Source organism: Bradyrhizobium sp. 25ACV (assembly GCF_054863005.1).
Genome location: NZ_JAVAYO010000011.1, coordinates 1 through 57671, shown reverse-complemented (window position 1 = coordinate 57671; position 57671 = coordinate 1). Strand labels below are relative to the sequence as shown.

Here is a 57671-nt window from a genome sequence, read left to right as displayed (position 1 = left end):
ACCAGTTCAGCCCGCCCCGGAAGCCCGACTTGCGGAAGCTCTCGGTGAAATAGGCCAGATCAGTCTCGTTGAGCCAGCCGGGCAGCGGCTCCTCCGTGGTCGCGTGGCTGAGAAAGCCCTTGCCCTCCTGCACGAACATGGCGGCGGTGGGATCGGCAAGGCCGCGTCCGCCGAGCACGATGCGCATGGTGCGGGCGACGTCGCGTTCCAGCTCGGCCTCGGCGACGCCGGGTGCCTGGAAATACTGCCAGTAGAAATTGGTGACGCCGCCCTGGCGCAAGAGGTCGAGCGGCTTGCCCCGGCCGCGGAACGGCGGCGGCACGCTGAGGCCCGCGACCGCGGTGAAGATGTCGGGCCGGAACAGCGCCGCGTGCCAGGCGACCGGCGCGCCCCAGTCGTGGCCGACCACCATCGCCTTGGTCTCGCCGAGCGCCTGCACGAGGCCGACCACGTCGCCGACCGTGTCGAAGATCGAGTAGGCGGCAACCTCAGGCGGCGCGGCGCTCTGGCCGTAGCCGCGCATGTCGGGGGCGACGACGTGAAACCCGGCCGCGGCCAGCGCGGGGATCTGGTGGCGCCAGGAATAGGACAGCTCCGGCCAGCCATGGCACAGCACCACCAGCGGACCCTGGCCGGCTTCGCGGATGAAGAGATCGATGCCGTTGGCCTTGATCACGCGGGTGGAAGACATCGCTTTTCCGCCTTGTTTCAGGGGTTTGGTCGAGAAACATAAGGCGCCACGATAGGGGCGCGGCGAGAATCGTGCAATCTCAGGGACAGGCGTCGAACCGCGTGTTGTTCGCATCTGTTCCAACTGTTAGAACGCCTCTCTCAGGGCTTCGCCATGGCATTTCGTCTTCCTTTGCTTCGTCGTAACTGGCTCACAGCCGGAACACTGGCGCGCGGGCTGGTCGCCGCGATTCTGGTGGCAAGCATCGGCTGGATCGGGGCGCTTCTGGCCGCCAACCAGAGCATCCAGGGCGCCAAGAAGCCTGATGATGCCGGCTTCGACGGCGACGCCCCGACCGCGATCCTGATCGAGGCCTCCTCAGGCAGCGTGCTGTTCGAGAAGAACGCCGACGAACTGCGCGCGCCCTCCAGCATGATGAAGCTGATGACGGCGGAAGTCGTCTTCAATGCCATCAAGAAGGGCGACATCAAGCTCACCGACGAGTACCGGATCAGCGAGAATGCCTGGCGCCGGGGCGGCGCGCCCTCAGGCGGCTCGACCATGTTTGCCGCCATCAACAGCAAGGTCTCTGTCGACGATCTCCTGCATGGTGCAATCATCCAGAGCGGCAACGATGCCTGCATCGCGCTCGCCGAAGCCATGGCCGGCAACGAGAAAATCTTCGCGGCGGACTTCATGACCAAGCGCGCCCGCGAGCTCGGCATGACCAGGTCGACCTTCGGCAACTCCAACGGCTTGCCCGACCCCGCCAACAAGATGACGGTGCGCGAGCTCGGAATCCTCGCCCGGCACATCATCCTGGACTTCCCCGAATTCTACAAACTGTTCGGCGAGAAGGAGTACACCTGGAACAAGATCCGCCAGCCCAACCGCAACCCGCTGCTCAATTCGATGGAAGGCGCCGACGGTCTGAAGACCGGCTATACGAAGGAGGGCGGCTACGGCATGGTCGGCTCGGCCGTGCAGAACGGCACGCGGCTGATTGTCGTCGTCAACGGCCTGGACGACCCCGAGGATCGCGCCACGGAAGCCAAGAAAATGCTGGAATGGGGTTTCCGCAATTTCGAGACCCGCACGCTGATCGCGGCCGAGCAGCCGGTCGGCTACGCCAAGGTGTTCGGCGGCGAGAGCCGTTCGGTCAAGCTCGTCGCCAAGACTCCGGTGAAGGTGATGGTGCACAAGAACGGCAGCGACAAGCTGATTGCGCGCGTCGTCTATAGCGGTCCGGTGCGGGCGCCGGTCGAGGCCGGCCAACGGGTCGGCGTGGTCAAGGTCTGGCGCAGCGGCAACATCGCGGTGGAGACGCCGGTCTATGCGGCCGAAGCGATCGGCACTGGCTCGACCGTGCGACGCGCGATCGACGGCGCCAGCGAGCTCGTGATCGGCATGTTCCGCGCAGGCGCCGAGAAGCTCTGATCATGAGTGAGAGCGCGCTACAGCGGCCGTCCGGACGCGGACGCTTCGTCACCTTTGAAGGCGGCGAGGGCACTGGCAAATCGACCCAGATCAAGAAGCTTGCCGACCGTCTCAAGGCAGCAAAGCTGCGCATCCGCGTCACGCGCGAGCCGGGCGGCTCGCCGGGTGCCGAGATCATGCGTCATCTGGTGCTGTCGGGCATGGGCAAGCTGCTCGGCCCCGAGGCGGAGACGCTGCTGTTCGCCGCCGCGCGCGACGACCATGTCCGCACCGTGATCCTGCCTGCGCTCAACCAGGGCACCTGGGTGCTGTGCGACCGCTTCGCCGACTCGACGCGGGCCTATCAGGGTAGCCTCGGCCAAGTGCCTGAGGGCCTGATCAACGCGATGCAGCGGGTCACGATCGGCGATCTCAAGCCGGACCTCACCATCATCCTCGACCTGCCGGTCGAGATCGGCCTGCAACGCGCCGCCGCGCGCCGCGGCAACAGCACCCCGGACCGGTTCGAGGGCGAGAAGCTCGGTTTTCACCAGGGCCTGCGCGAAGCCTATCGCAAGATTGCCGAGGACGATCCCGCACGCTGCGTGCTGATCGACGCCAATTCCGACCCTGACACGGTCGCAGGCCGTGTCTGGACGGCGCTGCGCGATCGTCTCCTTCCCACACCAGCCTCGGTGGTTTCCGTATGAGCCCGCGTCAGACCGAGCGCGAAACCGCCATTCCGCATCCGCGCGAGACATCGAAACTGTTCGGTCATCGCGAGGCGGAGACCGCGTTGTTGACGGCCTATCGCAGCGGCCGCATCCCTCACGCCTGGCTGATCGGCGGGCCGCAGGGCATCGGCAAGGCGACCCTGGCCTATCGCATGGCGCGCTTCGTGCTAGCCCATGGTCAACCGCTTGCGCCTCCCGTGCAGGGCGCCGAAGACCTCGCGATCGATCCTGATGACGCCGTGGCGCGGCAGGTGGCGGCCGGCTCGCATGGCGGCCTGCTGACGCTGGAGCGTACCGCCAACGATCGCGGCGTGATGCGCACCGTGATCACCGTGGACGAGACGCGCGAGACGATCGGCTTCTTCGGCTCGACCGCCGCGGCCGAAGGCTGGCGCGTCTGCATCGTCGACACCGTCGACGAGCTCAATCCGAATGCAGCCAACGCGCTACTGAAAATTCTCGAGGAACCGCCGCAGCGATCGCTGTTCCTCTTGGTGAGCCACGCGCCCGCGCGCGTGCTCGCCACGATCCAGTCGCGCTGTCGCAAGCTGCGCCTGCGATCGCTCGCCACGAATGACGTGATCGGGGCGGCGGCGTCGGCGGCCGAGCTCGATCCGAACGATCCTGCGCTGCGCGAGGCGGCGGAGGCCTCCGAGGGCAGCGTTGCACGGGCTCTGACGCTCCTCGGCGGCGATGCGCTCAAGCTTCAGCAGCGCACGGCGGCGCTGCTCGCGCGCCTGCCGCAGGTCGATCCGCGCGAATTGCACACGCTCGGCGATTCGCTCGGCACCAGCGACCGCGTCGCGCTCGCGGCCTTCATCGACGGGATCGATCGCTGGATCGCGGAACGCCTGCATGCGGACGAGGCCAATGCCAACCAGAACTTGCCGCGCCTTGCGCGCCTAGCCGAGGTATGGGAAAAGATCGTCCGCGCCGCGCGCGACACCGAAACCTACAATCTGGAGCGAAAGCCCTTGGTTTTCTCGGTGTTTGGCTGGCTGGCGGACGCAACGCGCTAAAGCATGATCCGGAACAGTGCGCAGCGGTTTTCCGAAAGATCATGCGCAAATCAATAATCGAACCCAGGTTCGTCTCCAGATTTCGAGAAGCCGGTAAAGGAATTCGTCGTGGCAACGCGAGCTAAGAAAACTGCCAAAGGCAAGGGCCGCAACAAGGCTGCGAAGAAAGCCGCAAAGAAGGCCGTGAAGGCGCGTGCGTCCAAGGCCAACGCCAAGGCAGCCAAGAAAGTCAAGAAGACCAAGAAGGCCACGGCCAAGAAGGGCGCGAGGAAGAGCGCCGTGAAGACGGCAAAGAAGGCGGTCAAGAAGGCTGCGAAGAAGCCGGCTGTCGCCAAGAAGGCTGTGAAGAAGGCCGCCAAGAAGCCAGCCAACAAATCAGCCAAGAACCCCGCCAAGTCGCCTGCGAAGACGGTGGCCAAGAAGGCGAGGGTGGTCGCGCCTGTGATCGCAGCGCCGGCCCCCGCCGCCACGCCGCCGAAGGCTGCCAAACCGAAGGCCCCGCGCGCGCCGAAGCCCGCTGCAGCTCCGCAAGCCGCAGCGCCCGCAGCCACACCAAGGGCTACCGTGCCCGTTGCCGCCCCCGCGCGCGACAATGTCTTCTACATCACGACCGCCATCGCCTATCCCAACGGCAGTCCGCATATTGGCCACGCCTATGAGGCGATCGCGACCGATGTGCTGGCCCGCTTTGCGCGGCTCGACGGCAAGGACGTGTTCTTCCTGACCGGCACCGACGAGCACGGCCAGAAGATGGTGCAGACGGCGGCCGGCGAGAACATGGCCGTCTCCGCGCTCGCTGCCCGCAATGCCGGTCGCTTCAAAGAGATGGACGAGCGTCTGAACGTGTCGTTCGACCGCTTCATCCGCACCACCGAGGAGCAGCATCATCGCTCCAGCCAGGAGATCTGGCGGCGCATGGAAGCGAACGGCGATATCTATGCCGACATCTATGCCGGCTGGTATTCCGTGCGGGACGAGGCGTATTACGCCGAGGATGAGACGCGCTTGAACGATGACGGCGTCCGGCTCGGCCCGCAGGGCACGCCGGTCGAATGGGTCGAGGAGAAAAGCTATTTCTTCCGCCTGTCGGCATACCAGGACAAGCTGTTGAAGCTCTATGCGGACCAGCCTGACTTCATCGGGCCGGACTCCCGCAAGAACGAGGTGGTGAGCTTCGTCAGAGGCGGCCTGCGTGATCTCTCGATCTCGCGCACCACCTTCGATTGGGGCGTCAAGGTGCCTGGTGACGAAGAGCACGTGATGTATGTCTGGGTCGACGCGCTGACCAATTACATCACCGGCGTCGGCTTCCCCGATGAGAACGACGGAAACTGGCGTTATTGGCCGGCCGACGTGCACATCATCGGCAAGGACATCATCCGTTTCCACGCGGTGTATTGGCCGGCGTTCCTGCTGTCGGCCGGGATTCCGCTGCCGAAGCGGGTCTATGCCCACGGCTTCCTGTTCAGCAGGGGCGAGAAGATGTCGAAGTCGGTCGGCAACGTCGTCGATCCCTTCAACCTTGCCGACCAGTACGGCGTCGACCAGGTGCGCTATTTCTTCCTGCGCGAGGTGCCGTTCGGACAGGACGGCAACTACAATCACGAGGCCATCGTGGCGCGCATCAACGCCGATCTCGCCAACGATCTCGGCAACCTCGCGCAGCGTTCGCTGTCGATGATCGCCAAGCAACTCGGCGGCGTGCTGCCCGAGCCCGGCGAATTCAGCGACAACGACAAGGCAATCCTGGCGATGGCCGACGGCATGGTCGCCGCATCGCGCGCGGCCATGGCGACGCAACAGATCCATCACTGGCTCAACGCCGTCTGGGCCGTGGTTGCCGAGGCCAACCGCTATTTTGCGGGCGAGGCGCCGTGGGCGCTCGCCAAGACCGACCCGGCCAGGCAAAAGACGGTGCTCTACGTCACGGCCGAAGTCGTGCGCCAGATCGCGATCCTGGCGCAGCCCGCGATGCCGACCGCCTCGGGGTTGCTGCTCGACAGCCTCGGCATCCCCGACGGCGAGCGCAACTTCGCCATGCTCGGCGGTGCCAAGCGCATTGCACCCGGCTCGACCTTGCCGGCGCCGACGCCGGCATTCCCGCGCTATATCGAGCCGGCAGCCTAGGGCGTTTGCGCGATGCTGGTCGACAGCCACTGCCATCTGGATTTTCCGGACTTTGCGGAAGATCTCGACGGGATCGTGTCGCGGGCACGCGCGGCCGGCATCGGCCGCATGGTCACGATCTCGACCCGGGTGCGGAAGCTCGACCAGCTTCTGGCCATCACTGAGCGCTATGACGACGTCTACTGCTCGGTCGGCACTCATCCGCACAATGCGGATGAGGAGGACGGTATCGCATCGGATGAGTTGGTTGCGCTGACGGAGCATCCCAAGGTCGTCGCGCTCGGCGAAGCCGGGCTCGACTATTTTTACGACAACGGCTCGCCAGAGGCGCAGGCGAGGGGCTTTCGCGCCCACATCGCCGCCGCCCGCACCACCGGCCTGCCGCTGGTGATCCACACCCGCGAAGCCGACGAGGACTGCGCGCGCATCCTGGAAGAGGAGGCGGCCAAGGGCGCGTTTCGTGCCGTGCTGCATTGTTACACCGGCGGGCGCGAGCTGGCGCTGAAGGCGGTGTCGCTCGGGCTCTATATCGGTTTCACGGGCATCCTGACCTTCAAGAAATCAGAGACTTTGCGGGCGCTGGCGGCCGAACTGCCGGCCGATCGCATCCTGGTCGAAACGGACTCGCCCTATCTTGCGCCCGGCAAGTTCCGGGGCAAACGCAACGAGCCCGCTTATGTGGTCGAGGTCGCCAAAGTGCTGGCCGAGACGCGCGGCGTATCGCTTGACCAGATCTCGCGCCAGACCAGCGAAAACTTCTTCCGCCTGTTCTCGAAGGTGAAAGCTTGAAACCGGGAGCCGCATGACGCTGACGCTGACGATCCTGGGCTGCGGCTCCTCCGCCGGCGTGCCGCGCCCGGCGCTGGGCTGGGGCGCCTGCGATCCCAACAATCCCAAGAACCGCCGTCGCCGCTGCTCGCTGCTGGTCGAACGGACCTCCGAGCACGGCACCACGCGCATCGTGATCGACACCTCGCCGGACCTGCGCGAGCAATTGCTCTCGACCAATGTCGATCACATCGACGCGGTGTTCCTGACGCATGAGCATGCCGATCAGACCCACGGCATGGACGATTTGCGTTCGGTCGTGATGCACATGCGCCGTCGTATCCCGACCTACTTCAACCAATCGACGGCCAAGGACATCCTGTCGCGGTTCTCCTATTGCTTCATCGCGCCGGAGGGCAGCGATTATCCGCCGATCCTGACCCGGCATTCGATCGAGGCGGGCGAAAGCCAGACCGTACTGGGGAAGGGCGGCGCCGTGGAGTTGACGGCCTTCCTGGTGCAGCACGGCAACATTCCCGCGCTCGGCTATCGCATCGGGGATGCGGCCTACACGCCCGACCTCAACGACATCCCGCGCGAGAGCTGGGGTGCGCTGGAAAATCTGGACCTCTGGATCGTCGACGGCCTGCGCTACACCAACCATGTCAGCCATTTCAGCATCAACGACGCGCTGTCCTGGATCGAACGGTTCAAGCCAAAGCGCGCGGTCATCACCAACATGACGGCTGACGTCGATTACGAAGTCATCCGGCAATCGCTGCCCGCGGGCGTCGTGCCGGCTTTTGACGGGCTGCGGCTGGAGACGCACTGAACCTGCGGTAGAAATTCCCGCCACAGGCAGGCATGGTCCTTGCTTGCACCTATTGCATCATGTTGATCTAACGTCTGAAAGACAGACGTTGGGCAAGAGCGATATTGAAGAGGATCGGCGGCACGAGATATGTGACCGCCGGTTCGGCTGTATCGCCCACATGTGAGATGGGGATCGCGTGACAGGGGACGACGTAACGGCAGGGGGACTGGTGCGCCGCGCTCTGGATCTCCTTTATCTCGGGGCAGGCTACGCCGCCGGCGTCTTCCTGGTTGCGATCTTTGCGATCATGATGGCGATGTCGGTCGGGCGCCAGTTTGCGATCAACATTCCCGCCGGTGATGATTTCGCGTCCTGGTGCATGGCCGCGATGGCGTTCCTCGGCCTTGCGCACACCTTCAAGCGCGGAGAGATGATCCGCGTCGGATTGCTGCTGGAACGCCTGCATGGTCGGACCAAGCAGATCGCGGAGATCGTGGCCCTCGGTATCGCCACCGCCTTCATTCTCTATTTCACCCGCTATGCCGTGCAGATGACTTACGATTCCTGGCGCTTCAACGATGTGGCGCAGGGCGTCGTCGCGCTTCCGCTCTGGATTCCGCAGCTCGGTTTCGCCGGCGGACTTGCGATCCTGTCGATCGCGATGATCGATGAGATGGCCAATGTCGTCGGCGGCAGCCGGCCGAGCTACGAGAAGGGCTCGCCGGACGAAACGCCGGAAGAATTCGTCGAGCGCATCTCGCAGGGCGGCGGAGGTTGACCATGGCCAATCTCGGCATGATCGAGCTGTCGTTCGTCCTGCTCGGCGTCATGATCCTGCTGCTGGGAAGCGGCATCTGGATCGCGGTGTCGCTCGGGCTCGTCGGCTTCGTGGCGATGGCACTGACGACCAGCCTGCCGCTCGGCGCCGTGCTCGCCACCACCACCTGGAGCGCCAGCGCGTCGTGGACGCTGGCCGCGTTGCCGCTGTTCATCTGGATGGGCGAGATCCTGTTCCGCACAAAGTTGTCGGAAGAGATGTTCCGGGGCCTGTCGCCCTGGGTTCAGTGGCTGCCGGGACGTCTGACCCATGTGAACGTGATCGGCTGCGGCATCTTCGCGGCGGTGTCGGGCTCCTCGGCGGCGACCTGCGCGACGATCGGCAAGATCGCGCTGCCCGAACTCGACAAGCGTGGCTACGACAAGGGCTTGAGCCTGGGCTCCCTCGCAGGCTCGGGCACGCTCGGCCTCCTGATTCCACCCTCGATCCCGATGGTGGTCTACGCGGTCACGGCGAATGTCTCCGTGCTGCAGGTGTTCCTCGGCGGATTCCTGCCGGGCGTACTCGTGATGGCGCTCTATTCGGGCTACATTATCATCTGGTCGCTGCTCAATCCCAAGAAGGTCCCGCCGCGCGATCCGCCGATGCCATTCCGACAGAAGCTGCGGGAGTCGGCAAAGCTCGCGCCCTGTATGCTCCTGATCATGGCGGTCTTCTTCTCGCTGGTGCTGGGCTTTGCGACCGCCACGGAATGCGCGGCATGGGGCGTTACGGGCGCGTTGCTGCTGGCCTGGTGGAGCGGCACGCTCACGCGCAAGAACTTTCTCGAGAGCATCATGAGCGCGACGCGCCTGACCTGCATGATCATGCTGATCCTGGCAGGCGCGGCCTACACCACCGCCGCGATGGCCTATACGGGCATTCCGGCGGCGCTCGCCACCTGGGTCCAGGGACAGCAGCTCACCCCTGGCATGCTCGCGCTGTATCTGAGCATCATGTACATCATCCTCGGCTGCCTGATCGACGGCATCTCGATGATCGTACTGACCGCCGTCATCGTGCTGCCGATGGTCAGGCAGGCCGGACTCGATCTGGTCTGGTTCGGCGTCTATCTCATCATCCACGTCGAGATGGCCCAGATCACACCGCCCGTCGGATTCAATCTCTTCGTGCTCCAGAACATGAGCGGGCGCGACACTTTCACCGTTGCGCGGGCGGCGTTTCCGTTCTTCATCCTGCTGCTGGCGGCCGTCTTCATCATCACGGAGTATCCGCAGATCGTGATGTTCCTGCCCAAGCTCGCTTTCCCAGATTGATCGCACCCGGTTTTCAAATTGAGTGAGGAGAAAGTCCGATGATGTCTCGTTTATTCCGCGCATCCTTGATCGCGGGCCTCGTGGCGGCTGCGACACCCGCTTTGGCGCAAACCAAATGGAATCTGCCGGCAGCGTACCCTGCAGATAATCCGCACTCCGAAAACCTGGTCGCCTTCGCCAAGGACGTCGAAGCCGCCACGTCCGGGAAGCTCCAGATCACGGTTCATCCCGGCGCCTCGCTGTTCAAGGCACCGGACATCAAGCGCGCGGTGGTGACCGGGCAGGCGCAGATGGGCGAAGTGCTGCTCTCGATCCACGAGAACGAAGATCCATTGTTCGGCGTCGACGTCGTGCCGTTCCTGGCGACCAGCTTCCCGGACGCGATGAAGCTGTATCAGGCTTCCAAGCCTGCAATCGCCAAGAAGCTCGATGCGCAGGGTCTCAAGCTGCTGTTCGTGGTGCCCTGGGCGCCGCAGGGGGTCTATGTCAACAAGCCGCTCGCCTCGATCGAAGACATGAAGGGCCTGAAATGGCGGGCCTATAACGTCGGCACCGCGCGCATCGGCGAGTTGGTCGGCGCGCAGTCGGTCACGATTCAGGCGGCGGAACTGCCGCAGGCGCTTGCCACTGGCGTGGTGAATTCCTTCATGTCCTCGGGCGGCACGGGCTACGACGCGAAGGCCTGGGAGTCGCTGAAGTATTTCTACGACGTGCAGGCCTGGATTCCCAAGGACTACACCTTCGTCAACAAGGCCGCCTTCGACGCGCTCGACAAGCCGACCCAGGAAGCCATCCTGAAGGCGGCGGCAACGGCGGAGACGCGTGGCTGGAAGGCCTGGCAGGACAAGAGCACCTGGTACATCGATCAGCTCAAGGCCAAAGGCATGACCGTCGAGCCGCCGAGCCCGGCGTTGAAGGCCGGCTTCCAGAAGATCGGCGAACAGCTTACGACCGACTGGCTCAAGAAGGCGGGGGCCGACGGCCAGGCGGTCGTCGACGCCTACAAGAAGATGTGAGGACTGATGTCTTCCGCCCGCCACGTGCTCGTGCGGGCGGAAGACTCTCAGACGACGTTCAGGCCGTAATCGCCTTCACCGATCCCACTTCGTTGCGCAGCAGGAATTTTTGGATCTTGCCCGTGGACGTTTTCGGGATCGGCCCGAACACGACCGCCTTCGGCGTCTTGAAGCCCGACATGTGTTTGCGGCAGAACGCGATGATGTCGGCTTCGCTCGCGCTGGCGCCGTCCTTCAGCTCGACGAAGGCGCAGGGCACTTCGCCCCATTTCGGATCGGGCTTCGCGACCACGGCGGCGAACAGCACGGCCGGATGCTTGTAGAGGATGTCCTCGACCTCGACGGAGGAGATGTTCTCGCCGCCGGAAATGATGATGTCCTTGGAGCGGTCCTTGATGATGACGTAGCCGTGCTCGTCGAGCACGCCGAGATCGCCGGTGTGAAACCAGCCGCCTTCGAATGCTTCCCTGGTCGCCTTCTCGTTCTTGAGATAGCCCTTCATCACGATGTTGCCGCGGAACATGACCTCGCCGATGGTTTCGCCGTCGCGCGGCACCTCTTGCATCGTCTGCGGATCGATGACGGTGACGCCTTCCTCGAGCGGGTAGGGCACGCCCTGCCGGCGCTTCATGCGCGCGCGTTCGGCCGGTGGAAGCTCGTCCCAGCCGGGCTGCTCGGCGCAGACGGAGGCGGGGCCGTAGACCTCGGTCAGGCCGTAGACATGGGTCAGCTTGATGCCGATGCTTTCGGCGCCTTCGAGCACCGCGACCGGCGGTGCAGCGCCGGCGATCAGGCCGACGACGCGGCGGGCCGCACCGCCCTTGGGCGCGTCGGGTGCGTTGATCAGCGTGTTGTAGACGATCGGCGCGCCGCACATGTGGGTGACGCCGTGCTGCTTGATCAGCTCGAAGATCCTGGTCGGCTCGACCTTGCGCAGGCAGACATTGATGCCGGCGGATGCCGCGATGGTCCAGGGAAAGCACCAGCCGTTGCAGTGGAACATCGGCAGCGTCCAGAGATAGACCGGATGCTGGCCGAGATTGCCAGCAAGGATGTTGCTGACGGCGTTGAGATAGGCGCCGCGATGATGGGTGACGACGCCCTTGGGATTTCCGGTCGTGCCCGAGGTGTAGCTCAGCGCGATCGCGTCCCACTCGTCCTGCGGCGGGATCGCCGTGAACGCAGGATCGCCTTCCGCGACTGCGGCTTCATATTCGATCTCGCCGATGCGACTGCCGCCTTTGAATGATGCGTCGTCGACGTCGACGACGAATGGCTTTGGCCCGCTCATCTGCGCCAACGCGTCACTTATGACGCCCGAGAACTCGGGATCGACCAGGATGATCTTCGCGCCGCCATGGTCGAGCTGGAACGCGATCGAGGGCGCATCGAGGCGGATGTTCAGCGCGTTGAGCACAGCGCCGGTCATGGGCACCGCGAAATGCGCTTCGTTCATCGCCGGGATGTTCGGCAGCATCGCCGCGACGGTGTCGCCGACGCCGATGCCCTTGCGCGCGAGCCAGGACGCGAAGCGCTTGCAACGCTCATAGGTCTGCGCCCAGGTGAAGTTGCGGCCCTCATAGACCGTGCTGACATGATCGGGATACACGGCGGCGCTGCGCGCGAGGAAGCTGAGCGGACTCAGCGGCACGTAGTTAGCGGGTGTCCTGTCGAGGCCGATATTGTACTGGTTCTGCCGCTCACTCATCGACACCCTCCGTCAAACGCCTCAAAGGAATCCGATCGAGATCCACGGGAAGATCGCGACGATGATCAACCCCACCAGCAGCGCCAGCAGATAGCCCCAGATCGGGCGGATGCCCTCGGCCGGATCGACGCGTCCGATGGCGCAGGCGGCATAATAGCCGACACCGAAGGGCGGGGCGAATAGTCCGATGCCCATGGCGAGAATGATCACCATGGCGTAGTGCACCTCGTGCACGCCGACGGCCCGGGCGATCGGAAACAGCAGTGGGCCGAACAGCACGATTGCCGGGATGCCCTCCAGCACGCTGCCGAGGATGGTGAAGGCCAGGATCGAGACGGCGATGAAGGTCGCCGCTCCCCCGGGCAATCCGGTCATGGCCGCCGCCAGCGAGCGCGAGAAGCCTGATTGGGTCAGGCCCCAGGCCATGCCGGTCGCCGTGCCGATGATCAGCAGGATGGCGCCCGACAGCGCCGCGGTCTCGACCAGCATCGGAAACAGCCGCGACCAGTCGAAGCGGCGGTAGACGAGGAGGCCGACCAGGGCGCCATAGACGATGCCGATGGTGGAGACCTCGGTCGCGGTCGCGATGCCCTCGACCACGGCGTAGCGGATCACGAAGGGCAGTGCGAGCGCGGGCAGGGCGACGATGAACGTCTTGCCGATCTCGCCACCGCTGGCGCGGCGCACGTGAGTCATGTCCTCGTGGCGGTAGCGCCACCACACCAGCATGCAGAGCGTGATCGCGAGCACGACGCCGGGGAGCAGGCCGCCGGTGAACAGGGCGGCGATCGAAACGCCCGTCACCGAGCCGATCGTGATCAGCACGAGGCTCGGCGGGATGGTCTCGGTTTGGGCTCCGGTCGCGGCAAGAAGCGCGACGAGATCGCCAGGCTTGGCGCCGCGCTGCTTCATCTCCGGAAACAGCACGGGCGCAACGGCCGCCATGTCCGCGGCCTTGGCGCCTGATATGCCCGAGACCAAATACATGGCGCCGACCAGCACGTAATGCAGGCCGCCGCGGACATGGCCGAGCAGGCTCGCCAGGAACGCCACCATGGCCCGCGCCATGCCGGTCATCTCGATCAGGAGCCCCAGGAATACGAACAGCGGCACCGAGAGCAGGATGAGGTGGCTCATGCCCTCGTCCATCCGCCCGACCAGCACCATGACCGGCGTCCGCGTCGTCAGCGCGAGATAGCCGAAGATTGCAAGGCCAAAGCCGAACGCAATGGGAACGCCGGCGAAGACGCAGAAGCCGGCGACGCCGACGAAGAAGATAACGAGGTTGAGATTGCCGAGCGGCCGCAGCAACGGCCCCGCCAGCCAGAACAGGCCGATGATGAGGGCAACGCTGACGACGGCGGCTGCGACCATCCGGTAATCGGCCGCGCGCAGCAGCCGCAGCAAGGCAAATACGGCCATCAGGCCGATGCCGGCCGGCAGCGCGGCGGCGCGCCACATATTGGAGATCTGGAGCGCCGGCGTCGTGATGTAGCTTTCCTCATAGGCGTAGTCGCAGGCGGGCCAGACGATCAGGACCAGGAACGCCAGCGCCGCTGAGGTCGCGACCAGGTCCAGATAGGCCCGCATGGCAGGCTTGGCGCTGGCGACGATCGCGGTCATGCGCATGTGCTCGGAGCGGCGGAACGCCACCGCCGCGCCCAGCATGGCGAGCCATAGGAACAGGATCGAGGCAAGCTCGTCCGACCAGATCAGCGGCCGGTGCAGGCCGTAGCGCGCGACGACGCCTGCAAACAGGATCACGATCTCGGCGACGACCAGGATCGCCGCCGGGATTTCGACGACGAGACCGAGCGCGCGCTCGATCGAAGCCAGCACGGAAGGTCGGCGAGGGGACTGAAACGCCGCCTCGCCCACCACTGCGGTCACCTCGACCTCGACATGAGCCATGATGGCCCCAACGCGTTACGACAGCTTGCCGACTGCCTTTTCCAGGAGGTCCCAGGCCTGGTCGCCATACTTGCCCTTCCACTCAGCATAGAAGCCGGCGGTGCGCAGCTTGTCGCGGAACGGCGCGACCGTGGGCTGATTGAAGGTGAGGCCCTTGGCCGCGAGCTCCTGCTGCAGATTGGCATTGAGCTTGGCGGTGTCCTCACGCTCCTTGACGGCAGCGGCATTGATGTTCTTGGCGACGACGGTACGCACGTCCTGCGGCAGCTTCTCCCAGGCGCGGCGGTTCGCCAGGAACCAGAAGCCGTCCCACATGTGGTTGGTCAGCGAGCAGTATTTCTGCACCTCGTAGAGCTTGGCGGTCGAGATGATCGCCAGCGGGTTCTCCTGGCCTTCGACGATCTTGGTCTGGAGCGCCGAATAGACCTCGCTGAAATTGATCGAGGCGGGCGCCGCGTCGAACGCCTTGAACATCGAGGTCCACAGCGGCGACACCGGCACGCGGATCTTGAAGCCCTTGAGGTCATCAGGCCCGGTGACCGGCTTGCTCGACGAGGTGGTCTGGCGGAAGCCGTTGTCCCAGATCTTGTCCATGACCTCGAGGCCGGCCTTCTTGATCTCGCCGCGGACATGGGCGCCGAGGTCGCCGTCCATGGCCTTCCAGACCGTGTCGTAGTCCGGGAACGCGAAGCCGATGCCGTTGATGGAGGCCGCCGGCACCAGGGTCGACAGGATCAGGCCCGACAGCGTGAAGAACTCGACGCCGCCGGAGCGGATCTGGCTCAGCATGTCGGTGTCGGACCCGAGCTGGTTGTTCGGGAAGATCTGGAGGTCGAACTTGCCGTTGGTCTCGGTCTTGATCGCCGCCGCCATCTCCTTGGCGCGTACGTTCAGCGGATGGGTGTCCGGCAGGTTATTGGCGTATTTGTAGGTGAACTCGGCGCTCTGGGCGCGGGCCACATGGGGCGCACCGATGCCGCCCAGGACCGCGGTCGCGGCGGAGGCCTTGAGAAGCGTGCGTCGGGAAAAACTCATGGGTCTGCTTCCTCGGAAGTTTGTTGTTGTTCTGAGACGCAAACCTATACGGACGGACGGCCTGAAGGTCATCTGCGATCTCGCGAGGCCTCGCTTATTGCAGCCGGACAAGGTCACGGCAACATCGGCTTTCGCAGAGATGGGCCGGATTCAAAAATCTGAAAAACAACCCCATGCACAGTAGCCGTCGAGAACCGGGGCGGCGTCGAGGCCCCGGACTGAAAATCGCGCTTCGGCGAAGGTGCGGTGACAGGAATTCCGTCTAAATAACTGATCTGATTGTATATAAAGATATTCCATAATATACCTTATGCGAATCGTGGATTAGGCTAGAGCCGCTTGCGACCTGCCAGTCGGATCTCGCCTGAACTGAGCCCCCATCGCCAAACCTGTGCGTCTGTTCCGCCGGCGAAGGACGTGCGGCCACCGATGCGGCTATGCGGTTCTGGAGTGCAGCAGCGCGTCACTCCGGCGAAAGCGATCGGAGCCAGGCCAGCCGCGAGATTGCGCGCTCGGCAAGTTGCTGCAGGCGTTCGAGATGGGCCGCGTCGCTCGACCGCTCGGCGCCGTCGAGGTAGCCGTCGACCAGCGCTTCGGCGATCTCCAGTGGACCTTTGTGCTCCATGGATGCCGGATAGCTCCCGAGGCCCACGGTGGCGTCGACCATCTCGATCGTCTGCTGGCGAATGTCCCGGGTCCGGATTGCTGCTGGCCCGCTCAGGCGTTGTTCCATGTCGCCGAGCTGCATGACCAGGCGAAGCTCGAGCCTTTGCGCATCAATTTGCCGCAGAGGCACGGACGATGCCTCGGCGCCGCTCCGTTCGTGCTCGCGATGATAGGCGCGGCGCCTCTCCTTCCGCAACGTCGCGACATGGCCGAGCTCTTCCTTGGCCATTGCCTCGGACGCCTTCTTGATATCGCGGTCATCGGAATAGGCGGCGAGATAGGACCAGAACGCAAAGGCGCGCTCCTCGTTGCGGACCGCCATCGCGAGCGCGCGGTACGGCGTCATCAAGCGCGACGTTTTGACCTCAGCGGCGGATTCCGGGGCGAGCGTTTCCGGCGCCTCCCAGCGCACCATAGTGGGATCCGGGATCTTGCCGCGCCGCGATTGCGACCAGCGTGTGACGCTGTCGACATGCTCGCGCTCGGCGGCCGCGAGCTTCGTGAACACGTCAGCGAGATTATCCTTACCCTGCCCGCGCATGTCTTCAGCAAGAGCATCATACCTTTTGGCTGCCTCCTGCTCCATTGCATGCGCTAGCGCAAAGAGTTCGTCGAGCGATTGCAATACACCTGCGGGCTCAGCGCTCAGCAATGAAGTGCGCAGGAATGGCATGGCAAGGACTCCAAATGCAGGCTTCTGATTCAGCTCAGCGCGAATACAAATATTTTCGCTGGCCTTGACAGATGTGGGCACGCGCGATGACTTTGACACGTCAGCGACGACAAATCATCGAAGAAGAATCTCAAGGCCCGCGCGTCCCGGTGGGTCGCGCAGATCGCATTTGAATCGATATGTTGAAGCGACCGGATGACGATACCGCCTTCACAAGGCGTGCAGCGCTAGCGCTTGCGGGCTTGCTGCTGATGTGTCTGGCGTACGTCTCGCCCGCGTGCGCCGCCGGTGACTTACCAACATACCTGCCGAAGATTACGCCTGCCGAGTTTTTCCCGGATGCGGATCGTTTCGGGCCGCCGCAAGGTGATCCGCCCATCGTACCAGTGTACCGCGGCGACCAGCTCCAGGGATTCGTCTTCCTCAACTCCGATTTCGCGAACTCCGTCGGGTACTCGGGCAAACCGATTCACTTGCTCGCCGGGATCGATCCGAAAGGCGTCATCACCGGAATCAAGCTCGTCGATCACAAGGAGCCGATCGTGCTGGTCGGCATTCCGGAGGCGCGCATCGTCGCCGCCATGAACGCCCTGATCGGCAAGGACATGAAGCCTGTCGCAAGTGGTGCCGAGAAACCGCCGCAGGTCGACATCGTAAGCGGCGCGACCGTCACCGTGCTGGTGATGGGCGACAGTGTCGTCCGCGCGGCGTCAAAGCTCATCCGGAGCGGTCGCGTCGGTGGCGGTGACGGCGCGGCGGCTTCGGCCGCCCTTCCCCCTGTCGTCAAGACGCTCGATCTCGCGCGCAGCGAGGTGCGCGACTGGGAAAGCCTCGTCGGCGATGGCTCGGTGCGCCGGCTTCATCTCGGCATCGGCGATATCAACGAAGCCTTTGCGAAGTCCGGCAGCGCCGCGGCGAGCCAGTATCCCGAACCGGGTGACGCGAGCGATACCTTCATCGAGCTCTACGTGGCGCTCGTGACCGCGCCAACGATCGGCCGCAGCCTGCTCGGCGAGGACGGCTATCAGCGGCTGAAGGACAGCCTGAAGCCCGGGCAGCAGGCCATCGTCGTTGCCGGCAACGGCCCCTACTCCTTCAAGGGTTCAGCCTACGTCCGCGGCGGTATCTTCGATCGCATCGAAATCCTGCAGGAAGGCAACAGCACCCGCTTCCGCGACCGCAACCACACCCGGCTTGGTGCACTGGACGCGGTCGGCGCGCCCGAGTTCAGGGAAATCGGCCTGTTCGTCACCCCGCCTGAGTTCACCCTGGATCCGACCCAGCCGTGGCAGCTTCAACTGCTGGTGCAACGCAGCCTCGGCGGCCGCGACAAGGCGTTCCTGACTTTCGATCTCGGCTACACCCTGCCCGACAGTTATATACGCCGCGAGCAGCGTGCGGTGACGGTACCGGAGAGCGCGGCGCCTCCGGCCTCGCAGCAGGCCACCGCTGCGGCCGCCCCGCCCCCGGATGCAGACGAGCCGTTGTGGATGCGGATCTGGCGGTCGAGCACCGTCTCGATCGGCATCACCGCGTTCATGCTGGCCACCCTCACCGGTATCTTCTTCTTCCAGAATCTGCTCGTGCGCCGCCCGGTGTTCTACACCTGGGTGCGGCGGGGCTATCTCGCCCTCGTTCTGGTCTGGCTCGGCTGGTACGCCAACGCGCAGCTCTCCGTCGTCAACGTCGTCACCTTTACCAATGCGCTGGTGACGGGCTTCCGCTGGGAGTTTTTCCTCGCCGCTCCGCTGATCTTCATTCTGTGGGCTGCGACGGCCGGCGGACTTCTGTTCTGGGGCCGCGGCCCATTTTGCGGCTGGCTGTGTCCCTTTGGCGCGCTCCAGGAGCTCACCAACACGGCCGCGAAATGGCTGAAGGTGCCGCAGATAACGGTGCCGTGGGGGCTGCATGAACGGCTATGGCCGATCAAGTACATCATCTTCCTCGGTCTGTTCGGCCTGTCGCTCTATTCGGTCGACATGGCCGAGCGGTTCGCCGAGGTCGAACCGTTCAAGACCGCGATCATCCTGAAGTTTTCGCGAAGCTGGCCGTTCGTGGCCTACGCAGTCGCCCTGCTCGTCATTGGACTCTTCATCGAACGCTTCTTCTGCCGCTACCTCTGTCCGCTCGGCGCCGCACTCGCGATCCCCGGCCGCATCAGGACGTTCGAATGGCTCCGCCGCTGGGAAGAATGCGGGTCACCCTGCCAACGCTGCGCCAAGGAATGCCCGGTGCAGTCGATCCATCCCGAGGGGCATATCAACGTCAATGAGTGCATCTACTGCATGCATTGTCAGGAACTCTATTACGACGATCACCGCTGCCCGCACATGATCCAGGTGCGGCTCAAGCGCGAGAAGTTCGCGGCTATGTCCTCGCCCGCGATGCGCTCTGGCGGCAAGGGTCCGGCGACCGTCATCACCGCCGGCGGCAAACCTGTCGCCGCTTCAGCCGCCATCTCTCCACCCCCAAACTGAACCGGAAGCCGAGGAGGCAATCATGAGCGAGAACGAAAAGGCAAAGGGCGTCAGCCGACGAACTGTGCTGGGAACGACGGCGGCCGCAGCGGGCGTGGGCCTGGCTGGCGGAGCGGCGATGAAGGACGGCGGTTTCGTCTCGTCTGCGGATGCGCAGACCAAGGCGGCTGCACCGAAGGCCCCTCCTGCCCGGTCGGCCGTGCTGAAGACCGAGGTCGCGCCCGGCGAGCTCGACGAATATTACGTGTTCTTCTCGAGCGGCCAGTCCGGCGAGATGCGCATCGTCGGCCTTCCGTCGATGCGCGAATTGATGCGTGTTCCGGTGTTCAACCGCTGCAGCGCGACCGGCTGGGGCCAGACCAATGAAAGCCTCAAGGTTCTGACCGAGGGGCTGCAGCCCGCGACCCGCGAATTCCTCAAGGATCGCGGCGGCACCTACATGAACGGCGACCTCCACCACCCCCATATTTCGTTCACGGACGGCACCTATGACGGGCGCTACGCCTTCATGAACGACAAGGCCAACAGCCGCGTCGCGCGGGTGCGGCTCGACGTGATGAAGTGCGACAAGATCATCGAGCTGCCGAACCAGCATACGGTGCACGGTTTGAGGGTGCAGAAATATCCTCGGACCGGTTATGTGTTCGCCAACGGCGAAGATGGAGTGCCGCTGCCGAACGACGGCAAGATCCTCAACGACTCCAAACAGTATCGCTCCATCTTCAGCGCGATCGACGGCGACACCATGAAGGTGGCCTGGCAGGTGATCGTCAGCGGCAACCTCGACAACGTCGACGCCGACTATCAAGGCAAGTACGCCTTCGCGACCTGCTACAACGGCGAGGAAGGCGTCACGCTGGCCGAGATGACCGCCAGCGAGCAGGACTGGGTCGTGCTCTTCAACCTCAAGCAGATCGAAGAGGCCGTGAAGAAGGGCGACTTCAAGGAAATGAACGGCGTGCCCGTGATCGACGGACGCAAGGGCTCGCCCTACACGCGCTACGTCCCGGTCTCGAACAATCCGCACGGCATGAACACGGCTCCGGACGGCATCCATATCGTGGCGGCCGGAAAGCTCTCGCCCACCGTGACGGTGATGGACGTACGCCTGTTCGACCAGTTGTTCGATGACAAGATCAAGCCGCGCGACGTCGTCGTCGCAGAGCCGGAGCTTGGCCTCGGCCCGCTGCACACCGCCTATGACGGCAAGGGCAACGCCTACACCACCCTGTTCCTCGACAGCCAGGTCTGCAAGTGGAACATCGACCTCGCCAAGCGGGCTTTCAAGGGCGAGAAGGTCAATCCCATCATCCAGAAGCTCGACGTGCATTATCAGCCGGGCCACAACCATAGCTCGATGGGTCAGACCAAGGAGGCGGATGGAAAATGGCTGATCTCGCTGAACAAGTTCTCGAAGGACCGCTTCCTGAACGTCGGACCGCTCAAGCCGGAGAACGATCAGCTGATCGACATTTCGGGCGATCAGATGAAGCTCGTGCATGACGGCCCGAGCTTCGCCGAGCCGCACGACGCGACCATCGTCCACCGCTCCAAGATAAACCCGATCTCGATCTGGGATCGCGCGGATCCGATGTTTGCCGATGCGGTCAAGCAGGCCAAGGCGGACGGCATCAATCTCGAAGGGGATTCGAAGGTCATTCGCGACGGCAACAAGGTGCGCGTCTACATGACGTCGACCGCGCCGGCGTTTGGTCTGGAGGAATTCCAGGTCAAGCAAGGTGACGAGGTCACCGTCTTCATCACGAATATCGATGCGGTCGAGGACCTCACGCACGGCTTCTGCATCGTGAATTACGGCATCCAGATGGAAGTGGCGCCGATGGCGACCGCGTCCGTCTCGTTCACGGCGAACAAGCCCGGAGTTTACTGGTACTATTGCTCCTGGTTCTGCCACGCCATGCACATGGAGATGAAGGGCCGGATGTTCGTCGAGCCGAAATCGGTTTGAAGTCGATCTGATCGGAGCGACCTCGTGGGTCTGTTGTTACGCATGTTTCCGGCGGCGCTGGTCGCCGCCGGATTGTCCGGCTTCGCCGATGCGGAGATCTTGACGGCTGCGCCCGGGCAGCCGCTGCAAGCGGTGCTGGATGGCGCGCGCGCCGGCGACGTCATCGAGCTTGCTCCCGGCGAATATCACGGCTCGATCCGGATTGACCGTCCCCTGGAGCTGGTCGGGAGCCGAGGCGCGGTGCTCGACGGCGACGGCTCCGGCAACGTCATCACCGTCAGCGCGCCCGACGTCACAATCCGCGGCGTGACCATCCGGGCATCCGGCCGCGACCTGCAGGAGATGAATTCCGGGATCTTCCTGCAAAAGACCGCCGAGCGCGCCAAGATCGAGGACAACCACCTGGTGGGAAACCTGTTCGGTGTCTACGTGCATGGCGCCAAGGGCTCCCGGGTCGTCCGCAACGAGATCGAGGGACTGCGCGGCGGGCGTCTCAGCGAGGCCGGCAACGGCATCTCGCTGTGGAATGCGCCCGACGTCACCGTCGCGAACAACATGTTCCGCTACGGCCGCGACGGCATCTTCTCGATCTCCAGCAGCAAGGACCGCTTCATCAACAATCGCTTCGAGCAGGTTCGTTTCGCCGTCCACTACATGTACACCAACGACAGCGAGATCAGCGGCAACGTTTCGATCGGCAACCATGTGGGTTATGCCATCATGTATTCGAACCGTCTGGTGATCCGCGGCAACTCGTCCGATCACGATCGCGACTATGGGATGCTCTTCAACTACGCGAACTACGCCCAGATCGAGGACAACCGGGTCACGGGCGGCCCGCTCGGCTCGATGACACAGAGGGCGGAGGACGGTCCCGCGGACGAGCGAGGCATGCTTCCGCAGCAGGCACGGGAGAGCACGCTCAAGAGCGGCCCGGAGAAATGCGTGTTCATCTACAACACCAATCACAACAAATTCCGCAACAACTGGTTCGAGCGCTGCGCCATCGGCGTGCACTTCACGGCCGGCTCCGAAGGCAACGAGATCACCGGCAACGCCTTCGTCAGCAACGCCAACCAGGTGAAATATGTCGGCACCCGGCACCTCGACTGGTCGACCGGGGGGCGCGGCAACTACTGGAGCGACAATCCGGCATTCGACCTCAATGGCGATGGAATCGCCGACACGGCGTACCGGCCGAACGATCTCATCGATCGCGTGCTGTGGACGGCGCCGGCTGCGAAGGTCCTGATCAACAGCCCCGCCGTCCAGGTGATCCGCTGGGCGCAGGCACAGTTTCCCGCGCTGCTGCCGGGCGGCGTGGTCGACAGCCATCCGCTGGTGTCGCCGCCGCGGATCCCGGTGAAGGAAACACGATGACCAGCACGGTACGTGTCAGCGACGTCACCAAGGTGTTTGGCCGGGTCGAGGCCGTGCGCGGTGCGTCGTTCACGCTTGGCCAGGGCGAGCTGGTGGCCTTGATCGGGCACAACGGCGCCGGCAAGACCACGCTCATGAAGCTCATGCTCGGGTTGATCCGTCCGACCAGCGGCGCCATCGAGGTGCTCGGAGACAATCCCGCCGCCGGCGAATTCGCCGGCCGACGACAGCTCGGCTACCTGCCGGAAAACGTCTCCTTCGACCCCGCCCTCACCGGCCGCGAGACGCAGGCCTTCTACGCCAGGCTGAAGCGAGAGCCGGTTGCCAAGGCGCTGGAGCTGCTCGACGCGGTCGGACTGGGGGCCGCCAGCCGCCGCCGGGTCAACACCTATTCGAAGGGCATGCGTCAGCGGCTAGGGCTCGCGCAGGCACTGCTCGGCGAGCCGCGTGTGCTGCTGCTGGACGAGCCGACCACCGGTCTTGACCCTGAGCTGCGCCAGACCTTCTATGACGTCATCGCGCGGCTCGCGGCTCGCGGCGCGACCGTGCTGCTGTCGTCGCATGCGCTGACGGAGCTCGAGGAGCGCGCCGGCCGGGTCATCATCATGAACCGCGGCATCAAGGTCGCGGACGGATCGATCGACGAGCTGCGTCGCCTCGCCCGCCTGCCCACCCGAATCCGCCTCAAGGTGGCTGGCCTCGCCCCGAGCGAGATGCCGCCCTGGGCGCCCAACGACGCGGCCTGCCGCCGTCTGAATGGCCACATCGTCGAGATCGACGCCGCGCCGGAGCGGAAGATCGAGCTTCTGCATCGCGCGACGGCCGCCGGCAATTCGGTCGAGGACGTCGACGTGGTCCCGCCCACACTCGACGAGCTCTATGCTCATTTCCTCCGGCAATCGGAGCAGGCGCCATGAATGTCCTGATCATCGCCGCCAAGGAAATCCACCAGGCCATCCGCAATCGCTGGGTGCTTGCCGCAACGCTCCTGCTCGCCGGGCTTGCGCTGTCGCTGACATTTCTCGGCAGCGCGCCGACCGGGAACGTCGGCGTTCGCACCCTGGACGTGGTCGTCGTCAGCCTGTCGAGCCTGACGATCTTTCTCGTTCCACTCATCGCGCTTCTGATTTCCCATGATGCCATCGTCGGCGAGATGGAACGTGGGACGATGCTGTTGCTGCTGAGCTATCCGGTCGCGCGATGGCAGGTGCTGCTCGGCAAGTTCTTAGGTCACCTCGCCGTCCTCGCTTTTGCGACCTGCCTCGGCTACGGCGCGGCGGTCGGAGCGCTGGCGGCGACGGGCAGCCAGATCGATAGCGACAGCTTCCTGGCGTTCGCGGCGATGGTGGGTTCCTCGGTGCTGCTCGGCGCCGCTTTCGTCGCCATCGGATATCTGATCAGCGCGCTCGTGCGCGACCGCGGCACCGCGGCCGGCATCTGCATCGGATTATGGCTGCTGCTGGTGCTGATCTACGACATGGCGCTGCTGGGCGTGCTTGCGCTCGACCAGGGACGCAGCATCTCGGCAAGCGTGCTCAACGCCATGCTGCTGTCGAATCCGACCGACGCCTACCGGCTGATCAACCTGACCGGGTTCGCCAATGTCAGCACCTTCGCCGGCATGGCTGGCCTTGCCCAAACCACATCCCTGACGATACCGGTCCTTCTGACCGCCCTGCTCTGCTGGACGCTGCTGCCGCTGGGGCTGGCCGCGCTCGCCTTCTCGCGGAGGGAGCTATGAGGCGCCGAACGATCCTCCTCGCCTTGCTGCTGCCGCTCGCGCTCGCGGGCTGCAACGAGAAGCAGGCCGCGAAGATCCCGCCGCCGCATCGGATGACCGCGGAAGACATCGGCCATTACTGCGGCATGAACGTGCTCGAGCACCCGGGACCGAAGGGCCATGTCTTCGCCGCGAGCCTGATGGAGCCCGTGTGGTTCTCGTCGGTGCGGGACACAATCGCCTTCACCATGCTGCCGGACGAGCCCAAGGACATTCAGGCGATCTATGTGTCCGACATGGGCAAGGCGCCTGAGTGGGACAAGCCCGGCGCCGACAACTGGATCGAGGCGCGCAAGGCGCTGTACGTGATCGAGAGCCGGGTCAAAAGTGGCATGGGCGGCGACGAGGCCGTTCCGTTCTCGGACCGGGCGGCGGCGGAGAAGTTCGCCGGAGAAAACGGCGGCAGGATCGTCGGCTTCGACGACGTGCCCCGGAACTATGTCTTGACGTCGGCGAATGCCGCCGGCGCCGCTGCGGCCGACGAAGCGGCCGAAGCCCCGCCGGGCGAACGATCGAGGAGGACGCCATGACGCGAACACTGACGCGCCGACGCTTCATCCGGATCAGCGCGGCGGCAGCGGGCTTTGGCGCGCTGTCTCCAGGACACCCCGCTCATGCAGAGGTCGCGCCGGTGACCTGGCGTGGCACGATGCTGGGCGCGGTGGCCACGATGGAGATCTACGACGAAGACCGCAGCCGGGCGGAGCGGCTGATCTCGCTGGCCTGCGCCGAGGCGCGGCGGCTCGAGCGGCAGTTCAGCCTTTACCTGAACGATTCCACCCTGGTCGCGCTGAACCGGACCGGCGTCCTGATCGATCCCGCCGCCGAAATGGTCGATCTGCTATCGACCTCGCAGCACTATTCCACGCTGACGGGCGGTCTGTTCGATGTCACGGTGCAGCCGCTGTGGGATCTCTACGCCAGCCATTTCGCGCGAGATGACGCGGATCCGGCCGGTCCTGCGGCAGCCGCGATCGAGGCCGCGCTCGCGCGCATCGGCAGCAGCCGGCTGTCGATCAACCGCGACCGGATCGTGATGCCCAAGGGCATGACCGTCACCCTGAACGGGATCGCGCAAGGCTACGTCACGGACAAGGTGGTCGACCTGCTGCGGGCGCATGGCATCTCTCGCAGCCTGGTCGACATGGGCGAGGCCCGCGCGATCGGCTCCCGTCCGGACGGACGGCCCTGGGAGATTGGCATCGCCGATCCCGACATTGTGGGCCGCACGAAGACGGTGCTGCCGATCGTCGACCACGCCGTGTCCACCTCGGGCGGCTACGGCTGCCAGTTCGATGCCAGGGCGCGCTTCAACCATTTGTTCGATCCCCGATTGGGCGGCTGCGCCTACCGCTATCGCAGCGTGACGACCGTGTCCCACAGCGCCACCGCCGCGGATGCATTGTCGACGGCGTTCAGTCTGATGCCGGAAGATAAGATTCGATCGCTCTTGCCGCATGTCGACATCGACCGCGTGCATCTGATCGATGAGGCCGGTCAATCGGTCGAGTTGTCGGCGTAACCTGCGCGCTACTGCAGTGGCAGCAGCTCCAACTGGCTCTGCGCCTTCTTGACCGCCGCTGCGTACCAGCTCTGGCTCGGCGCTTCCTTGGCGAAGCATTTCGTGTAGGCGTCCATGGCCTGATCCTCGCGCGCCATGTCGCCGCGCGGGTCCTTCTTATTGACGGGTTTCGCCATCATCTGCTTCCACACACGCTCGCAGGCCGGGATTTCAGCCGTCTTCGGCGTTCGATGTGGCGAGGAAGTAGACCTTGTCGCCCCTGGTCGCGACGATGTCGATTTCATCCGGCGGTCCCTTGAGCCCGCCATTGCCGCGCACGCCGAGCACGGCGACCACAGCACTTGCGGATGCGGGCTTTGTGATCGGCAGCTCGGCATATTTGGCGAAGGCGGCGTCCTGGATCGCCTGATAATAGAAGCGGTCGGACTTGAACGCAGCGCCGCTCTCCGGCGGCATGCCGTCCTCGCGATGCTCGCGCAGCCAGTGCGCCAGAAGTGCGCTCGTGGTTACGACGGCTTGCGTCTTGTAACCTTCCGAGGCGAAGCTGAGCCCGTCGAGATGGCCGAAGCCGATATCACTCTTGAAGAGCGTGTCGACGTTCGACTTGCCGTCTGCAGGAAGCCCCTTGATCGTGACCGGTCCCACCAGGCCGCGCAGCACGCCCGTCAGCTCCTTGAGCGCCACATCATGCTGCTTGTAGATCTCGTCGCTCTCCTTGGCACTCGAGAATTTTGCGATGTAGCGATCGCGCAGGTCGAGATAGTGCTGCTCGGGCGTGGCCGCATGGACGGGCGTCGCCAGGACGAGCAAGCAGAGCAAGGCAAGCGATTTCATTCGATGTCCGCGGACTGGGAGCGATCTCCAGTCTTTGTGCCCGCGACAGGCGGGAAGGTTCATCCGCAACGACCCGTGCGGGCGCCCTACTCCGCCGGCGTAAGCTGCCGGGTCAGACGCACCGCCGCGGTCTCGCGCACGCGGACGCGGGCGCGGCGCTTGCGCCACCAGATCACGACGCCGGTGACCGAGAGTGCCGCCACGACCAGCCCCATGATCGAGATCAGGATGCGGCCGAACAGTCCGACGATGCGGCCCGAATGCAGCGGAAATTGCGCCTGGACGAAGATGTCGGCGGCAGTACCGACCCAGGGCAGCCGCTCGCCGATCGGGCGGCCGTCCTCGCTGTCGTAATAGAGCTGGGCCGGGCCGACGCCGCCGGCGCCGTGGTCGTCACCGGGGTGGAAGAAGGCGGCGGCATAGACCCCATGGGCCGGGCCGTAATTGACCGAGCCGACCGGGATCGTCCACCCTCGCGCCTTGCCGTCGGCGGCGGCGCGTGCGGCGATGTCGGCGAAGGTGACCTTGGGCTCGATGGGATCGTCGAGATCGCGATACGGCCGCTGCTCATAGGGTGTCGGCGTGTAGTTCGACACCATCTTCATCAGCGGCGAGAACACCTCGAAATAGAGGTTCAGCGAGAACGCCGTGAAGGCGATGACGAACAGCACGCCCCAGGTCCAGAGACTGAAGGCGCGGTGGATGTCGAAATTGATCCGGTAGGCGCTGCCGGAGGTCTTGATGGTCCAGGCCGGCGCCCAGCGCGCCCAGAAGCCGCGATCGAGCTGGCGCGTGACGGCAGGCGCCCGCGCCGCCTTGGCCCGCCTGCGCGAGGGCAGTGTCAGGTAGAAGCCGACGAAGCAATCGATGGTCCAGATGATCGCGATCACGCCGAGCACGCGCATGCCCCAGCGATCGCTGCCCCAGAACTCCGGAATGTGCATCGTGTAGTGCAGCTTGTAGAGAAACGAAACGAAGTTTTCCCGCGTGACGGGCCAGACCGCGCCCCAATAGCGCCGGCCCAGCTCCGCGCCGGTGTTGGGATCGAGGAACACCTGATTGTAGTCGAGGGCGTAGCGCTTGCCGGTCGCGGGATCGATCCGCGGCATGACGAAGAACCACAGCGAGTGGCCCTCCTCCGGCGTCATGAAGAGGTAGACGACGCGCGCGCGGGGATCGCGTTGCTCGATCGTCTTGGCGAGCTCGATCGATGGGATCGCCGGGCCCTTGGTCGAGACGTCGAACAGATGGCTATTCAGGACGTCGTCGATCTCGTGATCCCAGGAGATGATCGCGCCGGTGATGCCGGAAAAGAACAGGAATCCGGCCGTGAGCAGTCCTGCCCAGCGATGCAGCTTGCCGAATATCGCTCTCATCGTCTTGCACTCTCATCCAGCAGGTCCGGCTCGCCATTGCCGGGACCGTCTTCGATTTCACCAGCGATAAGTCAGCTTGCCGATGGCTTTCCGTCCCTCGGCGTACATGCAGCCCGAAAGGCCGTAGCACGCCGCGACATAGCGCGTGTCCGCAAGGTTGGTGACGTTCAGCGACAGCCGCCAATTGTCACGGGTATAGGCAAGCAGCGCATCCAGCACGGTGGCCGATCCCACCTTGAACGTGTTGGCATCATCGCCCCAGGTCGCGCCGACATAGCGAACGCCGCCGCCGAACTGCAAGCCCGCCAGCATGCCGTTCTGAAGCGTGTAGTCGCTCCACAGCGAGGCGCGGTTGAGCGGCACGGTGACCGGCGCCTTGCCGACATTGACCGGATCTTGCGTGACCATGGCATCGATATAGGCGTAGGCCGCCCGCAGGTTCCAGCCGTCGGCGAGCGACATCGAGCCTTCGAGCTCGATACCGCGCGACTTCACCTGCCCGATCTGTTCGTAAAAGGTGGTTGCAGGCACGTACACAGCGACGTTGTCACGCGTCAGGTCGAAGGCGGCGAAGGTGAACAGCGCATTCCAGCCGAGGGGTTGATACTTGACGCCCACCTCGTACTGCACGCCGGTCTCGGGATCGAGCATCTGTCCGGACGGGCCGGTCGCGAGCTGCGGCAGAAACGACTCGGAATAGCTGAAATAGGGCGCGATGCCGTTGTCGAAATTGTACATCACGGCCGCGCGGCCGGTGAAGGCCGAGGCGTCCTTCGATGTCGAAGTATCGGCCGGGGGCAGATTGGTGTCGAGCTGCGTCGTCACGAAGTCCTGGCGGCCGCCGAACTGGAACGACAGCCGACCGAGCTTGATCTGGTCCTGTGCATAGAGGCCGAGCTGCGACTGCTTGATGCCCTTGTTGTCGTACATGCCGCCGAGAGCCCAGTCGTAGCTGTAGACCGGGTTGAAGACGTTGATCTCCGGCGCTGACGTCGTGACGGCAAAGGCCGTATCGCGGAACGTGGTGTTGCGATAGTCGAGCCCGACCAGGGTGGTGTGGCTGAGGATGCCGGTGGTGAACTTGCCCTGGAGCTGATTGTCCACCGCAAAGGAGTTGATGTAGGAGTTGCTATAGCTGCCGAAACGCCCCAGCTGCCCCGCCGCTTCGTCGGTGTATCCGGTGCCGTAGAAGGTCTTTTCCTCGTTGTGCTGATAGGCGTAACGCAGGTTCTGCCGGAAGGTGATGTTGTCGGTGAAATTGTGCGACAGCTGATAGCCGGCGGTCGCAATCTCGGTGTTGAACGCGTTGAAGCTCGGCACGCCCGCGAAGAACGAGACCGGGATGGTGCGGCTGTTGTTCGGCCACACCGTGCCCGAGGCCGGCAGGAACTGCAGGCCCCACCCTGCCCGGTCGCGCTGGTAGTTGGCCAGCAGCGTGATGGTGGTGTCCTCGTTCGGCTTGAAGGTGACGGCGGGGGCGATGAAGACGCGGTTGTCCTTGGTGAAGTCGACCTGGGTCTGGCCGTCGCGGACGACGCCGGTGAGGCGCCACAGCACGGTGCCTTCCTTGTTGGCGGCGCCGCCCATGTCGAACTGGCCCTGATAGCGGTTGAAGCTGCCGCCGGAGATCGAGACCTCGCCGAACTGCTGCGCCGTCGGCAGCTTTGTCACGTAGTTGAGAATGCCGCCGGTGCCGCTGCCGCCATACATCGCCGATGACGGGCCCTTGAGCACCTCCAGGCGCTCGGCCCCGTAGGGATCGAGGCCATTGAAGTGCACGTAGTTGCTCGAGGGGATCCGCAGGCCGTCGACGTAGAGACCCGACATGGTCGTGTCGAAGCCGCGGATCTGGAGAGCGCCGAAGCGGGTGTCCGAGCCGCCATTGACGTCGCCGCTGACACCTGCCGTGTAGCGTAGCGCCTCGCCGATCGAGACCGCGCCCTGGTTCCTGACCTGGTCGGTGGTGACGACGGAGACCGACTGCGGGGTTTCGATCAACGGTGTGTCGGTCTTGGTGGCCGTGCCGCTTCGCGTCGCGACGAAACCGCGCACCGGACCATTGGCACGTTCGCCCGTCGCGCCGTTTGACGATGCCGACTGGGTTGGTGTGGCCGGCTGCGCGGGAGAGCGACGATTGGCGCGAGAGGTGCGTGTCGCCGCCCTTCGCGACGAAGCAACCGCCGCAGGACGGGCACGCTGAACCGGCGCGTCGACGGTGACAGCGGGAATCTGCGTCTGCGCCTCCGCGGAACCAAAGGGAACAACGAGCGAGAATGTGCTGACCGCCCCGAGCAGCAGCACCCGAATCTGTCGACGACGCGCGCATTCACGCGAAGAAAGCTGGTAGTCGGTCACGTCTTTCGAGGCCCCACGCACTGCCGGCTTTGCCGGTATCGTTTTTGGTGTCCCGCCCTAACTCAGGCGGTTTCGGAGTGCGATAGGAACGAAGTTAGAATCTCTCCAGAGGCGTGCGCAGCGCGTGCGACGAATGCGCTCATGCCGAATTGCCGCGCGCGGTGCCAGGCAGTCGTCGTGCTCCACATTTGGAATGCTTCTAGATGGAAACGCTCCCTCACCATTCGGCAATGGCTGGAAACGACCAGCTTGCTACCGCGCGAGAATGCCAACGACCGACGCGGTCTGCGCTACCGAAAAATCCGATCGAGCCCGATCGAGCTCTATGACTTGCCGGCGCGGCAACAGGATTCGTCGGCAGTGTTGCTCGCGTGTGCCAACACGCTGCGGCTGTTGCGGTCCGGCGGGATGTCACCGGCCGCATTGGCGGCGAAAAAGCCGGTCGGCTTCAGCAGGAAGCCGGCATATTCCACCGGCATGATCGGAAAGTCCTCGGGCTTGCAGACATGGGTGTGGCCGAAAGAGTGCCACACCACGATATCGGCATTCTCGATGTTGCGGTCCTTCGCGGCATAACGCGGCAGGCCATCGCCGCCGGCATGGACGTTGGGATAATCGCCGCTTGCGTATTTCTCGGCCGGATCGAATGCCGTCACCCAGACATGCTTGGTGGCGAAGCCGCCGCGCTTGCGCACGTAACTGCCCTCCTGCGCCAGCATCAGCGGGCTCGGATTGACGACGAGCTTGTAGGCCGGGGCATTGCCGACGGAGTTGGTCTCATTGGGATTGCTGATCTTCCAGAACCGGCCGGTCTCGCCATTGGCGATGCCCGCCGCGTCATGCTCGCGCGACAGCACCCGCGTCGTGGTGTCGAAGACGTTGCCGTGCGGATTGTCGTCACCCCAGGGCCGCGGCACAAAATCGTGCTCGGTGACGGTGTTGCCGCCGCCGTCGAGATCCATGTGCAGGCGGACGTTGAAGAAGTGCTGGTGCGTCGGCCCACCCAGATTGTCGTCGACCATGCCGCCCCATTTGTATGTCTCGCCTGATGGCACCGCGGCGGTCTGGATGATGCCGGTGAGCTTGGTCTCCAGCTGGATCGTGCCGTCCTGGTAGAGATACCAGTAGAAGCCGTAATCGTAATTGCCGACGGTGGCGAAAAACGAGATCACGAGCCGCCGCGAGCGGCGGACCTCGAACAGGCCGTTGCGGAACTCATAGTGTTTCCAGGCGATCCCATAATCTTCCTCGTGCATGCAGATGGCGTTCTGCATGACGAAGGGCTCGCCCTTGCTGTCCGCCGCCGGTACGTCGAAATAGCGGATGTTGCCGAGACAGTCGCAGCCGAGCTCGAGCGCGTTGGCGAGCATGCCCAGACCATATTCCCCGGCATCGAACGCCGATTTCCAGAAATGGTTCGCGGTCGGATCGGCGTAAGGCACCACCATCTCGGTGACGCTGGCGCGGTGAATCAGGGAGCGCTTGCGCGCGCCGTCCTGGTAGGCAAGCTGATGCAGCACGAGGCCCTCGCGCGGCGTGAAGCCGATGCGAAAGCTCCATTTCTGCCAGTCGACCTTCCAGCCATCGACGCGAAAGCTCGCGCCCTCGGGCTGCTCGATGTGCAGGGGCTTGATGTCGGCGCGCGGATTGGTCACCTCATGCGCGCCGTAGTTCCGCTTCTTGCGCGGAATCGGCACGATCGGATCCTCATCCGTGAGGTCGATGATCTTGCCGCCGATCAGGTCAACGACAGCGACCACGCCCTCGATGGGGTGCGCATAGCCGTTGTCCTGAAGGTGCTCGCGAAAATAGCTGACGGCACGCACGATACGGGCGCCGCGCTCGAACTCCTTGTCGAAGAACCCCGACGAGAACGGATCGACCTGGACCAGCTCGATGTCCTTGTCGGAGAGCCCGCGCCGCACCATCGCTGCCCGCCAGCCCGGATCGGCCTTCACCACGGCCTCGCACTTGAAGAATTCTTCCAGCATCACCGGCGGTTGCCCGTAGGGCGCCTCGCGGTTCTGGATGATCTTGCGGCCGACGATCTCGCCACGGCCGAGATCGACGATGTGCTCAATCGCCTCGCCCGTGGTCACGTCCAGCGTCAACGCGAAGGCGCGGCGCCCTACGCCGCCTGCGGCGAGCTCTTGCTTGGTCGGCTCCTCTAACCGGACCGTCGGGAAGCGGCAGTTCTCCGGTGAGGTCACGGCGGCGCGCACCAGCGTGCAGGCGGCCGTGATCTCCTCGGCCGTCAGCGGATCGAGCGGATACGGCGCCGCGGTCTCTGCTTGCGATTTGGCCTTGACGGTATCGAGCATGGGGATGTCCAGAAATCAGGCGAGATGCGCGGTGATGGCGCTGAAGGCGGCGAACCAGCGCTGGTCGATCGGCACGTCCATCGCCTTGGGCTGTGTCGCGAGCTTCACGATGACGGTGTCCGAGCCGAGATCGACATAGAGGTGCTGGCCGTGAATGCCGATCGCGGTGAGCGCGTTGCGCGACGGATCGATCGTGAACCATTTGCTGCGGTAGCGCGCGCCCGGGAAGAACTCGGCGAGGTCGCCGTCGGCCCAGGCCTTGGGATCGCCGTTCTCGCGGATGTCATCGATCCACCAGCCCGGCACCACCTGCCGCCCCTCGACCACGCCGCGGCAGCGGATCATCTCGCCGAAACGGATGAGGTCACGCGCGGTGACGGAGATGCCGCCGGCGATGCGGCCCATGCCGTGGCTGTCGAGTGTGAGCGAACCGTCCTCCTCCGCGCCCAGGGGCTGCCAGAGATATTCGGAGAGGATGCGGTGATAGGGCATGCCGCAGGCACGCTCATAGACCCAGCCGAGCGCCTCGGTATTGGGCGAGACGTAGTGGAACACCTTGCCGTGCGGCTTGCCGGTGCCGCGCAATGTCGTGAGATAGGCGCGCTGGTGGCCAGGCTCGACGCCCGGCGGCGGCACGTCCCAGCCCGAGGAGAACCGATAGCGCGCAACGTCGCCGGCGGGGTCCTCGTAATCCTCCTCGAACTTGATGGCGACGGCCATGTCGAGCAGGTTGCGGACAGTGCAGCCGGCGTAGACCGACGTCTCTAGCTCCGGCACGTAGCGCACCACCCTCGCCTCGGGATCGAGCAGCCCTCTCTCGGCCATCACGCCGCCGAGCGTGCCGGCAATCGCCTTGCTGATCGAGCAGATCAGATGCGGCGTGGTCACGCTCATGCCGTCGCCGTACCATTCGTGGATCAGCGTGCCCCGATGCATGACGAGGAGCGTATCGGCAAAGGTCTCGCGGAGCGTGGCTTCGATCGTGGTCTCTTTGCCATCAGGCGCGGTGAAACCGAGTTTTGCCAGTTCGCGCGGCGCGCTTCGCATCAGCGTCGGCTGCGCCGAGCGGCGGATCTCTGCGGTCGGCAGCACTTCACGGGTGTGGGTAAAGCCCCAGCGGATCGCGGGAAAGCTGCGCCAATTGGCGCGCGTCACCTGCGCCTCGGGCGCGGGCGGGCTGCCGCGCATGATCTCGGTCGGTCGCATCTCGATCCCTCCGCAAAGCGCCGTCCCGGCTGCGATGTCGGAACGGCAGGACCGAAGCCTGCACCGCGGCACCCTCGGGCGTTATCGAGATCCGGCAATATTTTGCTGGACAGCGTCCGTAGCCGTGCCAGTCTGGCGTGGTTCTTGCTGGCTGTCGGGTGGTGAATTTCGACGTGTCGTCATGCCCTTAGGCGCAACTCTTCCGACTCTGGACTCGGCTGCCGGCCTGTTTCAGGCCAGCAGTACCGATGTCGACGAGCATTGCGCTTCGCTCGGTCGCTGGCGGCTCAGCTACGATCAGATCAGCGCCGGAGCCTTCAGGGGCAGCTTCACCCAACTCTCCCTGCCCCGGCTCGACGTCTTCCGCGAGATCACCAGCCAGCAAGTCCGCCAATACGGCCAGTTGGGGGCCGACAGCTTCGGCATCGGCCTGCCCTGGCACGGTGACGGCGAAGTCAATTGCAACGGCACCAGCGTTGCAGGTGCCCAGGTCATCGCCTGCATCGACGCCGAGGTCGATATGTGCACGCCGAAATCATTCGAACTGCGCGGTGTTGTCGCCAGCGCGGCGCTGATCGAGGAGCTTGCGGCCCGGCTCGATATCGAACTGCCACGCGCGGTCTGGCACCAGTTGCGGGTGATCGAGATGGCGCAGGCACCGGTCGCGCGATTGCGCGCTCACCTTGCCGCGATCCACGAGACCATCACGACCGCCCCGGAAACGTTCAACGATCCGGCGGCGCGGCAAGCGCTGGAAGACGCCCTCCTCGTCGAGATCATGGACATGCTGCCGACCGCACGCCCCAGCGATCCCGGCCGCAGCGCCGCGGCGCGCAAGCGCACCGTCGATCGTGCGCGGGCGCTGATGCATGGCAGCGGCGATCGCTCGCTCTCGCTGCTGGAGGTCTGCAAGGCGGTCGGCGCCAGCCCGCGCAAGCTCGGCTATTGCTTCCAGGAGGTTTTGGGAACGAGCCCGATGCACTACTGGCGCGCGATGCGGTTGAACCGCGTGCGGCGGGATCTGAAACGCGCCGGCGGCACCGATGCCCCGGTCTACGACGTCGCCGTGCAGCACGGCTTCTGGCACTTCAGCCAGTTCTCGCTCGACTACAAGCGCCACTTCTCCGAACTGCCCTCGCAGACCCTGCGCCGCGCCAGGTGTACCTGATCCGGCTCAGTGATGCCGCAGCCGGCGATTGACCCGACGCGCCAGATAATCGCCGGCGCTCTGGACGAGCTGCACCAGCGCAATCAGCACGACGACAACGGCCAGCATCATCTCCGGCATGAAGCGCTGATAGCCGTAGCGGATGCCGAGATCACCCAAGCCACCGCCGCCGACCGCGCCGACCATCGCGGAGTAGCCGAGCAGACTGACCACGGCGAGCGTCAGTGCCAGCAGAAGTCCCGGCAGCGCCTCGGGGATCAGCACCTTGAACACGATCTGAAGCGGTGAGGCGCCGAACGAGGACGCGGTCTCGATCAGGCCGCCGTCGACCTCGCGGATGGCAGCTTCGACTAGACGCGCGATGAAGGGCGCCGACGCGATCGTCAGCGGCACGATCGCCGCGGTCGATCCGATCGAGGTGCCGGCAACGATGCGCGTGAACGGGATGATGGCAACGACGAGGATAATGAAGGGTGTCGACCGCGTCGCATTGACGACGATGCCGAGGACGCGATTGACGATGGGAGCTGCGAACAGCTCCCCCTTTCGGCTGGTCGCGAGGAAGACGCCGAGCGGAAGGCCGAAGGCGGTGCCGAGCAGCGCCGCGATGCCGACCATGTACAGGCTCTCGAAGGTGGCCTGGATGATCAGATTGATGAGTTCAGGCGACATAGCCGAGATGCTCCGCCGGGAATTGATGTTGAGCGAGAAAGGCGAGCGTGCGCGCCACTGCATCCTCGCCGCCAGAAATACCGAGTGGAATGCCGAGAACGAGCGAGCCGACATGCTGGCCACCGATCTCGTCGATGCGCGCCGCCAGCAGCGACACGTCGAGGCCGAGCTCGCGGGCGAGCCGCGCGACAAGGGTGTCGCCGACCCCCGCCCCGCGCACCTGGAGGCGGATCACGGCCTGCCCACCGGCAGACGGCTCCGCCACGATCCGGCTCGCCAGCGAGACGGGCAAGCTGTCGCCGGTCACCTCGGCCAGGAAGGATTGCGTGATCGGATGCTTGGGGTGGGTGAAGATATCCGCGACATGGCCGCTTTCGACCACATGGCCGGCGTCGAGCACCACGACGTCCCGGGCGAGCTGGCGCACCACGGACATTTCGTGGGTGATCAATACGATGGTCACTCCGAGCTCGCGGTTGATGTTCGCGAGCAGATCGAGGATTGCCCGCGTCGTCTGCGGATCGAGCGCGGAGGTCGCCTCGTCCGACAGCAGCACGCTCGGCCGCGTCGCCAGCGCCCGGGCGATGCCGACGCGCTGCTTCTGGCCGCCGGAGAGCTCCGACGGATAGCGGTCATGCTTGTCGGCGATGCCGACGAGTGCAAGCAGCTCGGTGACGCGGGCCTTGATATCGGCCTTGGCCCAGCCGGCGATCTCGAGTGGCAGCGCGATGTTGTCGGCCGCCGTGCGCGACGACAGCAGGTTGAAATGCTGGAAGATCATTCCGATCGAGCGCTGCGCCAGCCTGAGTTCGCGGCCCGCCAGCGCCGAGATATCGCGGCCGTCCACGATCACCCGGCCCGTGGTCGGCTTCTCCAGCCCGTTGATGAGCCGGACCAGGCTCGACTTGCCGGCGCCGGAGCGGCCGATCACGCCCGTGATGGAACCGCGCGGTATCGCGAAGTCGATGTTTTGCAGCGCGTTGACGCCGGGCTTGCCGCGATAGGCCGGATAGGTTTTCGCGATGCCGGCGAAACGGACCATCGCGTCCGGCTCAGCTGCGGCAGGTGAAATCGCTTCACACCTCTCGATCGGCTGTCCGACCGCGAGCGATTGGTGGGCATTCATGGAAGCGGCCTTCATGCACAATAGTTCGCTTGCCCGCCGCCCCTGGGGCGCACGGGAACCGGGTCGCATTCGAGCGACAGGGGTGAAACTGCGGTGAGGGTTCGGGTGAAACACGCTGCAACGCAGCACGCACCATCGCCCTTTCAGGTCGGTCTTGCAATGTCAGATATTTGGAAGGAGTTGGACGAAGTTTTCCCACCCTGCCCGGAGAAGAATATTCCTTCGCCGGGGCTATCAGCGCCCCACCCGGGCTCATCCCATCTGCAACCATGGCAGCACGATCAGCAGGAGCCCGGCGAAATAGAGAAGCCCAAAGAGCAGGCCAAAACCCCAGAACTGGCCCTTTCCGATATAGCCGCTGCCGAAGTACATCGGCGCCGGCCCTGTCGCGTAAGGCGATATCACGCCCATCAGGCCGAGCGAGTACATGCAGAGCATGGCGAGCGTCGTGACCGGCAGGCCGGGGATGCCCGATCCCACCGCGAGCACGACCGGCAGCACGGCGGCGGCATGCGAGGTGATGCTCGAGAAGAAATAGTGGATCCAGAAGAACAGCGCGACCAGCAGCAGCATCGCGGTCGACGGCGACAGCCCGGCGAGCGGTTTTGCGTATTCGGTCGCGAACCATTTGATGAAGCCGATCTCGTTGAGGCCCGAGGCCAGCGTCAACAACGAGGTGAAATAGAAGAACACCTCCCAGGCGCTCTTCTCGCTGACAATGTCGGCAAACTCGATCACGCCGGTGACCAGCATCAGGGAGATCACGATGAACACTACGGTGGTGGCATTGACGAAGTTCGAGCCGAGCACGGGAACGTGGATGTCCGGGCTGGAGCCCGCGATCCACAGGAACATCGCGAGCACGATGAGGCCGAGCATGATCCACTCGTTGCGCGACATCGGGCCCATCCCGGCGAGTTCCTTCGCCGCCCATTCGGTGATTTCCGGGCTGCGCTTCACCTCGGGACGGCAGACCAAATAGCTGAGCAGCGGCACGAGGACCATCAGCAGGATGCCCAGCGGCGCGAAGCCGAGAAACCACTGGCCCCAGCTGACCTCGACCCCGGCGGTCTTCTTGGCGATCGCCAGTGCCGCCGCGTTGGGTGCGAGCGCCGTGAAGAACAGCGAGCTCGTGACGGCGGTCGCGGCAAAGGCCGTCCACATCACATAGGTGCCGATCCTGCCGGCGGTCGGCCCCGGCTCGGATCCATAGATGCGTGGGATGTTGCTGATGATGGGATAGACGATGCCGCCGCTGCGCGCGGTGTTCGACGGCGTTGCCGGCGCGAGCAGGAAGTCCGACATCGCCACGGCATAGCCAAGGCCGAGCGTGTTGCGGCCAAGGCGCTGCACCAGCACCAATGCAATGCGCCGGCCAAGCTGGCTCTTGCGATAGCCGATCGAGAACACGAAGGCGCCGACGATCAGCCACACCGTGCTCTCCGCAAAGCCCGCCAGCATCCAGCGCAGCGACTTGCCGGGATCAGGATCGATATAGCCGGCAACGCCCGCGACCGTGAGGCCGATGAAGCCGACCGCGCCGACCGGCATCGATTCCAGGATGAGCCCGGTGATGACGGCCGCGAACACGGCGAAATAGTGCCACTGATTGACGTTGAGCCCTGCAGGCACCGGCCACAGATAGATCACCAGCCACACCGCGAGCGGCGCGACCAGTTTCCAGCGAAAGCCTTTCGCCTCCAGCGCTTGCGAGCTAGCAGTCATGGGCCCTCCCCCTCGATCGTCGTCGCCTGTGCGGCCCGTGGGCGAGCCTGCTCTTGTCCCTGCGCCGCGTATACGAACTGCCGGTTGTGCGATCAATGGCCTGGCATAGATCTATCGCCCCTTGAAGCGCGGCTTGCGGCGGCCCAGGAACGCCTCGACGCCCTCCTTCTGATCCTCGCTGAGGCTGGCGAGCGCGAACTGATCGACGTCCATGTGGCTCGCGAGATCGTCCAGCGCATGCGCGAGCCGGTTGACGGTGAGTTTCGTCATCGCGACCGAGAGCGGCGGCTGCGCGGCGACCTTGCGCGCAAGATCCATGGCGGCATCGAAGGCATGGCCGGGATCGACCACCTGCTCCACCAGGCGCCATTCATGGGCCTCATCCGCTGAGATGCGCTCATCAGCCAGGATCACCGCCTGCTTGGTGCGGGCCGGCCCCATCAAATGCAGCATGCGCGGGATGCTCTGCCAGCTCATGTTCATGCCGAGCCCGATTTCGGGCACGCGCAGATGCGCATCGCGGCCCATGATGCGGAAGTCGAGCGCGACGGCCAGCGCCACGCCGCCGCCGACACAAAAACCCTCGATCGCCGCGATCGTGATCTGCTCCATCTCGTGCCAGGCGTGCGTCAGACGCGGCCCGAGCTTGAGGTGGCGCCGCAGCGTGCCGAGGTCCATCTCCTTGCGCGAGCGCCCCTCGGCGTCCTTGAGATGAAGCCGGCGCTGAATGCGCCCGAGCTGCCGGTCAATACGACCACCGACGTCGCGGCATCGTCCTCGAAACTGCGCGCCGCCGCGGTCAGCTGCCGCAATGCCTCGGGTGACAGGGCATTGATGCCGTCGCCCCGATCGAAACGCACCACCGCAATCCGCCCCTCGGGCCCGAGGCCCCTTTCGATCTTCACGTAGTCCGTCACCAACGTCTCCCCATCTGCTTTGCGGCGATGCTAGCCTACACCCGGCCTCACGAATATGGGACCCGGTTGCGCCGCTGCGCATACTCGACAGGCCCAGGCCATTGCGCTTAGTCTTCGCCGCCATGAGCCATGATCACGACCATCACCACCACCACGATCACGACCATTCCGAGCTGTCGGAGACCGAGCTGCGCGTGCGCGCGCTCGAGACGATCCTGACCGAAAAAGGCTATGTCGAGCCCGCCGCGCTCGACGCCATCATCCAGGCCTATGAGACCAAGATCGGCCCGCACAACGGCGCACGCGTCGTCGCCAAGGCCTGGACCGATCCGGCATTCAAAAAGGCGCTGCTGGAGGACGGCTCCAAGGCGATCGGCACGCTCGGCCATGTCAGCCCCGTCGGCGACCATCTCGTCGTGGTCGAGAACACACCCGCGCGCCACAACATGGTCGTGTGCACGCTGTGCTCCTGCTACCCCTGGGAAATGCTGGGGCTGCCGCCGGTCTGGTACAAGGCGGCGCCCTATCGCTCGCGCGCCGTGAAGGATCCGCGCGGCGTGCTTGCCGATTTCGACGTCACCCTGCCGAAGGACATCGAGATCCGGGTGTGGGATTCCACGGCCGAGACGCGCTTCCTGGTGCTGCCAATGCGGCCCGAAGGCACCGAGGGCTGGAGCGAGGAGCAGCTCGCCGAGCTCGTCACGCGCGATTCCATGATCGGCACCGGATTCCCGCGAAAGCCCGGAGCGCCGTCATGAACGGCGTCCACGACATGGGCGGCATGGACGGCTTCGGCAAGGTCGAGCCGGAGCCGAACGAGCCTGTCTTCCACGAGGAGTGGGAGTCCCGCGTGCTGGCGATGGTGCGAGCGATGGGCGCGGCCGGCGCCTTCAACATCGACACCTCGCGCTTCTATCGCGAGATGATCCCGCCGCACGTGTATCTGTCGAGCTCCTACTACAAGAAATGGTTTCTCGGGCTCGAGGAGATGCTGATCGAGAAAGGCTACCTCACCCGGGAGGAGGTCGCCGCCGGCCATGCGATGCAGCCTGCAAAGGCGCTCAAGAATGGCAAGCTGAAGCGCGACGATGTCGAGCGCACCATGGTGCGCGGCAAGTTCGCCCGCCCTGCTCCGGCCCCGGCAAAATTCAACATCGGCGATCGTGTGCGTGCGAAGAACATTCATCCGGCCACGCACACGCGGCTGCCGCGCTATGTGCGCGGCCATGTCGGCGTGGTCGAATTGAACCACGGCTGCCACGTGTTTCCGGATTCAGCGGCGATGGAGCTCGGCGAAAATCCGCGGTGGCTTTACACCGTGGTGTTCGAAGGCCGCGACCTCTGGGGCGAGGACGGCGATCCCACCCTGAAGGTCTCGATCGACGCGTTCGAGCCGTATCTGGACCCGGCGTCATGAGCGGCACCGCTGCTGCCGCAGCCACCGCGGCCATACCCAGCATTCCCCGCGATGACGACGGCCCTGTGTTCCGCGCGCCCTGGGAGGCGCATGCGTTTGCGATGGCATTGACGCTGCACGAACGCGGCGCATTCACCTGGCCGGAATGGGCCGCCGCCTTGGCCTCGGAGATCAAGCGTGCCCAGGCCGCCGGCGATCCTGATACGGGCGAGACCTACTATCTGCACTGGCTCGCCACGCTGGAAGGTCTGGTTGCGCGCAAGGGTGTCGCCTCGACGGAAACCCTGCACCGCTACCGCGACGCCTGGGACCACGCGGCCGATCGCACCCCGCACGGCAAGCCGATTGAGCTCAGGCCGGAGGATTTTGGTTAGGTCCGCTCACGCCACAAACTCGTTGTTGTGGAGCGGCTCGCTCTCGTGTCCCGGACAAGGTGCAAACGCGCAAGCGTTGCGGCGCAGAGCCGGGACCCAGAAGGCGACACGATAGGTTACGGATGCATGGGCCCCGGCTCTGCAGCGTACCGCTGAAGAAGCGCTGCGCTGCGTCCGGGGCACGAGAGCGGTGCAGCCAGCCATCACCGCCCCGCCACAAACTCCCGCCACCCCTTCGCCCGCAGGCTGCACGCTGGGCATTCCCCGCACCCATAACCCCACTCATGCTGCGCGCCGCGTTCGCCGAGATAGCAGGTGTGGGAATGCTCGCGGATCAGATCGACCAGCCCCTCGCCGCCGCGATCCTGCGCGAGCTGCCAAGTCGCGGCCTTGTCGATCCACATCAAGGGCGTATGCAGCTCGAATTGTCTTGCCATCCCCAGCGAAAGCGCGGCCTGCATGGCGCGGATGGTGTCGTCGCGGCAATCGGGATAGCCGGAATAGTCGGTCTCGCACATGCCGCCGACGATGTGGGTGATGCCGCGCCGGTAGGCCAGCGCCGCCGCAAAAGTCAGGAACACCAGGTTGCGGCCGGGCACGAACGTATTCGGCAGGCCGTCGGCGCCCATCGCGATCGCGACATCGCGAGTCAGCGCGGTCTCGGACATTTCGGCCAGTGTCGGGATCGAGAGCGTGTGGCTCTCGCCGAGTTTTGCGGCCCAATCCGTGCGCAGGCCCTTGATGCCGGCGAACAGCCGCTCACGGCAGTCAAGTTCAACCGCATGACGCTGGCCGTAGTCGAACCCCAGCGTCTCCACGCGCGCAAAGCGGCTGAGCGCCCAGGCGAGGCAGGTGGTGGAATCCTGGCCGCCGGAAAACAGCACCAGCGCGGTTTGTGATGAAAATGCGTCGCTCATGGTCCGCGCTTTAGCACTGCAGACGCGGCCCGCCAATCAGTGGAAATCGGCCTGTTCCGCCCCGCCGCGCTGGGAACGGCGGGCCGCTTTTGGCATAAGGTTTTGGAGCCAGGAGAGCGCCCCGCAATGACCCCTTCCCGCGACATTTCCCGCCTGATCGAGATCATGGCGGCGCTGCGCACGCCGGTGACCGGCTGCCCCTGGGACCTCGAGCAGGATTTTGCGACCATCGCGCCCTACACGATCGAGGAGGCCTATGAGGTGGTCGAGGCCATCAGCCGCGGCGATCTCGACGATCTCAGAGAGGAGCTCGGCGACCTCCTGCTCCAGGTGGTCTTCCACGCCCAGATGGCTTCGGAGCAGAACGCCTTTGCCTTCGGGGATGTCGTCGAGGCCATCACGCGAAAGATGATCCGGCGTCATCCCCACGTCTTCGCCGACAAGGACGGCAATCTCGCCTCCTCCCACGTCAAGGAAGTCTGGGACCGCATCAAGGCCGAAGAGAAAGCCGAACGCGCCGCGCGCCGTCCGCCGGAGCAGGTGCCGACGCACAAATCGCTGCTGTCAGGCGTCAAGGCCGGCCAGCCCGCGCTGACGCGCGCCATGGAGCTGCAGCGCAAGGCCTCCACCGTCGGCTTCGACTGGAACGACCCGCGCGCGGTGCTGCAAAAGATCCGCGAGGAGGCCGACGAGATCGAGGCCGCGCTCGACCGCAACGACAAGCAGGAGATTGCGGAAGAGACCGGTGACCTGATGTTCGCCCTCGTCAACCTCGCCCGCCACGTCGATGCCGATCCGGAGGCCGCATTGCGTGCGACCAACGCAAAGTTCGAGCGGCGCTTTGCCTATATCGAGCGGGCATTGGAAGCGCAGGGCCGCACGCTGGAGCAGGCGTCGCTGGCGGAGATGGACTCGCTGTGGAATGCGGCGAAGACCGCCACCTGAAAGGCAACGACGTGGATATCAGGCAGGACGATCCGAAGGCGCCGCATGTCGCCGACTTGTTGGCGCATCACCTCGAAGAACTCCGCAGCGTCATGGGCGAGCACGCGCAGGCACTGGACGCGAGCGGCCTTTCGGCTCCGACCGTGACGTTCTGGACGGCTTGGCAAGACGGCGTGCTGGCTGGCTTCGGGGCCCTGAAGCAGCTCGACGAGACGCATGGCGAGGTGAAGTCGATGCGCGCTGCGCCCGGTGCGCAGCGGACCGGGGCCGGACGCACGATTCTGAACCACATCATTGCCGAAGGCCGCAAGCGCGGATATGCGCGTCTCAGCCTGGAAACCGGCACGGCGCCGCTGCACGTGCCGGCCGTCGCGCTCTACCGCAGCGCCGGCTTCGTATCCTGCGCGCCGTTTGCCGACTATCAGGCAAGCCCGCACAACCAGTTCATGAGCCTTGATCTGTCCAGGTGAGGCCCCAGCTTGCAGGCGGGAAGTTCGTGAGGAGTTCAGCGCGACAACAGATAGTCGGCGTCCAGGAAACCACCTTAGAATGCGCTGGATTTAAGGTGCAATCCCGCGCATATTGCATGTCCGCAGCCTGCCTTCCGTTTTCGATTTCCACAAGACCAGCGCATGAAATCGGCCTCCATCTTGCGGGCGATTGCGATCGTCGCCGCACAATGTCTCACCGCGGGCATACTACTTGCGCCTCCCCCGCAAACGGCGTTCGCGCAAGGCGCGGATGAAGAGTTGCTCCAATCGTTTTACAGCAATCCGCGGCCTGAACGATTGAACGGGTTTCTCGAGAGATATGCGGCGGCTGCCCCTGATTGGACCGCATTTCCACCTGCGGTCGGTTTTTATGCGGTCGTCTTTCGCAAATATCCGGATTGGATCGAGCGTTTGCTACCTCCGCGCCTCAACGCCAGAAGCGCGGATGCGATCGACGCCGCACTCAAACTCGCAGGTAATGAGAGCGCCCGGCAGAAATTGAAGCCCCGCCTCGACGAAGCGGGGCATGATCCAAAGTTGCAGGCCGAGTTCGCCAATCTGCCTTCGCAGCTGACCGACATCCGCATTGCGCGCCCGACTCACCTCGACATCCTCTGGGGCGCATTCTTTGCCAGCGGTGACGAGCGGTACGTCCGAATGATCATCGACCTCCTGGCGCAAACGGCCAATCGTTCCGAGCTCATCGCGCTTGACGTTGCGAAGATCACGGTTGCGATGTCGGGCGGGCCGCGGGAAATCTATGGACAGGTAAAACCAAAATACGGCGACGCGCTCGGTTATGAAATGATCGTGGCTGCGACCGCCGGTTGGGCCCTCGGCGCCAATGCTCGGCGCCATGAAAAAGTGGCTGGTGCCATGGACACATACATGTCGGAGCACGCGGGCACGCCTGCCTCGAAGCTGTTGTCCGTGCTTCGGCCAAAGGCCGGCGCAGCGAAACGGTAGTTGACGGAAATCGTCGAGGCCGGGCGCATCGCGCTCTTGGGATCAAGCCACGCGCGGCACGGCATCAAACCTGTTCACCACGATATCCCGCTTGGTCTCGTCCACCCGCACGGTCATGTCGAAGCGGCCATCGTGCAGCTCTTTCGCCAGCACCTCGGCATTGCGGTGCAGCCAGCTGATGCCGGCGCCGTCGGCGGCGTCGATCGAGAGATCGAGCGTCGTGCGTTTGGCCGCTAGCCGCTCCTCGATCGCGGCGAGCAATGCGTCGACGCCCTCGCCTGACACGGCGGAGACCAGCATCGCGGGATGATCCTCCGGCCGGCGTGCGGCGATGTTCAGGAGCTCTTCGCGCTGCTCGGAATCGTAGCGGTCGATCTTGTTCCAGACCTCGATGATGCGGCCGGAATCATCGGGGTTGATGCCGAGCTGGCGCAGCACGGCGTCGACGTCGCTCTGCTGGGCCTCGGCATCTTCATGGGATATGTCGCGCACATGCAGGATGACGTCGGCTTCGAGCACCTCCTCCAGCGTGGCGCGGAAGGCGGCGACGAGCTGGGTCGGCAGGTTGGAGATGAAGCCGACGGTGTCCGACAGCATCGCCTTGCCGCCATGCGGCAGGTTGAGGGCGCGCAAGGTCGGGTCGAGCGTGGCGAACAGCATGTCGGCCGCCTGCACGTCGGCGCGCGTCAGGCGGTTGAACAGCGTCGACTTGCCGGCATTGGTGTAGCCGACCAGCGCCACGACACGATACGGCACGCGCTGGCGGCCGGCACGATGCAGCCGCCGGGTCGCCTGCACCTTCTTCAGCTCGCCCTCGAGTTTGGAGATGCGCTCCTGGATCAGGCGTCGGTCCGCTTCGATCTGCGTCTCGCCGGGACCGCCCATGAAGCCAAAGCCGCCGCGCTGGCGCTCCAGATGGGTCCATGATCGCACCAGGCGCGAGCGCTGGTAGTTGAGATGCGCGAGCTCGACCTGGAGCGAGCCTTCCTTGGTCTTGGCGCGGCGGCCGAAGATTTCCAGGATCAGCCCGGTGCGGTCGAGCACCTTGGCGTGCAGCTCCTTCTCGAGATTGCGCTGCTGGATCGGCGCCAGCGCGCAGTCCATCACCACGAGCTCGACGTCGAGGCTCTTGGCCAGCGCGGCGATCTCCTCGACCTTGCCCTTGCCGATATAGGTCGCGGGACGGATCTGGCTGATCGGCGCGATGATCGCGTCGGCAATGACGAGATCGATCGCACGCGCGAGGCCGGCGGCTTCATCGAGCCGGGCCTCGGCGTTGCGCTGGATATGAGTCTCCGATTGCGCGTCGGCACCGCCTGCGCGCACCCGCAAATAGGGGCCGATGACAAGCACCCGCCCCGTCTGCTTAGCCCCTGCCGACCGTGGACGGTCGGCATCCCCGTCGAAATTCCGGGGTTCCAATCAGATCACTCTCAAGCCGGCTGATCCTCGCCGCCTTCGAACAACTGGATCGGCGCACCCGGCATGATGGTCGAGATCGCATGCTTGTAGACGAGCTGCGAATGACCGTCGCGCCGAAGCAGTAAACAGAAATTGTCGAACCAGGTCACGATGCCCTGGAGCTTCACTCCGTTGACCAGAAAGATCGTCAGTGGCGTCTTGGTTTTGCGAACGTGATTAAGGAAGGTGTCCTGTAGGTTTTGTGCGCGGTCTGCCGCCATTGTTTTTTTCTCGCTTTGAGTTTCTTTTTATTGCGCCGGTTGCGGCCCTCTTTGTGAAGGTCGGAGCCTCTCCCGGTTGCCGTTCCTCATGAGATCCCCCTCGGAAGGAACAGCTGTGCAATTAGAGGACAGGTGGACCTATTAGGCAAGCCGCTTCACGCGGCAGCGGGCGCCGTATTGCCCCGAAAAACTACGGAAATCGATGAATTTCCTCGTTTTCTTCCAAGGTGTCGCCGCAACGTCGCGGCGTTAGAATCCTGTTTTGACGGCGTTTTCCCAGTGCGATCCGGTACCCGCTTCGCACGAACACGCGCTAGCCGACACCGAGCGCTTTCAACTTTCGATGCAGCGCCGACCGTTCCATGCCAACGAACTCGGCTGTGCGAGAAATATTTCCTGAAAAACGGCTGATCTGTGCAATCAAATAGTCGCGCTCGAACACTTCGCGCGCCTCACGCAACGGCAGGCCCATGATGTGCTCGCCATTGTTGCTGGTCGGCATCGCCGGCACCATGGAGCCGACGTCCTGCGGCAACATGTCGGCCGTGATGATGACCTCCGGTCCACCGGCGGCGAGAATCATGACTCTTTCAACGTTGTTGCGGAGCTGGCGCACATTGCCTGGCCAGACATGCGATTGCAGCACCGCCATCGCGTCCTGCCCGATCTGCCGCTTGGGCAGGCCGCTGCCGGCCGAGATCTGCTCCATGAAATAGTCGATCAATTCCGGGATGTCCTCGCGCCGCTCGGAGAGCGCAGGCACGCGGATCGGCACCACCGAGAGCCGATGATAGAGGTCCTCGCGGAAATGGCCGGCCGCGATCTCTTCTTCGAGATTGCGCGCGGTCGAGGAGATGATGCGCACATCGACCTGCACCTTGGCGGTGCCGCCGACGCGCTGGAACGACTGTTCCACCAGCACGCGCAGGATCTTGTTCTGGGTCTCGCGCGGCATGTCCGCGATCTCGTCGATGAACAGCGTGCCGCCATGGGCTTCTTCGAGCGCGCCGGGCTTGCGCGCCTGTTCGCCGTTGGACTGCTCGACGCCGAACAGCTCGTGCTCCATGCGGTCGGGCGTGATCGCGGCCGCGTTGATGACGACGAAGGGACCATCGGCGCGGCCCGAGGCCGTATGCAGCGTGCGCGCCGTCAATTCCTTGCCGGCGCCGGCGGGACCGACGATCAGGATGCGGCTGTTGGCCTTGGCCGCGCGCTCGATGGTCTGGCGCAACTGGTTCATGCTCGGCGAGCGGCCGACGAGCTGGCTTGCGCTCGGCGCCAGCTGCTTCAGCTCCTTGACCTCGCGCTTGAGCCGCGAGTTCTCCAGCGCCCTGGTCGCGACCAGGATCAGCCGGTCGGCCTTGAACGGCTTCTCGATGAAGTCGTAGGCGCCGCGCTTGATCGCGGCCACCGCGGTCTCGATGTTACCGTGGCCGGAGATCATCACGACCGGCAGGTCGGCATTGTCCTTCTTGACCTGCTCCAGCAGCTGCAAGCCGTCGAGCTTGGAGCCCTGCAGCCAGATGTCGAGGAACACCAGATGCGGCCGCCGGTTGGCGATTTCAGCCAGTGCAGAGTCGCTGTCGCGCGCAGTCCGCGTGACAAAACCCTCGTCCTCGAGAATGCCTGCGACGAGATCCCGAATATCGGCCTCATCATCGACAATCAGAATTTCACTTGCCATGGGTCGCGCCTGTCTTGTCAGCTGCCTGTTGAGGCTTCGATTTTCGTTGAATCATTGGTCTTTTCAGCGGCCTCTTTGGTTTCGGCCGCCAGCTCTTTTGTTTCCTGCGCCGGGTCCTTGACAGGAGCGCCGGCCTGCTCGCCAGTTGCTTCCTTGACCGCGGCTGCCGGGGCCTGCTCGGCTCCCTCGGACTTCGCGGGTTGCCCGGAGATCGCAAAGCGCATCCGCATCCAGGCACCGCGCTGGCCCTCGCGGAAGTCGGAAGCATCTTTCAGCTCGATGCGCCCGCCATGGTCTTCCAGCACGCGGCCGACGATCGCAAGGCCAAGGCCGGTGCCCTTGGCGCGCGTCGTGACATAGGGCTCGAGCAGCCGCGAGCGCGCGACCTTGGGCAGGCCGATACCGTTGTCGATGACGTCGATCAGCACGTCCTCGCCCTGACGCGACACCACGACGTCGATATGACCTTTGCCGAGCTCCTCAGGCGGGACCTGCTCGATCGCTTCGGTGGCGTTCTTGACGATATTGGTGACCGCCTGCGAGATCAGCCGCCGGTCGAACTGGGCGCGGAGCGGATCCTCTTTGAATTCGGCCTCGATATCGATCTCCGGATGGGCGACCTTCATCAGGAACACGGCCTGCCGCACGGTGTCGGCGACGTCCTCGCCCTCCATCACCGGTTTCGGCATCCGTGCAAAGCGCGAGAACTCGTCGACCATGCGCCTGATGTCGTCGACCTGGCGCACGATGGTGTCGGTGCACTGCTCGAAGATCTGCTTGTCCTTGGCCTCTGTGATGCCTTTGCCGAACTTGCGGCGAATGCGCTCGGCCGAAAGCTGGATCGGCGTCAGCGGGTTCTTGATCTCGTGCGCGATGCGGCGCGCCACGTCGCCCCAGGCCGAGGTGCGCTGCGCCGAGACCAGCTCGGTGATGTCGTCGAGCGTGATGATGTAGCTGTCGTGCGGTTGGTTCTTCTCGGCGCTGACGCGGACCGAGAGATTGCGCTCGCTGCCGTCGCGGGTGATCGTGATCTGGCCCTGCACCAGACGCTGGCTCCCTTCCCGCGCCGCCTTCATCATCTCGTCGAGCTCGGGCAGCACGTCGGAGAGCGGATGGCCGAGCGTCTCCGCCTCGGAGTGCCCGATCAGCTTCTCGGCCGAGCGGTTCAAAATGCCGACGCTGCCGGAAGCATCGACGCCGATGATGCCGGCGCTTGCGGAGGACAGCACCGCTTCGATGAAGCGACGGCGGCTGTCGATCAGGTCGCTGGCGTTGACGAGCTCATCACGCTGGCTGCGCAATTCCTGCGTCATCTTGTTGAAGGTCTCACCTAGCTGGGCGAGATCGCCTTCCGACTGGTGCACCGGCACCTGGACATGGAGGTCGCCGGTCGAGACCGTGTGGGCTGCGTTCATCAGCCGCCGGATCGGCGAGACCAGTGAGTTGGCGAAGTTCAGGCCGATCAGCACCGAAGCCATCAGGATGGTCAGCGCGATCACGGCGAACATCAGCGCAAAGGCAACCTGGATGCCGAGCCGGCGCGACTCGATCTGGGCGTATTCGGCGACGCTGACCTCGGTCTGCTTGAGCTGATTGACGACATTCGGATCAAGGGGACGGGCGACATAGAGGAAGGTGTCGCTGAAGGCGCGCAGCCGGATCACGGCGGCCACGAAGCTCGCATCGGGAAGGACCGCGATCTCGGGCTCGGACTCGTTGACGTTGCTGAGGAAGTCGGACGCGGGCGGCGAATAGGCGAGCCGCATGCCAGTGTCGGCGGATTCCAGGATGTTGGTGTTCTTGTCGATGATCATCGCGCCCGGCAGGTTGCGGGAACTGGCGCTGGCGCTCAGCATCTCCCGGAACGAGCGGCGATCCTGGTCGTAGAGCGGCCGGGCATGCGCGATGTCGTTGGCCATGCCGAGAATGTCGCCGCGGATCAGCTGCGCGTGGTCCTGCATATAGGCCCGCGCGATCGTCAGCGAATTCTGGATCACCTCCTTGGTCGGGCCGGAGAACAGCCGGTCGAGGCCGCGTTCGATGGTGACGTTGGCGACGACGGCGACCAGCACCGCCGGCAGCACCGCCACGATCGAGAACAGGCTGACGATCTGGACATGGAGGCGCGCCGCCGCCCTGCCCCGCCGCCGCGCCAGGATCAGCTGCCAGAGCTCGCGGATGATGATCCCGACCAGTAGCAGGATCGTGGCCGCGTTGATCAGGTAGATCGAGCGGACCACCGCCGGCGTCGGCTCGATCGTGGTCAGGCCGGTCAGAACCAGGAAGGTCAGGAAGGCCGAGAGCAGCGCCAGCGCCACGGCAAAGGGCGCCAGCCAGCGCCGCGCCGACCAACGCCGGGGCTCTTCCGCTGGTGTCGTGTCAAAGTGTGCGGCCGAGGTGTCTGCGCTGGTCATTCCGGCAATGGTGGTGCTGAAAACGGGTCCGCGAGGGGCGGATACTGATGTATTCGTACCACATTGTTGCCGAATTACGACAATTCCGCGGCGCCCTCGCCGCGACGGAGCGGCGCATCCACAGGTGGATCAGGGCCGATGTCGTGGACCGACCTCGCCTACGGGAACGGTTTCCCACCGTTACGGCTTGACCCGGCATGGATAGGTTCTTCCTCGCGATCATGGTTTCTGCCGTTCTGCTGCTGATCGTGGCGTCCGATCTGCTGGTCAACGGTCCTGGTCTGCAGGAGCCGACGACAGACGTCGCGCGTCTGGTGCCGTCGACCGAGCGCCTGTTCAGGTGATGGATTGCCGTCGCGGGCGGCTGAATGCCTCACCCTTGTGTGACCGCGGAACATGTGTGACCGCGGAACATTTCGGCCCCATTCCGACTTCTGCTCACCGCGTCAGCCAAAACGGCAGCGCGATCCGGACAGGCTCAGCTCCGCTTTGGTAGGGGGAGCTGAGCCACCTCCGCGCAAACGCGCTTCAGCGTTTGTCGCGTCGCGTAAACGCGTCTAGCGTTTGTCGCGAGGGAACTAGCCCCCGCTCCGATAGACCTGGATATCGAGATCCCGGATCTTCTTACGCAGCGTGTTGCGGTTGAGGCCGAGCAGGTCTGCGGCGCGGATCTGGTTGCCGCGGGTGGCCGCGAGCGCGGCCGTGAGCAGCGGCACCTCGATCTCCTTGAGGATGCGGTGATAGAGGCCGGGCGGCGGCACGCCGTTGGGAAAGCCCTGGAAGTGCGAGGACAGATATGCCTCCACGGCGCCGCCGAGATTGTCGACGCCCTGCTGGACCGCGGCACCCGGGCTGACCGAGGGCGGCGCAAGCTCGCCATCGATGACGGAAGCCGTGATCACGTCCTGCGGATAGAGCGCGGCGAGGCGGCGTGCGAGGTTTTCCAGCTCGCGCACGTTGCCGGGCCAGCGGTGCTGCTTCAGCCGCTCCAGCGCCAGCACGTCGAGCTTCTTGGGCGGCAGGCCGTCCTTCTCGGCCAGCGCGAAGAAGTGACGGATGAGATCGGGCAAATCCTCGATGCGCTCGCGGAGCGGCGGCAGCCGCAGCGGCACGACGTTGAGGCGGAAGAACAAATCTTCCCGGAACAGGCCCTGCTGGATCAGGACGCGCAGATCCTTGTTGGAGGCCGCGACGATGCGCACGTCGGTCTTGATCGGGGTGCGGCCGCCGACGGTGGTGTATTCGCCCTGCTGCAGCACGCGCAGCAGACGGGTCTGCGCCTCCATCGGCATGTCGCCGATTTCGTCGAGGAACAGCGTGCCGCCCTCGGCCTGCTCGAACCGGCCGGAGGCACGGGTGTTGGCACCGGTGAAGGCGCCGCGCTCATGGCCGAACAGTTCGGATTCGATGAGGTCGCGCGGGATCGCCGCCATGTTGACCGCGACGAACGGGCCGTTGCGGCGCTTGCCGTAATCGTGCAGCGCGCGCGCCACCAGCTCCTTGCCGGTGCCGGACTCGCCCGTGATCATCACCGTGAGATCGGTCTGCATCAGCCGCGCCAGCACGCGATAGATTTCCTGCATCGCCGGCGAGCGGCCGACCAGCGGGATCGCCTCCATCTCGGCGTCCTCGTCCGGCGTCGAGACCCGTTCCTTCGGCTCGGCCAGCGCGCGGCCGACGATGGCAATCAGCTCCTTGAGGTCGAACGGCTTCGGCAGATATTCGTACGCCCCGCGCTCGGAGGCGCGGATCGCCGTCATGAAGGTGTTTTGCGCGCTCATGACGATGACGGGCAGATTCGGCCGCATCTTCTTGATCCGCGGCAAGAGGTCGAAGGCGTTTTCGTCCGGCATCACCACGTCGGTGATGACCAGATCGCCCTCCCCCTGGCTGACCCAGCGCCACAGCGTTGCGGCATTGCCGGTCAGCCGCACTTCGTAGCCGGCGCGGGACAGTGCCTGATTGAGAACGGTGCGGATGGCGGTATCGTCATCGGCTACGAGAATGCTACCTGCGGGCATCGTTAATCCTCATTTCGCCCCCTGTGACGCAGGCGACGGCTTCCCGGCAGAGTCGGCGCGACTGCTTTGATCGGCATGTTTCACCGATGTGGAATACATCGGCATCAGCACGCGGAAGGTGGTCTTGCGCGGCTGAGATTCGCATTCGATGATGCCCCCGTGATCGCCGACGATCTTGGCGACCAGCGCCAGGCCGAGCCCTGAGCCGGTCTGCTTGGTGGTCACGAAGGGATCGAACAGGTTGGGCAGAAGATCGTCCGGCACGCCTGGTCCGTTGTCCTTCACGCAGAATTCGAGCGGCAAGGATACCCGGGATTTTTGACCGGGGACTGACAGGCGTACGCCGGGGCGGAACGCGGTGGTGAGCTGTATCTCGGCGTCGGGGATGTCGATCAGGGCTTCTGCGGCGTTCTTCACGAGATTGAGGAACACCTGGATCAGCTGGTCTTGGTTCGCCAGCACCGGCGGCAGCGAGGGATCGTAGTCCTCGATGAAGCGGATGTTGCGGGCAAAGCCGGACTGCGCCAGCCGCTTGACGTGGTCGAGCACCGAATGGATGTTGACGGGGCCGCGCAACACGGGGCGCTCGTCGCCGAACACCTCCATGCGGTCGACCAGCGTCACGATACGGTCGGCCTCGTCGCAGATCAGGCGCGTCAGCATGCGGTCCTCGGACGAGGCCTGCTGCTCGAGAAGCTGCGCCGCGCCGCGGATGCCGGAGAGCGGATTTTTGATCTCGTGCGCCAGCATCGCGGCCAGCGCGATGACCGAGCGCGCCGCACTGCGATGGGTGAGCTGACGGTCCATCTTGTCGGCGATGGAGCGCTCCTGGAGCATCACCACGATATGGCCGGGCCGCTCCGTCAGCGGCGCGACATGGAGATCGACCTGCCGGTCGCCGCCCATGCGCGGCGTGCCCAGATCGACCTTGTATTCGTTGACCGGCGAATTCGACGAGCGCACCTGGTCGATCAACGCCAGCAATGGGCTGCCGAACGGCACCAGCTCTTTCAGCGACTGCCGCTTCAGGAACTGGGTCGAGATGTCGAAGAAGGCCTCGGTCGCGATATTGGCGGCGACGATCTTGCCGTCCGGCCCGATCATGAGAACGGGATTGGGCAAGGCATCCAGGATCGCGTCGCTGTCGGCGGGCCGGCGATGTTCAGCGGCTGAGCTCATGCAGCAGCGCTCCATCCGAAATCGTCGAAGGCATCCTGGAGGGACTGGTGGACGAGGCGCGGATCCTCCGAGGTCAGGATCTTCTGGCGCCAAGATTTCAGCTTCTCGACCGGAGCGCCGCTCGCAGCCGCGGCGACGTCGAGCGCCCAGCCGAGATGTTTTCGGGCGTGCTTGAGGCCTACGCGCAAACCGTAAAGCACGCAGACGCCTTCATAAAGCGTGCGGACGTAATGCAGCTGGGTGGCGAGCGACGGGATGGCCTCAGCCGCCCCGCCCTTCAGGCGACGGCCGATCTGACCGGGCAGCCAGGGCTGGCCCTGCGCACCGCGGCCGATCATCACGGCATCGGCGCCGGAGGCCTCGAGCGCCGCAAGCGCCTTCTCGTAAGTCGTGATGTCGCCGTTGACGACGAGCGGAAGGCAGGTGGCTTCGCGCACGGCGCGGATTGCATCCCAATCGGCCTCGCCCTTGTAGAACTGGCTGCGGGTGCGGCCGTGGACCGTGACGAGCTTGACGCCGGCGGCTTCCGCGCGCCGCGCCAATTCCGGCGCGTTGCGGCTGCGGTCGTCCCAGCCAAGCCGCATCTTCAGCGTCACCGGCACCTTCACCGCCGCGATGGTGGCATCGATCAGGCTGACGGCATGGTCGAGGTCGCGCATCAAGGCCGAGCCTGACTGGCCGCCGGTGACGTGGCGGGCCGGACAGCCCATGTTGATGTCGATGATATCGGCGCCTTCGGCTTCCGCGATCCGGGCGCCCTCCGCCATCCAATGCGCCTCGCAGCCAGCGAGCTGGACCACGTGCGGACCAATGCCGGTGGCTTCGCAACGCAACCGGGACATCCGGTGACCGCTCGCAAGCTCATCGCTGGCAGTCATTTCGGACACGACGAGACCCGCGCCAAGCTCGGCGGCCAACCGGCGGACGGGCGAGTCAGTCACCCCTGACATCGGTGCCAGGAAGACCGGGGTGGCGACATCAATATCGCCTATTTTCAACGGCTTAGAGCCGGATACTGCCGAACCGGTCACAGGGGTCTCGTCGACTGGGCAGGGCCTCATCGCGCCTGCCATGACCTATCTTGCGCACAATTCTTGTGCAGTCAAGCGTCATGCCTACAGTTTAGACAGTTCTGCAAATCTTTCAAGTGCAGTGCAGCAAAATGCTGTTTCCAACAATCCGGGGAAACCCCCTTTTTTTGCGGGCCTGCCGTGCTAGAGGCATGCGGCAATCACCCCACTCCCCGACTCTTCATCACCAACTGAGTATTCGAGCCCTATGGCGAAATCACAGCGCACCGCAGTCGTCCTCGTCGCAGCCGGGCGTGGACTGCGTGCAGGCGCCGGCGGGCCGAAGCAATATCGCGAGATCGGCGGCGTGCCGGTGATCTATCGCGCCCTGGAAGCCTTCAGCCGCCACGCCGACGTGTTTGCGGTGCAGCCGGTGGTGAATCCCGATGACAGCGCCATGTTCACGGCCGCGGTCGCGGGGCTCAAGCATGAGCCGCCGACCAATGGCGGTGCGACCCGGCAGGCCTCGGTGCTCGCCGGCCTCGAGGCGCTGGTCAAGCACGAGCCCGACATCGTGCTGATCCACGACGCCGCCCGCCCCTTCGTCTCGGAAGGATTGATCTCGCGCGCGATCGAGGCGGCGAGCCGCACCGGCGCTGCGATCCCCGCTGTTCCCGTCACCGACACCATCAAGCTCACCGGCGATGGCGGCAATGTCGAGGGCACGCCGGACCGTGCGCGCCTGCGAATCGCGCAGACGCCGCAATCCTTTCGTTTCGACGTCATCCTCGAAGCGCATCGTCGCGCCGCAAAGGACGGCCGCAGCGATTTCACCGACGATGCCGCGATTGCCGAATGGGCGGGATTGACGGTTGCAACCTTTGAAGGCGATGTTGCCAACATGAAGCTCACCACTCCCGAGGATTTCGTGCGCGAGGAAGCGCGCCTGGCTGCCCAGCTCGGCGATATCAGGACCGGCACCGGCTACGACGTGCACGCCTTCGGTGAGGGCGACCATCTCATGCTCTGCGGCGTGCGCGTGCCGCACACCAAGGGCTTTCTCGCCCATTCCGACGGCGATGTCGGCCTGCATGCGCTGGTGGACGCCATCCTCGGCGCGCTCGCCGACGGCGACATCGGCTCGCACTTTCCGCCGAGCGATGCGAAGTGGAAGGGCGCCTCCTCCGACCAGTTCCTGAAATACGCCATCGAGCGCGTCACCCAGCGCGGCGGCCGCGTCGCCAATCTCGAGGTGACCATGATCTGCGAGCGGCCAAAGATCGGCCCGCTGCGCGACACCATGCGTGCGCGCATCGCCGAGATCTCCGGCGTCGACATCTCGCGCGTCGCGGTGAAGGCGACCACCAGCGAGCGGCTCGGCTTCACCGGCCGTGAGGAAGGCATCGCGGCGACCGCGAGCGCCACCGTCCGTCTTCCCTGGAGCGTCTAGGCCATGGGCGGCAGCGACGCACGCGCCCTCTCCCGCTCGCTGCTCGACCTGTGCCGGATGCGCAAGCTGACGATCGCGACGGCTGAATCCTGCACCGGCGGCCTCGTCGCCGGCGCGCTGACCGATATCCCCGGCTCCTCCGACGTGATCGATCGCGGCTTCGTCACCTATTCCAACGACGCCAAGCGCGCCATGCTCGGCGTCGAGGCGAGCACGCTCACCAATTTCGGTGCCGTCAGCAAGGAGACTGCGACCGCGATGGCGGTCGGCGCGTTGGAGCGCGCCGACGTCGATCTCGCCGTCGCCATTACCGGCATCGCCGGCCCCGGCGGCGCGACGCCCGGCAAGCCGGTCGGCCTCGTGCATTTCGCCGCCGCCGCGCGCGACGGCCGTATCATCCACCGCGAGCACCGTTTTGGCGCGATCGGCCGTAGCGCCGTGCGCGCGCGCTCGGTGGTCGAGGCGCTGCGCATGCTGATGGATCTCGCCCGCGGCCCGCAAGTAGCCGCCAAGCCGAAACGCGCCGCCGCAGTAACCCGCCTGCGCCCGCGCGTCACCCGCTCACCGCGCCGGCATGTGGCCAAACGACGGACGCCGCGGTCGCCGCGGGGGTGAAGTGCCTCAGGCCGCCGCCAGCAGCGCGCTCGCATGGTCGAGCACCCGCTGCCTGACCGCATCGGCATCCGACGGATTCACCCTTGCGCTGACCGTCAATTCCACGACGGGCGCCGCGGGATCGGCGGCGATCACCTTCGACACATTGACCGACGGCGCGCCACCCTTGGCGATGCGGGGATCGTCGCGCAGCTGTTTCAGGATCTGGTCTGCCAGCGCGTTGGCCGATCCAGCCCTGACCGGAAACGCGACCTTGACCTCGCCCGTGCCGGGATAGGCGCTACGGTTGATGATGGCCGCACCCCACACCTGCCCGTTGGGCAACAGGATCTGCGTGTTGTCGGGCGCGACCAGCTCGGTCATGAACAGTGACAGCGACTTCACTTTGCCCGCCTTGCCGGCGACCTCGACGTCGTTACCGATGTGAAACGGCCGGAACAACAGCAGCATCACGCCGGCGGCGAGATTGGAGAGCGTGCCCTGAAGTGCCAGACCAATGGCGAGCGAGGTCGCGCCCAGCACGGCGACGAGGCTCGCGGTCTGAATACCGAACAGCTGAAGCACGGCGATGCCGACCACCGCCAGCACGCCGTAGCGCGCGAGGCTGCCCACGAACAATGTCACGAGCGGGTCGACGCGATGCGTGACGCTCAACAGGCGCGTGACGAACCGCTGCATGGCGCCCGACAGGTACCAGCCGATCGCGAGCAGCAGGATCGCGTAAATCGCGTTCAAGCCATACAGGACGAGCGAGGCTTTCAACGTGTCGAAATTGATGGTCATGGCGGCTCCAACCCGGACAATCCGTTGCAAACTCACTGCGGCGCGAATTGATCCCGAAGGGAACACGGGTCCCGTAGGGCGGATGAGCGAAGCGTAATCCACCGCGTCTCTCTCCCCGGTGTCTGGCACGGCGGCCTTTGGCTAATCCGCCCTACGTCCACGATCCCTTGTGTTGCCCGACGCGCAAAACACGCTAGCCGTGGGGCAATACGCCCAGACAGAAATATTCGCCTTTACAGAATTT

General features: G+C 64.9%; 47 protein-coding genes and 2 pseudogenes (1 of these 49 running past the window's edge). 26 read left to right on the top strand and 23 right to left on the bottom strand.

All coding sequences use genetic code 11. The features are described 5' to 3' along the window. Positions 1-691 carry the 5' portion of an alpha/beta fold hydrolase gene (locus RAD04_RS24395; protein ID WP_461625811.1) on the bottom strand. Its footprint begins 263 nt before the window's first position, so 691 of the gene's 954 nt are visible here — the first part of the coding sequence; the start codon lies at positions 689-691; its stop codon lies off the left edge, out of view. 153 nt (positions 692-844) lie between these two features. Here RAD04_RS24395 and RAD04_RS24390 point away from each other — a divergent pair, with 153 nt between their 5' ends. The 9 genes from RAD04_RS24390 to RAD04_RS24350 all read left to right on the top strand — a co-directional run bounded on the left by RAD04_RS24390 (position 845) and on the right by RAD04_RS24350 (position 10658). Next, positions 845-2107: a D-alanyl-D-alanine carboxypeptidase family protein gene (locus tag RAD04_RS24390; protein ID WP_461625810.1), complete on the top strand. Its 1263-nt coding sequence runs from the start codon at positions 845-847 to the stop codon at positions 2105-2107. Between the two features lie 2 nt (positions 2108-2109). Then, positions 2110-2796, top strand: coding sequence for a dTMP kinase (tmk, locus tag RAD04_RS24385; RefSeq protein WP_018320476.1), 687 nt, complete (start codon positions 2110-2112; stop codon positions 2794-2796). Then, the gene (locus tag RAD04_RS24380) at positions 2793-3839 is read left to right on the top strand and encodes a DNA polymerase III subunit delta' (protein ID WP_461625809.1); all 1047 of its coding nucleotides are present in this window, start codon (positions 2793-2795) and stop codon (positions 3837-3839) included. Before tmk ends, RAD04_RS24380 begins: the two co-directional genes overlap by 4 nt. A gap of 108 nt (positions 3840-3947) precedes the next feature. Further along, the gene (gene metG, locus RAD04_RS24375) at positions 3948-5966 is read left to right on the top strand and encodes a methionine--tRNA ligase (RefSeq protein ID WP_461625808.1); all 2019 of its coding nucleotides are present in this window, start codon (positions 3948-3950) and stop codon (positions 5964-5966) included. Between the two features lie 12 nt (positions 5967-5978). Continuing rightward, complete coding sequence (locus tag RAD04_RS24370; protein WP_461625807.1) at positions 5979-6755, top strand: TatD family hydrolase; 777 nt, start codon at positions 5979-5981, stop codon at positions 6753-6755. Between the two features lie 13 nt (positions 6756-6768). Then, complete coding sequence (locus tag RAD04_RS24365; protein ID WP_461625806.1) at positions 6769-7566, top strand: MBL fold metallo-hydrolase; 798 nt, start codon at positions 6769-6771, stop codon at positions 7564-7566. 211 nt (positions 7567-7777) lie between these two features. Then, on the top strand, positions 7778-8326 hold the full coding sequence (locus RAD04_RS24360) for a TRAP transporter small permease (RefSeq protein WP_461625805.1): 549 nt from the start codon (positions 7778-7780) through the stop codon (positions 8324-8326). A 2-nt stretch (positions 8327-8328) separates the two neighbouring features. After that, positions 8329-9642: a TRAP transporter large permease gene (locus RAD04_RS24355; protein WP_461625804.1), complete on the top strand. Its 1314-nt coding sequence runs from the start codon at positions 8329-8331 to the stop codon at positions 9640-9642. 38 nt (positions 9643-9680) lie between these two features. Continuing rightward, positions 9681-10658 carry a TRAP transporter substrate-binding protein gene (locus tag RAD04_RS24350; protein ID WP_461625803.1) on the top strand — a complete coding sequence of 326 codons (978 nt, stop codon included), beginning with the start codon at positions 9681-9683 and terminating at the stop codon, positions 10656-10658. A 58-nt stretch (positions 10659-10716) separates the two neighbouring features. On the opposite strand, the gene RAD04_RS24345 is transcribed toward RAD04_RS24350, so the two are convergent. From RAD04_RS24345 to RAD04_RS24330, 4 genes are all read right to left on the bottom strand, one after another. After that, positions 10717-12366: an acyl-CoA synthetase gene (locus tag RAD04_RS24345; protein ID WP_461625802.1), complete on the bottom strand. Its 1650-nt coding sequence runs from the start codon at positions 12364-12366 to the stop codon at positions 10717-10719. Between the two features lie 21 nt (positions 12367-12387). Continuing rightward, positions 12388-14277, bottom strand: coding sequence for a TRAP transporter large permease (locus RAD04_RS24340; RefSeq protein WP_461625801.1), 1890 nt, complete (start codon positions 14275-14277; stop codon positions 12388-12390). A 15-nt stretch (positions 14278-14292) separates the two neighbouring features. After that, positions 14293-15312, bottom strand: coding sequence for a TRAP transporter substrate-binding protein (locus RAD04_RS24335; protein ID WP_104462647.1), 1020 nt, complete (start codon positions 15310-15312; stop codon positions 14293-14295). Between the two features lie 463 nt (positions 15313-15775). Next, a complete protein-coding gene (locus tag RAD04_RS24330) occupies positions 15776-16651 on the bottom strand; it encodes a ferritin-like domain-containing protein (protein WP_461625800.1) in 876 nt (291 codons plus the stop codon). 251 nt (positions 16652-16902) lie between these two features. Here RAD04_RS24330 and RAD04_RS24325 point away from each other — a divergent pair, with 251 nt between their 5' ends. From RAD04_RS24325 to RAD04_RS24295, 7 genes are read left to right on the top strand one after another with little or no spacing between them, the layout of a single operon-like run. After that, positions 16903-19128, top strand: coding sequence for a 4Fe-4S binding protein (locus RAD04_RS24325; protein WP_461625946.1), 2226 nt, complete (start codon positions 16903-16905; stop codon positions 19126-19128). Positions 19129-19150: 22 nt separating this feature from the next. Further along, on the top strand, positions 19151-21097 hold the full coding sequence (gene nosZ, locus RAD04_RS24320) for a TAT-dependent nitrous-oxide reductase (RefSeq protein WP_461625799.1): 1947 nt from the start codon (positions 19151-19153) through the stop codon (positions 21095-21097). A 24-nt stretch (positions 21098-21121) separates the two neighbouring features. After that, positions 21122-22477, top strand: a complete 1356-nt coding sequence (locus tag RAD04_RS24315) for a nitrous oxide reductase family maturation protein NosD (protein ID WP_461625798.1) — start codon at positions 21122-21124, stop codon at positions 22475-22477. Next, positions 22474-23394 (top strand): ABC transporter ATP-binding protein, encoded by a 921-nt coding sequence (locus tag RAD04_RS24310; protein ID WP_461625797.1) that lies wholly within the window; start codon positions 22474-22476, stop codon positions 23392-23394. The genes RAD04_RS24315 and RAD04_RS24310 overlap by 4 nt, the downstream gene beginning before the upstream one ends. Then, positions 23391-24218, top strand: coding sequence for an ABC transporter permease subunit (locus RAD04_RS24305; RefSeq protein WP_461625796.1), 828 nt, complete (start codon positions 23391-23393; stop codon positions 24216-24218). Before RAD04_RS24310 ends, RAD04_RS24305 begins: the two co-directional genes overlap by 4 nt. Further along, on the top strand, positions 24215-24787 hold the full coding sequence (locus tag RAD04_RS24300) for a nitrous oxide reductase accessory protein NosL (protein WP_461625795.1): 573 nt from the start codon (positions 24215-24217) through the stop codon (positions 24785-24787). Before RAD04_RS24305 ends, RAD04_RS24300 begins: the two co-directional genes overlap by 4 nt. Beyond that, positions 24784-25779 carry an FAD:protein FMN transferase gene (locus tag RAD04_RS24295; protein WP_461625794.1) on the top strand — a complete coding sequence of 332 codons (996 nt, stop codon included), beginning with the start codon at positions 24784-24786 and terminating at the stop codon, positions 25777-25779. Before RAD04_RS24300 ends, RAD04_RS24295 begins: the two co-directional genes overlap by 4 nt. An 8-nt stretch (positions 25780-25787) precedes the next feature. On the opposite strand, the pseudogene RAD04_RS24290 reads toward RAD04_RS24295, so the two are convergent. The 5 genes and pseudogenes from RAD04_RS24290 to RAD04_RS24270 form a co-directional block, all read right to left on the bottom strand. Next, positions 25788-26613 (bottom strand): annotated as a pseudogene (locus RAD04_RS24290) (hypothetical protein). An 86-nt stretch (positions 26614-26699) separates the two neighbouring features. Continuing rightward, positions 26700-27989 (bottom strand): siderophore utilization protein FsrB, encoded by a 1290-nt coding sequence (gene fsrB / locus RAD04_RS24285; protein ID WP_461625793.1) that lies wholly within the window; start codon positions 27987-27989, stop codon positions 26700-26702. Positions 27990-28046: 57 nt separating this feature from the next. After that, on the bottom strand, positions 28047-30041 hold the full coding sequence (locus RAD04_RS24280) for a TonB-dependent siderophore receptor (RefSeq protein WP_461625792.1): 1995 nt from the start codon (positions 30039-30041) through the stop codon (positions 28047-28049). 626 nt (positions 30042-30667) lie between these two features. Continuing rightward, positions 30668-32665: a primary-amine oxidase gene (locus RAD04_RS24275; RefSeq protein ID WP_461625791.1), complete on the bottom strand. Its 1998-nt coding sequence runs from the start codon at positions 32663-32665 to the stop codon at positions 30668-30670. A gap of 15 nt (positions 32666-32680) precedes the next feature. Continuing rightward, positions 32681-33871, bottom strand: coding sequence for a serine hydrolase domain-containing protein (locus RAD04_RS24270; protein WP_461625790.1), 1191 nt, complete (start codon positions 33869-33871; stop codon positions 32681-32683). Positions 33872-34052: 181 nt separating this feature from the next. On the opposite strand from RAD04_RS24270, the gene RAD04_RS24265 reads away from it, so the two are divergent. Beyond that, positions 34053-35039, top strand: a complete 987-nt coding sequence (locus RAD04_RS24265; protein WP_461625789.1) for a helix-turn-helix domain-containing protein — start codon at positions 34053-34055, stop codon at positions 35037-35039. A 6-nt stretch (positions 35040-35045) separates the two neighbouring features. On the opposite strand, the gene RAD04_RS24260 is transcribed toward RAD04_RS24265, so the two are convergent. The 4 genes and pseudogenes from RAD04_RS24260 to RAD04_RS24245 all read right to left on the bottom strand — a co-directional run bounded on the left by RAD04_RS24260 (position 35046) and on the right by RAD04_RS24245 (position 39479). Continuing rightward, positions 35046-35711, bottom strand: coding sequence for a methionine ABC transporter permease (locus tag RAD04_RS24260; RefSeq protein WP_461625788.1), 666 nt, complete (start codon positions 35709-35711; stop codon positions 35046-35048). Continuing rightward, positions 35701-36852, bottom strand: coding sequence for a methionine ABC transporter ATP-binding protein (locus RAD04_RS24255; protein WP_461625787.1), 1152 nt, complete (start codon positions 36850-36852; stop codon positions 35701-35703). The genes RAD04_RS24260 and RAD04_RS24255 overlap by 11 nt, the downstream gene beginning before the upstream one ends. A gap of 237 nt (positions 36853-37089) precedes the next feature. Then, complete coding sequence (locus RAD04_RS24250) at positions 37090-38562, bottom strand: DASS family sodium-coupled anion symporter (protein WP_461625786.1); 1473 nt, start codon at positions 38560-38562, stop codon at positions 37090-37092. Positions 38563-38673: 111 nt separating this feature from the next. Continuing rightward, positions 38674-39479: pseudogene (locus RAD04_RS24245) on the bottom strand (enoyl-CoA hydratase/isomerase family protein). Between the two features lie 122 nt (positions 39480-39601). Here RAD04_RS24245 and nthA point away from each other — a divergent pair. Genes nthA through RAD04_RS24230 form a run of 3 tightly spaced genes read left to right on the top strand, consistent with a single transcriptional unit; the run spans position 39602 to position 41270 of the window. Continuing rightward, entirely contained in the window at positions 39602-40237 is a 636-nt protein-coding gene (gene nthA / locus RAD04_RS24240) for a nitrile hydratase subunit alpha (protein ID WP_461625785.1), read from the top strand. Further along, positions 40234-40896 carry a nitrile hydratase subunit beta gene (gene nthB / locus RAD04_RS24235; RefSeq protein ID WP_461625784.1) on the top strand — a complete coding sequence of 221 codons (663 nt, stop codon included), beginning with the start codon at positions 40234-40236 and terminating at the stop codon, positions 40894-40896. Before nthA ends, nthB begins: the two co-directional genes overlap by 4 nt. Beyond that, the gene (locus RAD04_RS24230) at positions 40893-41270 is read left to right on the top strand and encodes a nitrile hydratase accessory protein (RefSeq protein WP_461625783.1); all 378 of its coding nucleotides are present in this window, start codon (positions 40893-40895) and stop codon (positions 41268-41270) included. Before nthB ends, RAD04_RS24230 begins: the two co-directional genes overlap by 4 nt. Positions 41271-41473: 203 nt before the next feature. Here RAD04_RS24230 and queC read toward each other — a convergent pair whose 3' ends face one another. Further along, positions 41474-42187, bottom strand: a complete 714-nt coding sequence (gene queC / locus RAD04_RS24225; protein ID WP_461625782.1) for a 7-cyano-7-deazaguanine synthase QueC — start codon at positions 42185-42187, stop codon at positions 41474-41476. A 126-nt stretch (positions 42188-42313) separates the two neighbouring features. Between queC and mazG the strand changes: the two genes are divergently transcribed. From mazG to RAD04_RS24210, 3 genes are all read left to right on the top strand, one after another. Further along, complete coding sequence (gene mazG / locus RAD04_RS24220) at positions 42314-43132, top strand: nucleoside triphosphate pyrophosphohydrolase (protein WP_461625781.1); 819 nt, start codon at positions 42314-42316, stop codon at positions 43130-43132. Next, complete coding sequence (locus tag RAD04_RS24215) at positions 43105-43602, top strand: GNAT family N-acetyltransferase (RefSeq protein WP_461625780.1); 498 nt, start codon at positions 43105-43107, stop codon at positions 43600-43602. Before mazG ends, RAD04_RS24215 begins: the two co-directional genes overlap by 28 nt. 162 nt (positions 43603-43764) lie before the next feature. Further along, on the top strand, positions 43765-44589 hold the full coding sequence (locus tag RAD04_RS24210; RefSeq protein WP_461625779.1) for a hypothetical protein: 825 nt from the start codon (positions 43765-43767) through the stop codon (positions 44587-44589). A gap of 42 nt (positions 44590-44631) precedes the next feature. On the opposite strand, the gene hflX is transcribed toward RAD04_RS24210, so the two are convergent. The 4 genes from hflX to RAD04_RS24190 form a co-directional block, all read right to left on the bottom strand. Beyond that, positions 44632-46011 (bottom strand): GTPase HflX, encoded by a 1380-nt coding sequence (gene hflX, locus RAD04_RS24205; RefSeq protein WP_461625778.1) that lies wholly within the window; start codon positions 46009-46011, stop codon positions 44632-44634. An 11-nt stretch (positions 46012-46022) separates the two neighbouring features. After that, entirely contained in the window at positions 46023-46271 is a 249-nt protein-coding gene (gene hfq, locus RAD04_RS24200) for an RNA chaperone Hfq (protein WP_007591126.1), read from the bottom strand. 313 nt (positions 46272-46584) lie between these two features. Beyond that, a complete protein-coding gene (gene ntrX, locus RAD04_RS24195; RefSeq protein WP_091956714.1) occupies positions 46585-47955 on the bottom strand; it encodes a nitrogen assimilation response regulator NtrX in 1371 nt (456 codons plus the stop codon). Positions 47956-47972: 17 nt separating this feature from the next. Then, a complete protein-coding gene (locus RAD04_RS24190; RefSeq protein ID WP_461625777.1) occupies positions 47973-50369 on the bottom strand; it encodes a sensor histidine kinase in 2397 nt (798 codons plus the stop codon). A gap of 197 nt (positions 50370-50566) precedes the next feature. On the opposite strand from RAD04_RS24190, the gene RAD04_RS24185 reads away from it, so the two are divergent. After that, positions 50567-50713 (top strand): hypothetical protein, encoded by a 147-nt coding sequence (locus RAD04_RS24185; RefSeq protein WP_162832222.1) that lies wholly within the window; start codon positions 50567-50569, stop codon positions 50711-50713. Positions 50714-50947: 234 nt separating this feature from the next. Here the strand turns inward: RAD04_RS24185 and ntrC are convergent, their stop codons facing one another. From ntrC to dusB, 3 genes are read right to left on the bottom strand one after another with little or no spacing between them, the layout of a single operon-like run. Continuing rightward, complete coding sequence (gene ntrC / locus RAD04_RS24180; protein ID WP_028144677.1) at positions 50948-52390, bottom strand: nitrogen regulation protein NR(I); 1443 nt, start codon at positions 52388-52390, stop codon at positions 50948-50950. Positions 52391-52399: 9 nt separating this feature from the next. Next, positions 52400-53569 carry a two-component system sensor histidine kinase NtrB gene (locus RAD04_RS24175; protein WP_461625776.1) on the bottom strand — a complete coding sequence of 390 codons (1170 nt, stop codon included), beginning with the start codon at positions 53567-53569 and terminating at the stop codon, positions 52400-52402. Then, on the bottom strand, positions 53566-54567 hold the full coding sequence (gene dusB / locus RAD04_RS24170; protein WP_461625945.1) for a tRNA dihydrouridine synthase DusB: 1002 nt from the start codon (positions 54565-54567) through the stop codon (positions 53566-53568). Before dusB ends, RAD04_RS24175 begins: the two co-directional genes overlap by 4 nt. Before the next feature lie 280 nt (positions 54568-54847). On the opposite strand from dusB, the gene RAD04_RS24165 reads away from it, so the two are divergent. Both RAD04_RS24165 and RAD04_RS24160 read left to right on the top strand, forming a co-directional pair. Further along, positions 54848-56029 (top strand): bifunctional 2-C-methyl-D-erythritol 4-phosphate cytidylyltransferase/2-C-methyl-D-erythritol 2,4-cyclodiphosphate synthase, encoded by a 1182-nt coding sequence (locus tag RAD04_RS24165; RefSeq protein ID WP_461625775.1) that lies wholly within the window; start codon positions 54848-54850, stop codon positions 56027-56029. A 3-nt stretch (positions 56030-56032) separates the two neighbouring features. Beyond that, entirely contained in the window at positions 56033-56644 is a 612-nt protein-coding gene (locus RAD04_RS24160) for a CinA family protein (RefSeq protein ID WP_461625774.1), read from the top strand. A gap of 6 nt (positions 56645-56650) precedes the next feature. Here RAD04_RS24160 and RAD04_RS24155 read toward each other — a convergent pair whose 3' ends face one another. Next, entirely contained in the window at positions 56651-57427 is a 777-nt protein-coding gene (locus RAD04_RS24155; RefSeq protein WP_092258263.1) for a mechanosensitive ion channel family protein, read from the bottom strand. Between the last annotated feature and the right edge of the window lie 244 nt (positions 57428-57671).

What these genes read in the sequence shown, in the direction of transcription:
- RAD04_RS24390 (WP_461625810.1), top strand. Translation starts at nt 845, where the DNA reads ATGGCATTTCGTCTTCCTTTGCTTCGTCGTAACTGGCTCACAGCCGGA.
- tmk (WP_018320476.1), top strand. Translation starts at nt 2,110, where the DNA reads ATGAGTGAGAGCGCGCTACAGCGGCCGTCCGGACGCGGACGCTTCGTC.
- RAD04_RS24380 (WP_461625809.1), top strand. Translation starts at nt 2,793, where the DNA reads ATGAGCCCGCGTCAGACCGAGCGCGAAACCGCCATTCCGCATCCGCGC.
- RAD04_RS24370 (WP_461625807.1), top strand. Translation starts at nt 5,979, where the DNA reads ATGCTGGTCGACAGCCACTGCCATCTGGATTTTCCGGACTTTGCGGAA.
- RAD04_RS24365 (WP_461625806.1), top strand. Translation starts at nt 6,769, where the DNA reads ATGACGCTGACGCTGACGATCCTGGGCTGCGGCTCCTCCGCCGGCGTG.
- RAD04_RS24355 (WP_461625804.1), top strand. Translation starts at nt 8,329, where the DNA reads ATGGCCAATCTCGGCATGATCGAGCTGTCGTTCGTCCTGCTCGGCGTC.
- RAD04_RS24350 (WP_461625803.1), top strand. Translation starts at nt 9,681, where the DNA reads ATGATGTCTCGTTTATTCCGCGCATCCTTGATCGCGGGCCTCGTGGCG.
- RAD04_RS24345 (WP_461625802.1), bottom strand. Translation starts at nt 12,366, where the DNA reads ATGAGTGAGCGGCAGAACCAGTACAATATCGGCCTCGACAGGACACCC.
- RAD04_RS24340 (WP_461625801.1), bottom strand. Translation starts at nt 14,277, where the DNA reads ATGGCTCATGTCGAGGTCGAGGTGACCGCAGTGGTGGGCGAGGCGGCG.
- RAD04_RS24335 (WP_104462647.1), bottom strand. Translation starts at nt 15,312, where the DNA reads ATGAGTTTTTCCCGACGCACGCTTCTCAAGGCCTCCGCCGCGACCGCG.
- RAD04_RS24330 (WP_461625800.1), bottom strand. Translation starts at nt 16,651, where the DNA reads ATGCCATTCCTGCGCACTTCATTGCTGAGCGCTGAGCCCGCAGGTGTA.
- RAD04_RS24325 (WP_461625946.1), top strand. Translation starts at nt 16,903, where the DNA reads ATGTGTCTGGCGTACGTCTCGCCCGCGTGCGCCGCCGGTGACTTACCA.
- nosZ (WP_461625799.1), top strand. Translation starts at nt 19,151, where the DNA reads ATGAGCGAGAACGAAAAGGCAAAGGGCGTCAGCCGACGAACTGTGCTG.
- RAD04_RS24310 (WP_461625797.1), top strand. Translation starts at nt 22,474, where the DNA reads ATGACCAGCACGGTACGTGTCAGCGACGTCACCAAGGTGTTTGGCCGG.
- RAD04_RS24305 (WP_461625796.1), top strand. Translation starts at nt 23,391, where the DNA reads ATGAATGTCCTGATCATCGCCGCCAAGGAAATCCACCAGGCCATCCGC.
- RAD04_RS24300 (WP_461625795.1), top strand. Translation starts at nt 24,215, where the DNA reads ATGAGGCGCCGAACGATCCTCCTCGCCTTGCTGCTGCCGCTCGCGCTC.
- RAD04_RS24295 (WP_461625794.1), top strand. Translation starts at nt 24,784, where the DNA reads ATGACGCGAACACTGACGCGCCGACGCTTCATCCGGATCAGCGCGGCG.
- fsrB (WP_461625793.1), bottom strand. Translation starts at nt 27,989, where the DNA reads ATGAGAGCGATATTCGGCAAGCTGCATCGCTGGGCAGGACTGCTCACG.
- RAD04_RS24275 (WP_461625791.1), bottom strand. Translation starts at nt 32,665, where the DNA reads ATGCTCGATACCGTCAAGGCCAAATCGCAAGCAGAGACCGCGGCGCCG.
- RAD04_RS24270 (WP_461625790.1), bottom strand. Translation starts at nt 33,871, where the DNA reads ATGCGACCGACCGAGATCATGCGCGGCAGCCCGCCCGCGCCCGAGGCG.
- RAD04_RS24265 (WP_461625789.1), top strand. Translation starts at nt 34,053, where the DNA reads ATGCCCTTAGGCGCAACTCTTCCGACTCTGGACTCGGCTGCCGGCCTG.
- RAD04_RS24260 (WP_461625788.1), bottom strand. Translation starts at nt 35,711, where the DNA reads ATGTCGCCTGAACTCATCAATCTGATCATCCAGGCCACCTTCGAGAGC.
- RAD04_RS24255 (WP_461625787.1), bottom strand. Translation starts at nt 36,852, where the DNA reads ATGAAGGCCGCTTCCATGAATGCCCACCAATCGCTCGCGGTCGGACAG.
- RAD04_RS24250 (WP_461625786.1), bottom strand. Translation starts at nt 38,562, where the DNA reads ATGACTGCTAGCTCGCAAGCGCTGGAGGCGAAAGGCTTTCGCTGGAAA.
- nthA (WP_461625785.1), top strand. Translation starts at nt 39,602, where the DNA reads ATGAGCCATGATCACGACCATCACCACCACCACGATCACGACCATTCC.
- nthB (WP_461625784.1), top strand. Translation starts at nt 40,234, where the DNA reads ATGAACGGCGTCCACGACATGGGCGGCATGGACGGCTTCGGCAAGGTC.
- RAD04_RS24230 (WP_461625783.1), top strand. Translation starts at nt 40,893, where the DNA reads ATGAGCGGCACCGCTGCTGCCGCAGCCACCGCGGCCATACCCAGCATT.
- queC (WP_461625782.1), bottom strand. Translation starts at nt 42,187, where the DNA reads ATGAGCGACGCATTTTCATCACAAACCGCGCTGGTGCTGTTTTCCGGC.
- mazG (WP_461625781.1), top strand. Translation starts at nt 42,314, where the DNA reads ATGACCCCTTCCCGCGACATTTCCCGCCTGATCGAGATCATGGCGGCG.
- RAD04_RS24210 (WP_461625779.1), top strand. Translation starts at nt 43,765, where the DNA reads ATGAAATCGGCCTCCATCTTGCGGGCGATTGCGATCGTCGCCGCACAA.
- hfq (WP_007591126.1), bottom strand. Translation starts at nt 46,271, where the DNA reads ATGGCGGCAGACCGCGCACAAAACCTACAGGACACCTTCCTTAATCAC.
- ntrX (WP_091956714.1), bottom strand. Translation starts at nt 47,955, where the DNA reads ATGGCAAGTGAAATTCTGATTGTCGATGATGAGGCCGATATTCGGGAT.
- RAD04_RS24190 (WP_461625777.1), bottom strand. Translation starts at nt 50,369, where the DNA reads ATGACCAGCGCAGACACCTCGGCCGCACACTTTGACACGACACCAGCG.
- RAD04_RS24185 (WP_162832222.1), top strand. Translation starts at nt 50,567, where the DNA reads ATGGATAGGTTCTTCCTCGCGATCATGGTTTCTGCCGTTCTGCTGCTG.
- ntrC (WP_028144677.1), bottom strand. Translation starts at nt 52,390, where the DNA reads ATGCCCGCAGGTAGCATTCTCGTAGCCGATGACGATACCGCCATCCGC.
- RAD04_RS24175 (WP_461625776.1), bottom strand. Translation starts at nt 53,569, where the DNA reads ATGAGCTCAGCCGCTGAACATCGCCGGCCCGCCGACAGCGACGCGATC.
- RAD04_RS24165 (WP_461625775.1), top strand. Translation starts at nt 54,848, where the DNA reads ATGGCGAAATCACAGCGCACCGCAGTCGTCCTCGTCGCAGCCGGGCGT.
- RAD04_RS24160 (WP_461625774.1), top strand. Translation starts at nt 56,033, where the DNA reads ATGGGCGGCAGCGACGCACGCGCCCTCTCCCGCTCGCTGCTCGACCTG.
- RAD04_RS24155 (WP_092258263.1), bottom strand. Translation starts at nt 57,427, where the DNA reads ATGACCATCAATTTCGACACGTTGAAAGCCTCGCTCGTCCTGTATGGC.